The organism is Burkholderia sp. Bp9090, assembly GCF_003857985.1.
Lineage (GTDB): Bacteria > Pseudomonadota > Gammaproteobacteria > Burkholderiales > Burkholderiaceae > Burkholderia.
Genome location: NZ_QTPV01000015.1, coordinates 56,422 through 112,755 on the forward strand (window position 1 = coordinate 56,422; position 56,334 = coordinate 112,755).

The following is a 56,334-nucleotide window of genomic DNA, read 5'->3' on the forward strand; positions in this document are numbered from 1 at the left end:
CGATCCTCGGCGAGCGCGACCTGATCTCGGTGCCGCCGGGCGTGTACCGCACGGAAATCAACATCGGCGAGGAAGACGCGCTGATGTGCGTGATGCTCGGTTCGCCGAAGCCCATCACGCCGACGTATCCGCCGGATTCGCCGCTCGCGAAGATCAAGCGCTGAGACGGGGCGGAGCAAGCAATGCGTGTCATCGACAAACGTGAACGCGACCGCACCGCGGCGTTCGCCGCGCTGCTCGGGCAGTTTCCCGAACAGCGCTGCGCGGCCGGCGCGGCGGGCACGATCGGTTATCGCGAGGCCGGCGCGCAGCATGCGGGCCGCGCGCTGCCCGTCGTGCTGCTGCACGGGATCGGCTCGGGCGCCGCATCGTGGGTGTGCCAGCTCGACTCGCTCGGCGCGTCGCGCCGCGTGCTCGCTTGGGATGCGCCCGGCTACGGCGTGTCGACACCCGTGCACGGCGCGTCGCCGGCGGCCGCCGATTACGCGGCGTCGCTGAACGCGTGGCTCGAGGCACTCGGCATCGAACGCTGCGTGCTGGTCGGTCATTCGCTCGGCGCGATCGTCGCGGGCGGGTTGGCCCGCGTGATGCCCGCGCGGATCGCCGGCCTGCTGCTGATCTCGCCCGCGGGCGGTTACGGCAGCGCGCCCGCGGAAACGCGCGACACGCGCCGCGATGCACGCCTCGCGATGCTCGACGAACTCGGCCCGGCCGGGCTCGCCGAACAGCGCAGCGGCAACATGCTGTCGGGTTTCGCGAGCGAGGATGCGCGTGCATGGGTACGCTGGAACATGGCGCGCATCGTGCCGGCCGGTTATGCGCAGGCCACGCATCTGCTCGCGAACGCCGATCTCGCGTCCGATCTCGCCGGCTTTCGCGGCCGCACGGCGGTGGCGGTCGGCGCGAACGACGCGATCACGCCGCCGACTGCCTGCGAGCGGATCGCCGCTGCCGCGCACGTCGGGCTGCAGGTGATTCCGCAGGCCGGTCATGCGGGCTACGTGGAAGCGCCGGCCGTGTATTCGTCGCTGATCGATACGTTCTGCCGTCAATGCGACCGTCAACGGGGGCTGGAATGAACTACCCCCACGCTCACATTCGTTCGCTTGGGGGCGCGCAGCCCGCCCAATCCCGACATGCATTTCAACGTGCCCCTGGGGCGGCCCGACCGGAGGCATCATGAGCGAACCGTTGCAACAACAGGATGCGGACACCGCGAAGTCCGAGGCCAACTACGTGGTGCCGGGCCTCGAACGCGGTTTGCGGATCCTCGCCGAATTCTCGCCGCGCGAGCCGGTGCTCGGCGCGCCGGAACTGTCCAAGCGCCTCGGCATTCCGCGCACGACGGTGTTCCGTCTGCTGCAAACGCTCGAATCGCTCGGCTTTCTCGAGCGCGCGGACAAGGATCGCAACTACAAGCTCGGCATCGCCGTGCTGCGGCTCGGCTTCGAATACCTGAGCTCGCTCGAGCTGACCGATCTCGGCCTGCCGGTGATCGAGAGCCTGCGCGATGCGACCGGCTTCACGACGCACATCGTGATCCGTGACGGCCGCGACGTGGTGTTCGTCGCGAAGGCGCAGAGCCAGTCGCCGGTGTTCAGCTCGATTCGCGTGAACGTCGGCACGCGGCTGCCCGCGCATGCGACGACCCACGGCCACGTGCTGATGGGCGACCTGTCGCTGAAGGAGTTGCGGGCGCTGTATCCGGAAGGCACGCTGAACCGGATGACGAGCGCGACGCCGGAATCGGTCGACGCGCTCTACGAAGTGATCCGGGAAGATGCGCTGCGCGGCTATGGCGTCAGCAATTCGTCGTTCGAGCGCGGCATCTCGGTGGTCACGGCGCCGGTGCGCAACGACACGCAGAGGATCGTCGCATGCATCACGGTGACGGTGCCGCGGCCGGAGATCGACGCGGCGCTGATCGCCGACGGCCTGATCGACAAGGTGCAGCGCGCGGCGGCGGAACTGTCGCGGCGGCTCAATTACCGCTCGGATGACGAGCACACGTTTCTCAAGGCTTTAGGACTGCGATGATTCAGATCGATCTGACCGGGCAGGTGGCGGTGGTGACGGGCGGTTCGTCCGGCATCGGCCTCGCGACTGCCGAACGGTTCCTGCAGGCCGGCGCGTCGGTCGCGATTTGCGGCCGCGACGGCGAGCGTCTCGCGCGCGCCGAGGCGATGCTCGGCGAGAAATATCCGGGCGCGCCGCTGCTCGCGGTGCGCTGCAACGTGCTCGACGAAGCCGACGTGGCCGCGTTCGCGCAGGCGGTGTCCGACCGCTTCGGCCGCGCCGACATGCTCGTCAACAACGCAGGCCAGGGCCGCGTGTCGACTTTCGCCGACACGACCGACGACGCATGGCGCGAAGAACTCGAACTGAAGTACTTCAGCATCATCCGCCCGACGCGCGCATTCCTGCCGCTGTTGCGCGATGCGGCCGCGCCGACGATCACCTGCGTGAATTCGCTGCTCGCGCTGCAGCCGGAGCCGCACATGGTCGCGACGTCGTCGGCGCGGGCGGGCGTGCTGAGCCTCGTGAAGTCGCTCGCGACCGAACTCGCGCCGCAGCGCATCCGCGTGAACTCGATCCTGATCGGCATCGTGGAGTCGGGGCAGTGGCGCCGCCGCTACGAAGCGCAGGCGCCGGCCGGCGAAAGCTGGGAGGACTGGACGGGCGCGCTCGCCCGCAAGAAGAACATTCCGCTGAACCGCTTCGGCAAGCCCGACGAGGCAGCCTGGGCACTTTTTTATCTCGCAACGCATCTGTCGTCCTACACGACGGGCAGCCATATCGACGTTTCTGGAGGCTTTGCACGCCATGTCTAAAAAAACCACGGTTGGCGAGCTGATTGCCGCCTTTCTCGAGCAGTGCGACGTCAAAACCGCATTCGGTGTCATCTCGATCCACAACATGCCGATCCTCGACGCGATCAACTCGCGCGGCAACATCCGGTATGTCGGCGCGCGCGGCGAAGCGGGCGCGGTGAACATGGCCGACGGGCTGGCCCGCGTGTCGGGCGGCCTCGGTGTCGCGTTCACGAGCACCGGCACGGCGGCGGGCAACGCGGCCGGCGCGATGGTCGAGGCGCTGACGGCCGGCACGGCACTGCTGCACATCACGGGGCAGATCGAGACGCCGTACCTAGACCAGGATCTGGCGTACATCCACGAAGCGCCGGACCAGCTCACGATGCTCGATGCGATCTCGAAGGCCGCGTTCCGCGTGCGCACGGTCGAGACCGTGCTGCCGACGATCCGCGAAGCCGTGCGCATCGCGCAGACGGCGCCGACGGGCCCCGTGTCGGTCGAGATCCCGATCGACATCCAGGCCGCCGAAATCGAATGGCCGGAAGATCTCGCGCCGGCGCACGTCGCGGTGCGCGAGCACGACGATGCACGCGTCGCGAAGCTCGCCGACGCGCTGGCGGCCAAGCGCCGTCCGCTGCTGTGGCTCGGCGGCGGCGCGCGTCATGCGCGTGCGGAAGTCGAACGCCTGGTGAAGCTCGGCTTCGGCGTCGTGACGAGCGTGCAGGGCCGCGGCGTGCTGCCCGAGGATCACCCGGCGACGCTCGGCGCGTTCAACGTGCATTCGGCGGTCGAAGCGTTCTACAAGACCTGCGACGCGCTCGTCGTGGTCGGCTCGCGCCTGCGCGGCAACGAGACGCTGAAGTACAAGCTCGCGTTGCCGCAGCCGCTGTTCCGCGTCGACGCCGACGCGCTCGCCGACAACCGCGGCTATCGCAACGAGCTGTTCGTGCACGGCGATTCGAAGCGCGTGCTGGCCGAGCTGGCCGATCGCCTCGAAGGCCGCCTGTCGGTCGATCCGCGGTTCGCGGCCGATCTCGCGGCGGCGCGCGAAGCGGCCGTCGCGAGCGTGGCGGAAGGCCTCGGGCCGTACAAGCAGCTGGTCGATACGCTGCAGGGCGCGGTGGGCCGCGACTACAACTGGGTGCGCGACGTGACGATCTCGAACAGCACGTGGGGCAACCGCCTGCTGAAGATCTTCGAACCGCGCGCGGGCGTGCATGCGCTCGGCGGCGGCATCGGCCAGGGCATCCAGATGGGCATCGGCGCGGCGCTGGCCGGCTCGGCGGCGAAGACGGTCTGCCTGGTCGGCGACGGCGGCCTGATGGTCAACGTCGGCGAGCTCGTGACGGCCGTGCAGGAAAACGCGAACGTGATGATCGTGCTGATGAACGACCAGTGCTACGGCGTGATCCGCAACATCCAGGACGCGCACTACGGCGGCCGCCGCTGCTTCGTGCAGCTGCACCAGCCGGATTTCGCGCAGTTCTGCGCGAGCTTCGGCCTCACGCACTACCGGATCACGTCGCTCGACCAGGCGGAAGCGATCGTGCGCGAAGGGATCGCGAAGGAAGGGCCGGTGATGGTCGAAGTCGACATGCTGTCGGTCGGCTCGTTCGCATCGCAGTTCGCGGGCCCGCCGGTGAAGAAGGAAGAGACGCCGTCGGAGCGCCAGTATGCATAACGGCCAGCGACACGGGCATGCGCCCGTCGACGTCGCGATGATCGGCTTCGGCGCGATCGGTGCCGCCGTGTATCACGCGGTCGAGCACGATGCGTCGTTGCGCGTCGCGCACGTGATCGTGCCCGAGCATCAGCGCGACGCGGTGCAGCGCGAGCTCGGCGGTGCGGTGGAGGTCGTGTCGTCGGTCGACGCGCTGGCTCGCCGCCCCGAGTTCGCGCTCGAATGCGCGGGTCACAGCGCGCTCGTCGATCACGTCGTGCCGTTGCTGAAGGCCGGCACCGACTGCGCGGTCGCCTCGATCGGCGCGCTGTCCGACCTCGCGCTGCTCGACGTGCTGTCGCAGGCGGCCGACGAGGGCGGCACGACGGTGACGCTGCTGTCCGGCGCGATCGGCGGCATCGACGCGCTGGCGTCCGCGAAGCAGGGCGGCCTCGACGAAGTGCTGTACGTCGGCCGCAAGCCGCCGCTCGGCTGGCTCGGCACGCCCGCCGAGGAGCTGTGCGACTTGCGTGCGATGACCGGGGAAAAGGTGATCTTCGAAGGCAGTGCGCGCGACGCCGCGCGCCTGTATCCGAAGAACGCGAACGTCGCGGCGACGGTCGCGCTCGCGGGCCTCGGCCTCGACGCGACGCACGTGCGCCTGATCGCCGATCCGGCGGTCGAACGCAACGTGCACCGCATCACCGCGCGCGGCGCGTTCGGCGAGATGTCGCTCGAAATGAGCGGCAAGCCGTTGCCCGACAACCCGAAGACGTCCGCGTTGACCGCGTACAGCGCGATCCGCGCGCTGCGCAACCGCGCGGCCCGCTGCGTGATCTGAGCAGGCAGACAACCCGGACAACCAGGCCGACGCGGCCATTCGGGCCATTGAACGGCCGCCGGCGCCACGGCGCGGGCGGCTGCGCAGAGACAGATTTGTGGGACTTGTGACATGACTCCATTCGATACGAGCCTCGTACCCAACGGCGACATCCTGATCGGCGGCGAGTGGCGGCGCGGCCGCGGCGCGCCTTACGCGAGCATCTATCCGGCCGACCAGTCGCTGAACATGGAAGTCTCGACGGCGAACGCGGAAGACGCGGCCGACGCCGTCGTGGCCGCCGACGCCGCGTGGCGGCGCGCCGACTGGGCCGGCCTCAAGCCGCACCAGCGCGCGCTGGTGCTGTACCGGATCGCCGACCTGATCATGCAGCGTCACGAGGCGCTCGCGAACCTGCAACGCCGCGACAACGGCAAGCCGATCGGCGAGACGCGTGTGCTGGTGGCGAGTGCGGCCAACACGTTCCGCTATTTCGCGGCGTGCCTGGAAACGCTCGACGAAGAACTGACGCCGTCGCGCGGCGACTACCTGACGATGAGCGTGCACGAGCCGATCGGCGTGATCGCGGCGATCACGCCGTGGAATTCGCCGATCGCGTCCGACGCGCAGAAGCTCGCGCCCGCGCTCGCCGGCGGCAACGCGGTGGTGCTCAAGCCGGCCGAGGTGACGCCGCTCGTGTCGCTCGCGCTGGCCCGCATCTGCGAGGAAGCCGGCGTGCCGAAGGGCGTGCTGAGCGTGCTGCCGGGCAAGGGCTCGGTGATCGGCGACGTGCTGGTGCGCCATCCGCTCGTGAAGAAGGTGTCGTTTACCGGCGGCACCGAAGTGGGCCGCGGCATCGCGCGCATCGCGGCGGAAAAGCTGATGCCCGTATCGCTCGAACTCGGCGGCAAGTCGCCGACGATCGTATGCGACGACGCGGATCTCGATCACGCGGTGAACGGCGTGCTGTACGGCATCTTCAGCTCGTCGGGCGAAGCGTGCATCGCGGGTTCGCGGCTGTTCGTGCAGCGCTCGGTATACGACGCGTTCATGAAGCGCCTGGTCGCGGGCGCACGCAAGCTGCGCGTGGGCGACCCGACGCGGCCCGACACGCAGATGGGCCCGCTGATCACCGCGAAGCATCGTGAATCGGTGGAACGCTACGTCGCGCTCGGGCTGGAGGAAGGCGGCCGCCTGCTGTGCGGCGGCGAACGGCCGTCGGGCGACGGGCGCGAGGACGGCTTCTTCTACCAGCCGACGATTCTCGAAGGCTTGCCGAACAGCGCGCGCATCTGCCAGGAGGAAATCTTCGGGCCGGTGCTGGTCGCGATGCCGTTCGACGACGAAGCGTCGCTGATCGCGCAGGCGAACGACAGCGTGTTCGGCCTCGCCGCCGGCATCTGGACGCGCGACTACAAGCGCGCATGGCGCATCGCGCGGGCGCTGGAGACGGGCACCGTCTGGATCAACACGTACAAGCTGTTTTCGATCTCCACGCCGTTCTCAGGCTGGAAGGAGAGCGGGATGGGCCGCGAGAAGGGCCGTCTCGGCATCCGCGAGTACATGCAGCAGAAGAGCCTCTACTGGGGCTTGAACGACGCGCCGCTGCCGTGGGCGAACTGAGCGAAGGGGAATGACGCAATGAGCATCTTGGGTATCGAGCAGATCACGTACGGTGTCGACGACCTCGCGACGTGCCGGCGCTTTTTCGCCGACTGGGGCCTGAAGGAAGTCGCGCACGACGACACGCGCGCACGTTTCGAAACGCTGAACGGCTGCACCGTGCTGGTCGTGAAGGCCGACGATCCGTCGCTGCCGCCCGCGTTCGAAGCGGGCCCGACGCTGCGCGAAGTCACGTGGGGCGTCGCGACGCAGCAGGAAGTCGACGCACTGCGCACGAAGCTGGCCGGCCAGCCCGGCTATTACGCGCAGGACGATGCGGTCGGCTGCATCGATCCGAACGGGATGGCGATCCGCATCGAGGTGACGCGCAAGCGCGCACTCGACATCACCGGCTCGCCATCGAACGTGTGGGGCCGGACGGCTCGGGTCGACCAGCCGAGCCCGATCTATGCGCGCGCCGAGCCGGTCGAGGTGGGCCACGTCGTGTTCTTCACGAACTGCCTCGACGCGCAGGAGAAGTTCTATCACGAGCTGCTCGGCTTCGAGACGTCGGACCGCTATCCGGGCCGCGGCGCGTTCATGCGCTGCGCGCCGCACGGCGGCCACCACGACCTGTTCCTGCTCGCGTTGCCCAATGGCAAGCGCGGCCTGAACCACGTCGCGTTCACCGTGCGCGACATCCACGAAGTGTTCGGCGGCGGCATGCACATCGACCGCTGCGGCTGGGAAACGCAGCTCGGCCCGGGGCGTCATCCGGTGTCGTCCGCGTATTTCTGGTACTTCCAGAACCCGGCCGGCGCGCTGATCGAGTACTACGCGGACGAAGACGTGCTGACGCCCGAATGGCAGCCGCGCGAATTCGAACCGGGCCCGACCGTGTTCGCCGAATGGGCCGTCGACGGCGGCCTCGACGGCAACACGCGCCGGCAGAAGAATGCGAAGGCGCCGGAAGGCAAGTTCATGACGGAGCGCAAATCATGAGCGCAACGAACTCGCAGGAACCGGCCGCGCCTCGCACGGTCGTCGTGATCGGCGGCGGCCAGGCCGCCGGCTGGGTGCTGAAGACGCTGCGCGCGGAAGGCTTCGCGGGCCGTCTCGTGATGATCGCCGACGAGCCGCATCTGCCGTACGAGCGTCCGCCGCTGTCGAAGGCCGTGCTGGCCGGCGACGCGGACATCGAGACCGTGCGCGTCGTGCGCCCGGACGAATTCGCCGCGCTGAACGTCGAGGCATGGCAGCCGGAACGCGCGGTGTCGATCGACCGTGCGCGCCGCGTGGTGAAAATCGAAAGCGGCCTCGAAGTCGAATACGACCGCCTCGTGATCGCGACCGGCGGCACGTCGCGCCGCTTGCCTGACTCGATCGTCAGGACCCCGAACCTGCATTACCTGCGTACGCTCGACGAAGCGGCCGCGCTCGGCGAGAAGCTGCGCGCGAGCCGGCGTGTGCTCGTGATCGGCGGCGGCTGGATCGGCCTGGAGGTCGCGGCGACCGCGCGCAAGCTCGGCGTCGAAGCGGTGGTCGTCGAAGGCGCGCCGCGGCTGTGCGGCCGCTCGGTGCCGCAGGTCGTGTCGGACTTCCTGCTCGACCTGCATCGCGCGAACGGTGTCGACGTGCGCCTCGGCGCGGCGCTCGCATCGCTCGACGCGCAGCCGGACGACGCATCGAAGGTGCGCGCGACGCTTGCGGACGGCACGACGATCGACGCCGATTTCGCGGTGGCCGGCATCGGCCTCGCGCTGAATGCGACACTCGCGAGCGACGCGGGCCTCGCAGTCGACGACGGCATCGTGGTCGACGAGTTCGGCGCGACCAGCGATCCGGCGATCTTCGCGTGCGGCGACGTCGCGAACCATCACAACGGCTGGCTGAAGCGGCGCGTGCGGCTCGAATCGTGGGCGAACGCGCAGAACCAGGCGATCGCGGCCGCGAAGGCCGTGCTCGGCGTGCGCGCGCCGTACGCCGAGATTCCGTGGTTCTGGTCCGATCAATACGACGTGAACCTGCAGATCCTCGGCGATCTGCCGGCCGATGCGCAGCTCGTCGTGCGCGGCGATCTCGCCGCGCGACGTGCGACGCTGTTTTTCGTGGGCGACGGACATGTGAGAGGTGTCATCGCCATCAACAACGCGCGCGAGCTCAAGCTCGCACGCAAGTGGATGAACCAGGGCCGGGCAGTGAACACGGAAGCCCTGGCGGACACGACCCAAGCGCTTGCCTGACCGGCGAAACCGGTACAAAGACCCAGGAGACACCCCGCATGAGCACTTTCGACAACGTCGTGGCCGGCAGGGCCACGATGGAAGCTGCCGCCTCCACGCCCGGCGCGATCATCGCGCGGCTCGAGCGGCTTCCGGCCAACGCGATGCAGATCCGCGCGCGCGTGCTGATCGGCACCGCGACGTTCTTCGACGGCTTCGACGTGATCACGATCGCGGCGACGCTGCCGCTGCTGATTCACAAGTGGGGGCTGTCGCCGACGCAGATCGGCATGCTGATCGCGTCCGGCGCGATCGGTCAACTGATCGGCGCATTCCTGTTTCCCGCGCTCGCGGAGAAGCATGGCCGCGTGAAGGCGATCGCGTGGAGTTCCGCCGTGATCGGCATCACCAGCATCGCGTGCGGCTTCGCGCCGACGTTCGAGGTGTTCGTGCTGCTGCGGATCCTGCAGGGGCTCGGCCTCGGCGGCGAGCTGCCGGTCGCGGCGACGTACATCAACGAAATCACGCGCGCGCACGGCCGCGGCCGCTTCGTGCTGCTGTACGAAATCGTGTTCCCGATCGGCCTGCTGGTATCGATGGCGCTCGGCGCGTGGCTCGTGCCGCGGTTCGGCTGGGAGATCATGTATTTCGTCGGCGGGCTGCCGCTGATTCTCGCGCTGGTACTCACGCGTCTGGTGCCGGAATCGCCGCGCTGGCTCGCGTCGCGCGGGCGGCTCCCGGAAGCCGGGCGTGCGGTCGGCGTGTTCGAAGCGTCGGTGCGCGGCGAACTGCCGCCGGTCACGCAGGTGGCCGCGTACGACGAGATGGTGCGCCAGCACCCGAAGCGCCGGATGAGCGACCTGTTCAGCGCCGCGTATCGCAAGCGCACGCTCGCGGTGGCGACGCTGTGGGCGACCTGCGGGTTCATCCAGTACGGGCTGTCCACGTGGCTGCCGACGATCTACAAGAACTTCTATCACGCGCCGCTGCAGCTCGCGCTGAATCTCGCGGTGATCGGCTCGGTGATGGGCGTGCTCGGTTCGCTCGCGTCCGCGCTGCTGGTCGACAAGCTCGGCCGCAAGCCGGTGATCGTGTGGTCGTTCGTGCTGTGCGCGCTGTCGCTGGCGTTCGCGGGCATCTACCACGCGTCGTCGGTGTACGTCGTCGCGACCTTTTGCTCGCTGTCGCTGGGGCTGATGGCATCGGGCTTCATCACCGCGTACGTCTATACGCCGGAACAGTATCCGACGAGCATCCGCGCGTCGGGCTGCGGGCTCGGCAGCGCGTGGCTGAAGATCGCGTCGTTCGCGGCGCCGATGATCGTTCCGCACGCGATCATCGGCGGCAATCTCGCGCCGGCGTTCTACCTGATCGGCATCGTGCCGCTGATCGCCGCCGTGACCGTTCATTTCGTCGGGATCGAGACGAAGGGGAAGGTGCTCGAAGCGCTCGAGGCATAAGCGCGGCGCGTGGCAAAGGCGATGTGGAAGGCCCGGACGATGTGTCCGGGCTTTTTTCGTTTCGGGCAGCGGATCGTGCGTACCGGACAGCGCGAACGCACGCGATGGCCGGCCTCCGGATAGCGTGTTCTAATTCATGCTTGCGTTTTTTCCCCGGCCGCCGCGATGCCCTTGTTCGAACCCGTCACGCTGCATACGTCCCGACTCGTCCTGCGTCCGCTTCGCGACACGGACGCTCACGCGTTCTTCGACCTCTGGTCCGATGCGCAAGCGATGCGCTATTCGTCGTTCGCGCCGCTCACGGATTGGCGGCAGGCCGCCGAGCGCGTCGCGCGCAACCTCGCGACGACCGCCAGCGGCCAGGATCTCGTCTGCGTGCTCGAAGCCCGGGACACCGGCGACGTGCTCGGCGAATGCGTGCTGTTTCATGCGCACGAGCAATGCCGGCGTGCGGAAATCGGCTTCAGCCTGCGGCGCCGCTACTGGCGCGGCGGCTATATGCTCGAGGCCGCGTCGGCGGTCATCGACCACGCGTTCGGCACGCTGCGCCTGAACCGCATCGAGGCCGACATCGATCCGCGCAACGTCGCATCCGCCGCGCTGCTCGAACGGCTCGGGTTCGTCAGGGAAGGCGTGCTGCGCGAACGCTGGATCGTCGGCGACGAGGTGTCGGACAGCGCGCTGTACGGGTTGCTCGCGCGCGATCGTCGCGGGTGATGCGGGTGACGCGGCGTGTCCGGTGCGAACGAATGACGCATCGGCATCGTTTCCGGGGTCGCGACGCAGGCGCGGTGGCCGATCCGGCTGGCGGCTTGCCGGATTGCCGTGTCGAACGTACGCTTTGCCTACACCCGACTCCATCCGCAGGTTACCGCCCATGCAAGCCCATCCTCTGCGTCTTTCCCCCGGCGACGATCTGCGCGCGTCGATCGAGCAGGCGTTGCGTCGACTCGACGCGCATGCGGCATTCGTGATCCAGGGCATCGGCAGCCTGAACGTCGCGCAGCTGCGTTATGCCGGCGTCGCTGCGCCGACCGAGCTGCGCGGCGATCTCGAGATCCTGACGCTGGCCGGCTCGGTCTCGCCGGACGGCGCGCACCTGCACATGGCGGTGTCCGACGCGCACGGCCGCGTCTCGGGCGGCCACGTCGCGAGTGGCTGCGTGGTGCGCACGACCGCCGAGATCCTGCTCGTATCGTTGCCCGCGCATCGTTTTTCCCGCGAGCACGATGCGCTCACCGGGTTCAACGAGCTGGTGGTCCGTCCGGCGAAAGACTGAGATCGCGCGGGCCGGGCCGTTCACGATCGTGCGTCCATCGCAACGACGCACGACCGGCGGCGACGTCAACGGACCGTCTTGCCGACCACATGGCGCCGGCAATGTTCGAGATACGCCTCTTCGTGCGCGGCCATCAGTTCGATGATGCTTCGCCACAGCCATGACGGCGCGTCGGCCGTCTTCGGGTGCTGGCGCCGCAACTCGCCGCACCACGCGCGTTGCGTCGCGTGGTCCATCTGCGCGGCATGCGCGTTGCCGATCACCAGCGCCAGATAGCGCGCGACTTTGACCGCATCGGCTTCAGACATCCGTTCCGCGTCCAGTTTCAGATCCTGCGGCATCAATTCGCGTATGACGACGGGGCATCCGTCGAGGCGTGCCGCGCACATCCGGCTGCCCAGCATCGGCGATACGTGCCGCGCGCCTTCGAGCACCCGTTGCGCGGGATCGCGCGGCATGCGCACGCCGGGATCCTTCGGGGCCTTCGCCGCCGCGGCCTCCTTGATGTCGATCAGATACGGCGGATGGCCGTCGGAACACGCGTCGTCGATATCGAGCATGACCGCGAAGCGGCGCCGTCCGAGCGAGCTGCATCCCTTTACCCAGAAGGCGGCGTCGAGCACCTTCATCCTCGCGTCGCGGTGTGGCGCGCGGCTGAGCGCCGCGCCGATCGACGAATCCGGGGTGGATTCGAACAGCGCGTGGATGGCGCTCCGCTCGCGCTCGGACAACGGCCAGAAGCGTTTGCCGAGCGGAATGCGCGGCGTGACGTTCTGGATCGTCTGCCGGTCGAGCTTGCGCCACGATCGGTGCAGCGCCGCCTTCATCGCGATCTTGATCGCGGCTGGGCGTTGCAGGTGACTGGTCTCGGCGCGGTGCCGGCTGTCGAACGCCTGCTCGTATCCGGCGATGAGCGCTTCGACCATCCGCCACGTGATGATCCCGGGCAGATCGGAGCTGCGCGCCGCGGTCGCGAGCGAGAAGCCGAGACGCAGCAGGTCGTGTACGGGATTGCCGATCACGCTCTGGTCGAGATCGCGGATCTGCACGGCAACCTCGCCCGTCTTCGCCGCGACGGGCCCCAGATTGCCGAGATGGCAGTCGCCGCCGATCCACACCGCGGGGCCGTCGGGCAGGGTGCCGGAGCGATGGTCCGCGAGCCATGCGTAGAAGCGCTCGGCGCTGCCGCGCGTATACGTGTGTATCGAGCGCGCCATCTTGAGGCTGCGCAGGCGCGCGAGAATCTGCGCGCGCTGGTCGCTGGACGGCAGCCGTGCCGATCCCGATGCTTTCTTCGCCACGATGCGTTCTCCTTCTGTTCCGCGGCATGCGTCGCCGGTGCGTGTGCCGGCTCGCGTGACGCCGGTGTATCCGGCGCCGCGCCGGCCGGCGCGGCTTCACCTGCTCAACCCGGCACGAACACGCCCAACGCCGCGACCGCCATCGCGAACGTCGCGAGCCAGCCGCCCCAGGCCAGCAGGCCGGTGATCGCGAACTTGCCCATGATGCGCGTGCTGTGGGCCATCAGCATCATCACGACCATGATCGGCACGGCGGTCACGCCGTTGATGACCGCACTCCAGTAGAGCGCGCGGATCGGGTCGAAATGCATGAACGTGATCGCGACGCCGCCGATGATCGCCAGTGCGATGACCGCATAGAACTCGCGCGCGACGCCGAATTGCAGCGCGAGGCTGTTGCGCCAGCGGAAAGTGCCCGCGGCCGCATAGGCGGCTGACCCCGCGAGGACCGGCAGCGCCAGCAGGCCGGTGCCGATGATTCCGAGCGCGAACAGCACGTACGCGAAGTGCCCGCCGATCGGCTCGAGCGCCCGCGCGGCATCCGCCGACGTCTTCACGTCGATGTGGTGCAGGTTCAGCGTGGCCGCGGCCGTCAGCGTGATGAAGAACGCGATGACGTTCGACACGCCCATCCCGACCCACGTATCGAAGTTGATCCGGCGCAGCTGCGCGGGGGCCTGGTGAGGCGCGTGCCGCAACGACTGCTGGTTCGGCACCGCGCGCAGTTCCTCGACTTCCTGCGATGCCTGCCAGAAGAACAGGTACGGGCTGATCGTGGTGCCGAGCACGGCGATGACCGTGGTCAGGTAGGCGGCGGACAGCTGGACGCGCGGCAACACGAGCGCACGGCCGACCTCGCCCCACGGGACGGGCACGATGAGCGCCACGGCGACGTAGGCGAGCAGGACCAGCGCGGTCCATTTGAGCAGGCGCGCGTAGCGGTCGTACGGCACGAGGATCTGCAGCAGGGCCGATGCGCCGCCGAGGCACACGACGTAGAGTTCTTGCGGGCCGTGCAGCAGGAGCTTGACCGCTGCGCCCATCGCCGACAGGTCGGCCGCGATGTTGATCACGTTCGCGACGATCAGCAGCACGACGGTGACGTAGAGCAGCCACGGCGGATAGTGCGTGCGCATGTTCGACGCGAGGCCCTTGCCCGTCACGCGGCCGATGCGCGCGCTGATCAGCTGAATCGCCGTCATGAGCGGATACGTCAGCAGGAGCGCCCACAGCAATTCGAAGCCGAACTGCGCGCCCGCCTGCGAGTACGTGCCGATGCCGGACGGATCGTCGTCCGCGGCACCGGTGACGAGGCCCGGCCCGAGGCGGCGGAGCCACGTTGCGGCACGCGGACGCTGCTCCGCGGAATCGAGGGGCTCGTTGTCGTTCATGATCGCGACTCGTGGGGAGGGGGCAATCGAGTCGCAATTGGCATGCCCAGGAGGAAGGGGCGGCTGGGGCGGGCGGGTTACGGGATGCGGCCGCCAGACGCGGTGCAACCGAACGCAACTTGACGCGATGGAAAACCGGCTCGGCCAACGGGCGGGAAGCGGCGGTACGAAAGGGAGCGCACGACGTGCTCGCGTGCTCGTGACGGGGGGAACCCGGTAGGAGAAGCGATGGACGGTGCCGAGCGATTCGCGCAAGTCGCTATCGCTGCGACGTGCGTGACGTGTCGCGGCGAACGCTCATCGGTCGCCGCGATCGTCGGATGGTTGGCGTATTCGTACTGCCGCTACCGGCGAGCCAATGCCGCCGGTGGCAAGCGAAAGAACCTCGGAAGGCGCCACGGATCACAGTTGGCGCCCAGGCGCCGCGACACGCATGCGACCGGCGCGGCGCCCGGTCGGCCTCAACGGGCCGCCACCGAGACGTCCTGATTACCGCGCCCGGACACGAGGCAGCTCGACATGAACGCTTCGCTCTGGCTGTCGGCCGCCGCGCTGCCGAAGCCCTTGCCGAGCGCGGCGTATTTCACCTGCTCGGCGCCCTGCGAGCAGGCGGTCGGGCTGGCATCGCGGCCTTGCGCGTGCAGCAGTGCGCGATCGCCGATCAGATAGACCAGCAGCGCGAAAAAAGCGATGTGTACGACTCGTCTCATGGTTCGTCTCCTCGTCGCTCAAGCGTAACGCGGAGACGTTTCTCGAAGCACTTGGGGCTTCCCCCGGTAAACGTCTGCAGAAATGACGATAAGCCCGGCTGATTGCGTCCCGTTTTTACCGTGCGGACGACGAAAAGGCACGTTGGCCGCCCGCACCGCCGCGCGATTGACGCGAGCTTGACGAATGTCAGACGGCGGGCAGGGCGAGACGGTCGTGCCGGCGGTCAGAGCGATAGCATGAATGCATGTTTCAACGGAACGCGATGCGCGGCAGGCGATGGGCGCCGCGGCTCCGAATGCAGCGGGTACGTATTGAACATCGCTATCGAATTAGTGAGGAATCCAAATGCTTAACGTATCGTCCGTCCTGATCAGTCTCGCGCCGATGTGGGCGATTCTGCTGGTTGCATCGTCAGTCGCGACCTATCTCGTGTTCTGGCGCAAGGTCATCAAGTAAGAAGCGGCAAGCGCCGCATCGCGTGCCGCTCATCTGACCGCCGTCACCGGCACGTTCGAAATCCGCACGAGGCGGCCCATCATGCTGCGACCGAACATCGACAGCATCTGATGAAACGGATCGTGCCGCGGCGCGACCACGACGATTTCGTCGCAGCCCGTCTCGGCCGCAACGGCCGCGATCGTGTCGGCCACCGGCCCGACCTTCTTCACGACGCTGTATCGGACGCCGGCTTCCCGCAGCACCCGCTCGGCCGTCGCCAGATCATCGCACGCGAACTGGTCCTCGATCGAGCGCAGTCGCGACAGCGAGTGAAATGCCTCGAGCCGCGTCGCTTCGAGCGGCGGCTGGACGTTGATCAGCACGATTTCCGACGCGCAGCGTTCGCGATACAGGAAGGTCGCATGGCGGACCGCCTGCAGCGAACGCGGCGAATGGCCGACCGGAACCAGCAGTTTGAGCATGGGAGATGCTCCGGAATCGAGATGTTTGCAGCGTAGCGCGGCGCCGGATCGCCCGACCTAAAGAGATCGGGCGGCCGCGTAAAAATGTCGTCAACGTCCGCCGCGCCTATTAGAAATATAAGAAATTTAAGTTTATGCGCATAAACGTTTTCACTGACCGGCCGGGCGGTGGCCCGGGGCGGGCCGTCGAGTGGCGCACCACGCCGATTTAGTCGGATCCTCAATGAATCGCGGCGGAAAATATCGGAGGTCAGCGATCCGGCGTCGCGTAGAGTAGTGCATCGGCCGCGGCGCGGCCTTCTCCCGGGCTGTCCAGGCCGTTCGGGACGGACCGCCGCCACGCTGCGGCCCGCCATTCCATTCCGATTCCAGGAGACCTCGCATGCCGCATGGCGCCCCGCAGCTTCTCGCACCCGCTTCCATCACCGTCGACCCGATCGTGCGCCTGTCGGCCGGCGAACTCGCGTCGGCGATCCGCGGCAAGGCGGTCTCGTGCGTCGAGACGATGCGTGCGTATCTCGATCACATCGAGCGCGTGAACGGCGCGGTGAACGCGTTGATTTCGCTGCGCGATCGCGCCACGTTGCTCGCCGAAGCGGCGGAAAAGGACGCGGCACTCGCCCGCGGCGAGTACCACGGCTGGCTGCACGGAATGCCGCAGGCGCCGAAGGATCTCGCGATGACGAAAGGGCTGCGCACGACCTACGGCTCGCCGATCTTCCGCGATCACGTGCCGCAGGCCGATTCGGTCGGCGTCGGCCGGATGCGCGCGGCGGGCGCGATCTTCATCGGCAAGACCAACACGCCGGAGTTCGGCCTCGGCTCGCATACGTTCAACGAAATCCACGGCGCGACGCGCAATCCGTACGACCTGACGAAGAGCGCGGGCGGCAGCAGCGGCGGCACGGCGGCGGCGCTGGCCGCGCGCATGCTGCCGGTCGCGGACGGCAGCGACTTCGGTGGCTCGCTGCGCAATCCGGCCGCGTTCTGCAACATCTACGGCTTGCGTCCGTCGCAGGGCCGCGTGCCGCGCTGGCCAGGCGTCGACGTGTTCATGCAGCAGCTCGGCATCGAAGGGCCGATGGGCCGCACGGTCAGCGACGTCGCGCAGCTGCTCGCGATCCAGGCCGGCTACGACCCGAACGATCCGCTGTCGCTCGCGGAAGATCCGGCCGTGTTCGCGAAGCCGCTCGACACGGACCTGCGCGGCAAGCGCATCGCGTGGGTCGGCGACTGGAACGGCTATCTCGCGACCGAGCCGGGCGTGCTCGCGCAGTGCGAACAGGGCCTCGCGACGCTGCGCGAGATCGGCTGCGACGTCGATGCCGCGCTGCCGGCGTTCGCACCGGAGCGCATCTGGCGGCTGTGGCTCGCGCATCGGCACCTGCTGTCCGGCGGCGGGCTGCTCGCGCACTATCGCGACCCGGCACGGCGTGCGCTGCTGAAGCCCGAGGCGATCTACGAGGTCGAAGGGCTGCTCGCGATGCAGGGGGCCGAGGTGTTCGACGCGAGCGTCGAGCGCACCGCGTGGCACCAGGCCGTGCTGGGCTTCTTCGATCGCTACGACTTCATCGCCGCGCCGACCGCGCAGGTGTTCCCGTTCGACGTCGAGCAGCGCTGGCCGAAGGAAATCGCGGGCCGCGCGATGGATACCTACCACCGCTGGATGGAAACGGTCGTGCCGTGGACGCTGGCCGGCTGCCCGGTGATCAGCGTGCCGGTGGGCTTCAACGATGCGGGGTTGCCGATGGGGATGCAGCTGATCGGCCGGCCGCGCGCGGATCTCGCCGTGCTGCAGCTCGCGCGCGGCTACGAGCAGGCGGCCGACTGGGTCGGCCGGCGGCTGCCGGGCTGGATGGCTGCGTAATGCGACGGCCGGCGGGCCGGTGACACACGCCGAACGCAAGTGACGAACCGGGCGGCCGCGTGCCGCCCGGTTCGTTTCCACACCTCGAAACGCGCTGGCTAATCCTGCCATTCGTGCGCCGGGCATCACGCTGTCGCACAACAGCGCCGTCCGACACCGGCGCAGCGCCGGCGCATACCGGGCGTCGCCGCGATTGCCGCGATGCAGGAACGAATCGCGGCGCCAGCCCTATATCGCGCGGCAAATCCGGATGAATCCGCGCGCCGGGCGACGGTCGTGCCGGGCGATTTCGTATCGATGTGTTTCAGTCGTTGCGGCGGCGCGCGGCGCGCTTCGACAATATCGGCCTCAAACATATTCGGGCACGAGGGAAACACATGAAGCACATTCGCGCGACGGGCAAGCACCTGGCATCGGCGGGCATCGCCTTCGGCATCATGCTCGGCGTGAACGGCACCGCCCATGCACAACTCGACCTCCAGTCGATCGGCTCGGCGCTGCTCGGCGGCGGGCAACAGCAGGCCGCACCCGCGCAGGGCGGCGTCGCGCAGTTGATGCAGGCGTACGTCGGCGCGAACCAGCAGGTGCTGGTCGGGCAGTCGTCGCTCGCGTCGGCGATGGGGCTCACCGGCGCGGCCGGTCAGGCGCAGCAGGCCGCCGGCCTGCTCGGCGGCAGCAATGCGCTGACGCCGGCCGCGCTGTCGCAGATGGGCGGCGCGCAGCAGTCGGTGTCGCAGGCGCTCGGCCAGGCGTTCGCGAGCGGCGGGGCGTCGCACGGCCCGATCGACAAGCAGGCGTTCAGCAACGGTCTGGCATCGCTCGGCCAGGGTCTGACGCAGTACTCGCAGCTGCAGTCGGGGCTCGGTAATCTCGGTTCGACCAGCGCGGCATCGCTGCTGCAGTCGGGCCTGAATCCGCAGAACATGCAGGCCGCGTCGTATATCGCGCAAAGCGCGCCGGGCCAGTTGCAGTCGCTCGCGTCGACGCTCAGCCAGGCCGTGCAGTTCGCGACGAGCCAGGGCATTGCGGTGCCGTCGGTCGCGTCGTCCGCGCTGAAGCTGCTGCCGTAACGCGGCCGCACCCGCTGCGGCGCCGGCCGCGCGCGCGGCGATCCGGGATGGCCCCGCGCAACATGGGGATATCGCTCGATGCTATCGTGGCGTGTTCCCCGTTTCCGGTGCCGGTTCATGACTGACTCGTTCGACCTCTCGCGCTACTTCGCCCGCATCGGCTACGACGGCCCGGCCGAGCCGACGCTCGACGTGCTGCGACGGCTGCACCTGCTGCAGCCGCAGGCCATTCCGTTCGAAAACCTCAATCCGCTGACCGGCGCGCGCGTCGCGCTCGACCTGCCCGCGATCGTCGACAAGGTAGTCGGGCGCCGCCGCGGCGGCTACTGCTTCGAACTCAACAAGCTCTTCTACACCGCGCTCACGACGATCGGCTTTCGCGTGACGCCGCTGATCGCGCGCGTGCGCTGGATGCGGCCGCCCGAGCTCGTCACCGCGCAGACCCACATGCTGCTGCGCATCGATCTCGACGGCGCGGCGTGGCTCGCCGACATCGGCTTCGGCAGCGCGACGCTCACCGCGCCGCTGCGCTTCGTGCCGGGCGAGCGGCAGCTGACGCCGCATGGGGCGTTTCGCGTCGTCGACGCGCCGGTCGACGGCGAATTCGACATGCAGTTCCAGATTCCCGACGGCTGGCAGACGACCTACCGCTTTTCGCTGAAGCCGGCCGAGTGGATCGATTACGACGCCGCGAACTGGTTCACGTCGACCTATCCCGAGTCGATCTTCGTCAACGACCTGATCGCCTGCCGCGTGCTGCCGGACGGCCGGGCGGCGCTGTTCAACACCGTGCTGACGCTGCGCGACGCGGCGGGCGCGGGGCGCACCGTCACGCTCGACGACGCGGCCGCGTGGGGCGCGTGCCTGCGCGACACGATCGGCATCGATACGACCGGCTTCGACCTCGACGCGTTGTTCGCGCGGGTGGCGGCGCGGGCGAACCCGATGTAATGCGTTGCGGGCCGCGACATGAGCGTACGCAATCCCGACGGCCGTGCGTGGCGCCTGCGGGCGCCGCACCAGCCGCGCGCATGAGGACGAGACGATGACCGACCTTCATCCGGACGCCCCTGACAGCACCGCCGCGCGCGTCGCGCTGTGGCGCGCGCTGCACGTCGAGCTCGATGCGCCGCCGCACGTGCTCGTGGACGAAATCGGACTGCGCCTGCTCGCGCCGGCGCCCGGCTGGCAGCAGCGCGGCGACATGGATCCGCAGTTCACGCGGCCGTTTCGCGCGTCGATCGTCGCGCGGGCGCGCTTCATCGAGGATCTCGTCGTCGAGCAGGCCGCGCGGGGCGTGAGCCAGTACGTGATCCTCGGCGCGGGCCTCGACAGCTTCGCGCAGCGGCGGCCCGAGATGGCGTCGCGCCTGACCGTCTTCGAGGTCGATCCGCCCGCGCCGCAGGCGTGGAAGCGCCGCCGGCTGACCGAGCTCGGCTTCGGCGTGCCGGACTGGCTGCGGTTCGTGCCGGTCGATTTCGAAGCGAAGCAGTCGTGGCGCGACGCGCTCGTGCGCGCGGGCTTCGATGCAGGCAAGCCGGCGGTCGTCGTGTCCACCGGCGTCAGCATGTACCTGACGCGCGACGCGAACGCGGCGGCGCTGCGCGAAGTCGCGTCGCTCGCGCCGGGCTCGACGTTCGCGATGACGTTCCTGCTGCCGCTCGAGCATGCCGATCCGGACGTGCGCCCGGGGCTCGAAATGGCCGCGAAGGGCGCGCGCGCGAGCGGCACGCCGTTCATCAGCTTCTTCATGCCGGCGGAGATCCGCGCGCTCGCGACCGGGGCCGGCTTCGCGCGGGCCGAGCATGTGTCGGCCGCGGAACTCACGCGCCGCTACTTCGCCGATCGGACCGACGGCCTGCGCCCGCCGGACAACGCGGAAGAGCTGCTGGTCGCGACGGTGTGACGTCGCGACCTTCCATCACGCGCGTTCGAGCACGGCCATCTCGCGCACAATCACGAGCAGCACCGCGAGGCTCGCGCCGCCCGAGGCGCGCAGGTCGGCGAGCAGGTGCTCGTAGCGTTGCAGCGCGGCTTCGCGGCGTTCGCGCCACGCGTGGACGATCGTCTCGGGCGCCGTCGAGTCGGCCGATTCCGCGAGCGCGCTGGTGGCGAGCGTGCGCTTGAGCCGCGCGACTTCCGCGAGCGCGGCCGCGCGCGCCAGCATGTCCCAGTGCGTCGGGGTCGGCAGCGAGGCCGCGCGTTCGCCGATCCACCCGTAGTTCAACAGCGTGCCGAGCGAGAAGTAGACGCCCGCGACCAGCTCGAGGCTGCGATCGCAGGTCGCGGCCACTTCGGCGATGTCGAGCAGCGCGGCCGAGATGTCGCCGCTCGCGACGCGTACCGCGAGCGCGCTCTCGACGCCGGCTTCGACCAGCGCGCGCTGCCGCTCGGACAGCGCCTCCAGATCGGCGGTTGGCAGCAACGACGGCAATTGCGGCGCGATGCGCTGCACCGCGTCGCGGCACCGCGCGATCAGGCCGGCGACGCCGCCGTCGGCCACCGTGCCCGACTGCAACTGCCGCAGGAACCACAGCGCCGCGCGCTCCAGCAGCCGCGCGACGTCGACGAACATGCGCGCCTGCACGTCGTCGGCGACGCGGTTGTCGAGCGCGTCGATGTCGCGCCACACCGCGTCGAGATCGAACACGTCGCGCGCCATGATGCAGGCGCGCACGATGTCGCCCGGCTTCGCGTCGGTTTCCTCCATCAGCCGGTGCACGAACGCGCAGCCGACCCGGTTGACGAGCGCGTTGGTCAGGTGCGTCGCGAGAATCTCGCGGCGCAGCGGGTGGCGCTGCATCGGTTCGCTGAAGCGCTGTTGCAGCGGCTTCGGGAAATAGTCGACGAGCATCGCGGCGACGAGCGGATCCTCGGGCACGTCGGATTCGAGCAGCGCGTCGTACAGCCACATCTTGCTGTACGCGAGCAGCACCGCACGCTCAGGCGACGTGAGGCCCTGTTTCGCGGCCTGCCGTTCGGCGATCTCGTCGTCGGTCGGCAGGAATTCGATCACGCGGTTCAGGCGGCCCGCGCGTTCGAGCCAGCGCATCAGGCGCGCCTCGGCGTCGAGCAGCTCGACGCCGTAGCGGCCCGCGATCGACAGCGCCTGCGTCTGGTAGTAGTTGTCGCGCAGCACGAGCAGCCCGACTTCGTCGGTCATTTCCGCGAGCAGCGCGTTGCGCTGCTTCTCGGTCATCTCGCCGTCGCCGACGACGAGCCCGAGCAGGATCTTGATGTTGACTTCGTGATCCGAACAATCGACGCCGGCCGAGTTGTCGATCGCGTCGGTGTTGATGCGCCCGCCGCGCTGCGCGAACTCGATGCGGCCGAACTGTGTGCAGCCGAGGTTGCCGCCTTCGCCGACGACCTTGCAGCGCAGGTCCGCGCCGTTCACGCGTACCGCGTCGTTCGCGCGATCGCCGACCTGCTGGTGGGTTTCGCGCGCGGCCTTCACGTAGGTGCCGATGCCGCCGTTGTACAGCAGGTCGACCGGCGCCTGCAGGATCGCGCGGATCAGCTCGGTCGGCGGCAGCGCCTGCGCGTCGATGCCGAGCGCGGCCTGCACGGCCGGCGACAGCGGGATCGTCTTCGCGGTGCGCGGGTAGACGCCGCCGCCCGCCGAGATCACCGACGTGTCGTAGTCGGCCCAGCTCGAGCGTTCGAGCGCGAACATCCGCTGGCGCTCCGCGAAGCTCGTCGCCGGGTCGGGGTTCGGGTCGAGGAACACGTGGCGATGATCGAACGCCGCGACGAGCCGGATATGCGGCGACAGCAGCATCCCGTTGCCGAACACGTCGCCCGACATGTCGCCGACGCCGACCACGGTGAAGTCGGTCGTCTGCGTATCGACGCCCATCTCGCGGAAGTGCCGCTTCACCGATTCCCACGCGCCGCGCGCGGTGATCGCCATCTTCTTGTGGTCGTAGCCGACCGAGCCGCCGGACGCGAACGCGTCGTCGAGCCAGAAACCGTATTCGTGCGAGATCGCGTTCGCGTAGTCGGAGAAGGTGGCCGTGCCCTTGTCGGCCGCGACGACGAGATACGGATCGTCGGGGTCGTGGCGCACCACGTCGGGTGGCGGCACGATCGCGTTGCCGGCGAGATTGTCGGTCAGGTCGAGCAGGCCGCGCAGGAAGGTCTGGTAGCACGCGATGCCTTCGCGCATCCACGCTTCGCGATCGCTCGGCGGCGGCGGGTTCTTCACGACGAAGCCGCCTTTCGAGCCGACCGGCACGATCACGACGTTCTTCACCATCTGCGCCTTCATCAGCCCGAGCACCTCGGTGCGGAAATCCTCGCGACGGTCGGACCAGCGCAGCCCGCCGCGCGCGACGCGCCCGCCGCGCAGGTGCACGCCCTCGACGCGCGGCGAGTACACCCAGATCTCGAACATCGGCTTCGGCTCGGGCAGGCCGGGCACCTTCGCCGGATTGAACTTGAACGACAGGTACGGCTTCGATTCGCCGTTCGCGTCGTGCAGGAAATAGTTGGTGCGCTCGGTCGCGTTGATCACGCCGAGAAACTGGCGCAGGATCCGGTCCTCGTCGAGGTTCGGCACCTGGTCGAGCGCCGTCTCGATCGCCTTCAGCAGGCGTTCGGCCTGCACGTCGCGCGTGCCGCCCGTGGCCGGGTCGAAGCGCACCAGGAACAGCTCGACGAGCTGCCTTGCGATCGCCGGGTTGCCGGTCAGCGCGCGTTCGATATAGGCGTCGCTGAACGTCGAGCCGACCTGCCGCAGGTATTTCGCATACGCGCGCAGGATCGTGACTTCGCGCGCGCTCAGGTGCGCGCGCAGCACGAGGCGGTTGAAGTCGTCGTTCTCGATCCGGCCGCTCCAGATCCGGTCGAACGCATCCTCGAACAGGCCCTTCACACGCTCGATGTCGAACTCGGTATCGTCGGCGAGTTCGAGGCCGAAGTCGTGCACCCAGGCGGGTGCGGCATCCTGCGTCTGGATCCGGTACGGCCGCTCCTCGTCGACGCGCACGCCGAGATGCTCGAGCATCGGCAGGCTGCGCGACAGCGCGATCGGGTCGCCCGCGCGATACACCTTGAAGCGGAACGCGCGCGCGTCGGCCTCGATCGGACGGTACAGGTTCATCGCCAGCTGGCCCGACGCCTTCACGCGCTCGATCAGCTCGATGTCGCGCACGGCCGTGCGCGCCGGATAGTCGTCGCGATAGCCGGCCGGGAACGAGTCCGCATAGTGTTGCAGCAGGCGGTTGCCTTGTTCTTCGCCGAACGCGTCGAGCAGCGCGTCGGCGAGATCGTCCTGCCAGCGGCGGGCTACCTGCACGAGCCGCGTTTCGAGCTCGCGCGTGTCGACGTCGGGCATCGTGCCCGGTTCCGCATGGACGACGAAATGAATCCGCGCGATCGCCGATTCCGACAGCAGCGGCGTGAACTCGACGTTCACGCCGTTGTACGCATCGACGAGCAGCTTCGCGATGCGGCGGCGCAAGTCGGTGTTGTACTTGTCGCGCGGCACGAACGCGAGGCACGACACGAAGCGGTCGAAACGGTCGCGCCGTACGAACAGGCGCGTGCGCTGGTGTTCCTGCAGGCGCAGGATGCCCAACGCGATGTCGTAGAGCTGGTCTTCGTCGGCCTGGAACAGTTCGTCGCGCGGATAGGTTTCGAGCACCGTCACCAGCGACTTGCCGAGATGCCCCTTCGGCAGGAAGCCCGCGCGCCGCACGATGTTCGCGCATTTGCGGCGCACGATCGGTATCTCGGTGTACGAACCGAAATAGGACGTCGACGTGTAGAGTCCGATGAAGCGCCGTTCGCCGGTCACCTTGCCGTCGGCGCCGACGAGTTTCACGCCGACGTAGTCGAGATAGCCGGGCCGGTGCACGGTCGCGCGCGAGTTCGCTTTCGTCAGGAAGATCGGCCAGGGGCCGGTGATGATCTCGGCGGCGGCCGGCGGCAGCGGCGTCACGTCCGGCGCGCCGGGCGCGCGCAGCGATTCGCGCAGCAGGCCGCAGCCGGAGCCTTCGACGCCGCGCAGGCCGAAACCCGTGCCGTCCGACACGAGCGCGTAGTCGCGCTGGCCGAGGAAGGTGAAGTGGTCGGCGACCATCCATTCGAGGAACGCGCGCGCCTCGATGTCTTCCGCGGTGGATTCGCGGGCCTTCATGTCCTTGATCGTCGCGCGCGCGATGTCGACGATCTTCGGCCAGTCCTCCACCGATGCGCGCACGTCGCCGAGCACGCGCGCGATGTCGTTGCGCAGCGTGTTGAGCAGCGCGGCGTCGCCGCAGCGGTCGACTTCGAAGTGGATGAACGACGCGAGCTGCGACTGGCCGTCGCCGGCCGTCGCGCCGCCGGCGTCGACGCGCTCGATCGCGCCGTCGCCGCCGCGCCAGATGCGGAACACCGGGTGCAGCGCCGAGTGCAGCGCGAGCCCGAGGCGGTTGACGGCCATCGTCACCGAGTCGACGAGGAACGGCATGTCGTCGTTGACGATCTCGATCACCGTGTGGTCGGAGTGCCAGCCGTGCTGTTCGAGGATCGGGTTGTACACGCGCAGCCGCTCGCTGCCGGGCACGAATTTCTGGGCGGTCTGCCAGTGCGCCATCGCGGCGCCGTAGAGGTCGGCGATGCCGCGATTCTGCAGATCATCGGCGTCGACGAAATCGTAGTAATGACGCAGGAACGGTTCGACGATCCGGAACGTGGCTTCGGGCAGGCGTCCGCGCGCGAATTCGACGACATCGGAGAGCAGGTGTGCGACGACTTCTTCGTTCTTCGCTTCCATGGCGGTCTCCTGGTCGGGTGGCCATTGGCTGCTGCGTCTGTGCCGCATTATATGCGCCGATTGCGTGACAACGCGATGTGCGGGCGCACAACGCGGCGCAGGGAACGAAGGCCGCGTGCGACGCCGGTGGCCGGCGTCGCACGGGCGGGTCAGGCGAGGTCCGGCGGCTTCAGGTCGGGGTGCCGCGCGTAGAGCGGATTCATGAAATCGAGCAGCATCGTGGTCAGCAGTTGCGACACGAATTCGCGGTAGGCGACGAATTCCGAATCCGGACACGACGCCTTGACGGTCAGCAGGGAGCGATCCAGATCGGCTCCCATTTGCAAGATCATGTCGTTAAGGGCGCTTGCGATTTGCTTGTCAGAGATCACTTTCTTGCCTTTTTAGCATCCCGCCAACGCGTTACAACTGTTGACGCAGAGATGACAAACTGGCGCCAAGTGGCATGCGTCCAAGGGCCGGACGCACACCAATCCCGGGGCGCGTCAGCGTTCGTCGCTCCACAGCTTGCCGCCCGTCGCCCAGTTCTCCTTCTTCACGTCGGCGAGGATGATGTCGACCGAGCCCGGATCGCAGCCGAGCGTCTCGCACGTGACGCGCGTGATCGCTTCGACGAATGCGCGCTTCTGCTCGACCGTGCGGCCTTCGAACAACTGGATATTGAAAGTCGGCATGACTGGATGCTCCGATGGTTGGGGGTAGGGAAGTCGGGACGCGAGCGGCGTCAGTCGCGATACGACGGATCGATCCGGTCGAGGCGGCGCAGCAGCGCCGGCCATTCCAGTTCACCCTCGATCGCGCCGCCGTCGCGCAACTGCGCGGCGGTGCGCTCGGCGACGGCCGGCTCGGGCAGCACGAGCGGCCCGCCGCCTGCCTGCGCGCGCACCTGGATGTCGCAGGCCTTGATCAGCGTATCCATCAGCACATATGCCTCGGCGACAGTCCGGCCGACCGTCAGCGTGCCATGGTTGCGCAGCAGCATCGCGGATTTCGCGCCGAGGCTGGCGGTCAGCCGCGTGCCTTCGGCCGGCGAGAACGCGAGCGCCTCGTAGTCGTGGTACGCGAGGTCGCCGTGAAACCGCAGCGCGTGCTGCGACGCGGGCAGCAGCCCGTCGCGCTGGATCGACACGGCGATGCCGGCCGTATTGTGCAGGTGCATCACGCAGACGGCGTCCGGCCGCGCGGCGTGCACGGCCGCGTGCAGTGCAAAACCGGTCACGTTGACTGCGTATTCGCTCTCGCCGATCCGGTTGCCGGCCAGGTCGATCTTCACGAGATTCGATGCGCGAACCTCGTCGAACGCGAGGCCGAACGGGTTGATCAGGAAATGCCCGGGTTCGCCGGGCACGGTCGCGGAAAGATGCGTGTAGATCAGGTCGTCCCAGCCGTTCAGCGCGACGAGGCGATAGGCGGCGGCGAGATCGACGCGCAACCGGCGCTCGGCGTCCGAGATCGGGCCGCCGGGCTTCACGGTGTCAGGACGGTGTGCGAATGACGACATCGGGTTCTCCGAGGGTGAAGCGGCGCGCGACGATCACCGTGATCCACGCAGCGATCGCGAACGGGGCCGTGAACGCGGGGAGGCCCGCGCGCGTCGCGAGCCACTGGATCAGCGCGGCGAGCGCGGCGGCCGTGAACGCCGCGCGCGGCCCGCGCGGCATCAGCGCGAGTGCGGCGAGCGCGCCGTTGAAGCCGAGCAGGCCGTCGGCGCACGACGCGCCGTTCGCGCCGGCCGCGATCAGCAGCACGGTCGACACGATCGTGCCGCCGAGCGCGAACGCAGCCGCGCGGCGCGACGCGACGGCGAGGCCGGCGACGATCAGCGCGCCGGCCCACGGGCCTTGCGCAAAGGTGGTTTGCGCGACGCCCGACAGCAGCGCGTCGGCGATGGAAGGCAGCGTCAGCGGCGCACCGGCTGTCGCGTCGCCCGCATGCTGCGGCGCGACAAACGGCAGCCACAGCGCGGTGACGGCGAGGCACGGGCTCGAATACGGGCACTGGCGCCAGCGGGCGAGCGGCACACGCATCGCGCGTTGCACGAGCGCCGCGCCGATCGCTGCCAGCGGTACCAGCGCGACGGCGGCGAGCGAGGCAGGCGCGAACAGCACGGCGATCAGCGCGGCGAGCGCACCGTTGAAGCCGTGCAGCCCCTGTTCGACGTCGCGGCGCTCGGCGCCCGTCAGCACCGCCGTCATGCTGGCGGCGGCCGAGCCGACCAGCGCCGCGGACGCGAGCCGCAGGTCGGTCAGCGCCAGCGCGGCGAGCAGCAGCGCGCCGGTGACGGCATGCGCCTGCAGCACGATCTGCCCGATGCCGCGCAGCAGGATGCGCAGGTCGATCGACGGCGAGGCGGGGCGGGCGGTGGGCATGGCGGCGGTGGAGCAGGACGAGCCGCGAGCATAGGACACAATGCCGTGCACCGGAATAGGGAATTCTGGATAGTCAGGATTTGTGGCGCATGCCCTGAGTTGGGGCGGGGTGCGTGTTTCGGCGTCTTGTCTGCCCGGGGCAATGGCGCTTTCGCGGGATTGCCGGGCCCGGAAGCGAAATTTTGGCCGCAGCCGGATTTTTCGTGCGTATGCTGACACGTCGGCGTTTTCGGGGAGGAACGAATGCGTGAACTGCGCTGGGCGTCGCTCGAGGGCGACGGAATCGAACACCTGACGTTCGACCGGGGGGACGCCGGCATCGTCGTCGAAAGTGCCGTGGTCGGCCAGCGGTACGGCCGCGCGTACGGGCTTGCGTACCGGGTCGAGTGCGATCCGCAATGGCGGGTCAGGTATGCGGTGCTCAAGGTGATGGGCGGCGGCACGCTGGAATTGCACGGCGACGGGGCCGGGCACTGGCGCGACGGTTCAGGCAGCGCGCTGCCGGAGCTGGATGGCTGCGTCGACATCGACATCGCGGCGACGCCGTTCACGAACGCGCTGCCGATCGGCCGCCTCGGCCTCGCTCGCGGCGAGCGGCGACCGATCGACGTCGCATACATCTCGACGCCGGACCTGAAGGTGACGCCGGTCAAGCAGGCATACGCGTGCATCGAGCCGGGCCGGCGCTACCGCTACGAAGGCATCTTCCGGAATTTCACGGCCGAGATGGACGTCGACGCCGACGGGCTCGTGATCGACTACGAAACGCTGTTCAAGCGCCTGCCGCCATTGCGCTGAACCGCCGCTCGCGGTGCCGCGGGTGCTGCCGCGACCGCCCGTCGTTCATGCGTCGAGGCAAACCGGTCGATCCGCGCCGCGATCAGGTCGGGATTGCGCAGCACGACCCAGTGCCCGCCGTCGATTTCCTCGCGCACGTGCTCGCCGAGCCAGCGCTCGAGATCGACCGACATTTCGGGCGTCACGTAGCGGTCGTGCACCGGCACGAGGATCTGCACCGGCGCCTGCGCATACCGCTCGCGCGGCTTTCTCGCCCGCGCGAGGAAATTCGCGCGGTAGAGCTGCAACCCGTTCAGCGCGTTCTTCAATTGCGCGGGATCGCGCTCGGGCCGCACGCGTTCGGTCAACTGCAGCCAGCGCGGCCACAGTGCGGCGCCGCCGAGGCGCCACACCAGCGACGGCACGACCGGCAGGTGGAAGAACGCGATGTACCACGATTTCAGGCTCTGCCTGAGCCGCATCTTCGCGCGGAACACGTGGTCGAGGCACGGGCCGGAGATCGACGTGTACGACGCGATCCGGCCGCGCAACGCAGGGTCGGTCACGGCCTCCCAGCACTGGATCGACCCCCAGTCGTGACCGGCCAGATGGAACGGCCGCGCGCCGCAGGTCGCGTCGGCGACCGCCTTCAGGTCGTCGGCGAGCCGCGCCAGCGTGTAGTCCGCGCGGCGGCGCGGCGCATCGGATGCGCCGGCGCCGCGCACGTCGTACGCGATCACGCGGTAGCGCTTCGCGAGCCGCGCGCGGACCGGCGCCCACACGGCCGACGAATCGGGATAGCCGTGCACGAGGATCAGCGGCGGCGCGCGGCGCGGGCCGCTGACATGGACGGCGAGTTTGACGTCGCCGGAGCGGACGGTCAGCATCTCGTGCGTGCGCGCCATGACGTCATGCCTGCGGAACCGGATGCAGCGGCACGCGTCGCGGGGCGGCCTGCGCCGCGTGGCGTGCATTGGTCGCGTCGATGTTCGCGAGCAGCGTGTCGAGCCCCTGCAGGTACTGATGGTTGTCGTGGTCCCACGGATGGAAGCCCGGACGGAAGTAGTCGAGCCATTCGCGCGCGATGCTCGGGAACACGCCGGTCCGCGGGCTGTACAGATACTTCACGAGCCGCCACATGCCGCCGAACCTGCCGTGTTCGCGACGGTGCGCGCGCATCAGCCGCACGTGGAAGTCGAACACGATCGTCCAGAACATCAGGGTCGTGAGCAGCATCGTGCTGGTGCGCAGCAGGTAGCTGCCGAGGCCCGGCTTCATCACCGCGTTCCATACGTCGTACGACACCGCCTTGTGCTCGGTTTCCTCCATCGCGTGCCACATCCACATCTGCTGATAGCCTTCGACCGACCCGTCGATCCGGTGCTCGTGGCCCGACAGCAGCTGGTTCGCGAGGATCGCCGTGTAGTGCTCGAGCGCGATCGTGATCGCGAGCTGCATCGAGTGCGGCAGCGTCTTCTTGAAGAAGCCGAGGATCGTCCAGAGCCGCTTGTCGAGCTTGTGCGCGGGCAGGCCGGACGACTGCAGCAGGTCGTTGTACTCGATGTGCTCGCGCGTGTGCATCGCTTCCTGGCCGATGAAGCCGAGCACCTGCTTCTTCAGCTCCGGATCCTCGATGCGGTCGCGGTAGTGGCGCACCGAATCCATGAAAAAGCGCTCGCCGGCCGGGAACAGCAGCGACAGCGCGTTCATGAAGTGCGTGACCGGCACGCCCTGGACGTGCCAGTCCTTCGCGCGTTCGGGCGGCAGCGCGAAACGGATGTCGCGCCGCACCGGCATCATGTTCGGGGTCGTCATGATTGTTCTCCTCCCTGATTGCCTGCGTTGTTGTAGGTGGCGCGAAGCGGCGCGGCGGCCGGCGTGCCGTAGCGGGCGGCCGCGCGGCGAGCCTTCGCGGCCTCGCGGCGCGTCGTGAGCACGACGAGCGCCTGGTACGCGGCCGGCAGGATGCGCGCCATCCAGTCCGCGGCCTTCGCGTCGCGGCCGATCAGCACACGCCGCTTGTTGCGGCGCACGCCGGCGAGGATCGTGCGCGCGGCGTCGTCGGCGGTCGTGATGAAGAACTTCTCGAAGCTGTCCTTGCCTTGCTGCTCGCTCTCGACGATGAAGCCGACCATGTTCTTCGCGACGCGGCTCGACTGCGCGATGTTGGTGCGGATGCCGCCCGGATGCACGCAGGTGGCCGACACGCCGCACTTCATCATGTCCAGTTCCTGGCGCAGCGATTCGGTGAAGCCGCGCACCGCGAACTTGGTCGCGTTGTAGCCGCTCATGCCCGGCTGCGCGAAGATCCCGAAGATGCTGGACGTGTTGATCACGTGACCGTCGCCGCTCGCCTTCAGGTGCGGCAGGAACGCCTTCGTGCCATGCACGACGCCCCAGAAGTTGATGTTCACGATCCACTCGAGATCGCCGTATTCCATCCCTTCGATCGTGCTCGACAGCGCGACGCCCGCGTTGTTGAAGATCAGGTTGACCTTGCCGTGTTCCTGCGCGGTGTCGTCGGCCCACGCGAACATCGCGTCGCGGTCGCCGACGTCGAGCACGCGCGTCGATACGCGCACGTTCGGCGCGATCGCGCGGACGATCCGCTCGGTTTCGGCGAGGCCGACGCCGTTCTTGTCGGCGAGCGAGACGTGGCAGCCGGCCTGTGCGAGCTGGACCGCGAGCGAGCGGCCCATGCCCGAGCCGGCGCCCGTGATCGCGGCGACCTTGTTGGCGAAATCTCTCATGTCGTTGGCTCCTTGTCTGGCTCAGGCCGCTTCGGCGGACGTGGAAGCGGAAGCGGCGGACGCGGCGGGCGCGGCGACGGGCCGCCCGCTCGTGTCGTGGTGCGGCGCGCGATACGCGTGGTAATCGGCGATCGAGAAGTGCGCGGTCGCCTGGCGGAAGCGCCAGGTGAAGCCCGGCCACAGCGTCGTGTTCTTGCCGGTGCGCGGGTCGAGGTACCAGCTCTTGCAGCCGCCCGTCGACCAGATCGCCTTTTGGAGCCGGCCCTGCAGGTCGGTGTTGAACTGCGCCTCGACGAGCGGGCGCACCTCGATCGCATCCGCGCGTTCGCGCTGCATCGCGTTCAGCGCACCGAGGATGTATTCGATCTGCGACTCGATCATGAACACCATCGAGTTGTGGCCGAGGCCGGTGTTCGGGCCGACGATCATGAAGAAGTTCGGGTAGCCCGGCAGCGTCGTGCCGAGATACGCGTGCGCGCCGTCGCGCCACGCATCGACGATGTCGAGGCCGCCGCGGCCGATGATCGCGCCGCGCGGAAACGGATCGGCGACCTGGAAGCCCGTGCCGTAGATCAGGCAGTCGACTTCATGACGCTTGCCGTCGGTCGTCACGACCGCGTCGGCTTCGATGCGCTCGATGCCGGTCGTGATCACGTCGACGTTCCTGCGCGACAGCGCCGGGTAGTAGTCGTTCGAGATCAGCACGCGCTTGCAGCCGAGCGTGTAGTCGGGCGTGACCGCACGGCGCAGCTCCGGATCGGGAACCTGCTTGCGGATATGGCGCAGCGCGAGCTTCTGCACGTTCTTCATCAGCGACGGATGGATCGCGAAGCCGAGCACGCGCGATTCGAGCATCCAGTAGATGCCGCTGCGCACCGCCTTCTGCGTGAACGGCAGCGTGCGGAACAGCCACTTCTCGAAGCCGCTCAGGTTGCGGTCGGGCTTCGGCATGATCCACGGCGGCGTGCGCTGGAACAGCGCGAGTGCCTTCACGCGCGGCGCGATCTGCGGCACGAACTGGATCGCGCTCGCGCCGGTGCCGATCACCGCGACGCGCTTGCCTTCGAGTGGGTAGTCGTGATCCCACTGCTGCGAATGGAACGCGCGGCCCTTGAAGGTCTCGACGCCGGGAATCGCCGGCAGCGCGGCGCGCGACAGCCCGCCCATCCCCGACACCAGCACGCGCGCCGACAGCCGCTTGCCGTTCGCGAACGTGAGGCGCCAGCGTCGTGCGGCCTCGTCGTATTCGGCGCGCTGCAGCTCATGGTTCAGGCGCAGGTGCGGGCCGACGCCGAAGCGCTGCACGCAGTCTTCCAGGTACGCGCGGATCTCCGGCTGGGGCGCGAACATGCGCGTCCAGCGCGGGTTCGGCGCGAACGAGAACGAATAGACGTGCGATTGCACGTCGCAGGCACACCCGGGGTAATGATTGTCGCGCCACGTGCCGCCGACCGATGCGGCCTTCTCGAGCACGACGAAGTCGGTCACGCCGGTCTGCCGCAGGCGAATGGCCATCCCGAGACCGGCGAAGCCGGTGCCGATGATGGCGATGTCGGTGGTTTCGTCCGGGCCGTCGTGGCCGGGCGGGCCGAAAGGCAACGTGCGAGCATTCATCCGGGTGTCTCCGATTTGGCTCATTTTTGAATGTTACATTGATTGATGTAACGATAGTGGGTGAACCCGGAAACCGCAAGAGGCTAGAAGCGGCGCTCTAAGGGCCGGAAGCCGCGCGGGAAAAGGCTGAGCGGGGTTTGGAACGGTCTGCTTTCCGCATTGCGGAATGTGCGGAAACGGCCGTCGGCAGGGCTGGAGAGGCGGGAGACGAAGGCCGCCGACACGCGGCGACCTGTTTGAAACGCTATCAGGGACGGATCGGGCGGGCGGCCGTCTCATGGAAAACCCCGGCGACGATCGTGATCTGCGCGAGCGCGTAGAGGCCCCAGATCAGGTAGTCGATGCCGGGAAAGCCGCCGAGGAAGCGTCCGACGCCGATCAGCGTGTCGGAGCCGACGAAGATCAGGCTGCCGACGGCGACCAGCGGGCCGCGCGTGCGGGCCGCGAGCGCGAAGCTCGCCATCGCGCACAGCACGAGCATGTAGACGGCGACGGGTACGAGCAGTTCGCCCAGATGCGGAAGGAACGCTGCATAGAACGCCGGCGCGGCGATCCACAGCCCGATCAGTGCGAGGAAGCGCCAGCCGTGCGGCCGCGCGCGCCAGCGCACGAAGATCGCGCAGTAGCACAGGTGCGTGAGCAGGAACGCACCGAGGCCCAGGACGAACGACAGCGGCCACTCGGGCAGCGCGAGCAGCACGTCGCCGAGTACGGCCGTGACGAGCGCCGCGCACAGCCACGCGCGTTCGCGCGGTGCCGCGCAGGCGCTGCCGGCCGCGAGCAGCAGGATGCCCATCGCGGCTTTCGCGGCGGCCTGGCCGGGATAGGGCGCGGCGGCGAGCGACAGCCCGTACAGCAGCGCGGCGGCGATGGCGAGCGGCCAGAGCCGGCGATAGGGGGCGGGAAGCGTGGCGATCAAGGCGGGTGTCTCCAGGGTTGTCGTCGTCTGCGGTGGACGGCGCGCCGGCGGGGGCGCTGCTGCGGCCATTATCCGGAAGAAAGCGCGGGCGAAAACCGGCGAATCCTTCTAGGCGCGGCATGGCGACGGGGGGCGGCGGTGCGGCGGTCCGGCGGCATGGGATCGGGCGATGCGGCGCCGGTGCGCCTGCCGCCGCGCTGATCGTTTCGATGCGTTTGCCCCGGTCGAACCGGGGCAACACGGCGGTTTCGGCTTGCTATCATCGCCGCGTATCGACGTTGTCCCGCCCGGCCGCGCTACAGGGTTCGCAGGCCGGCGCGACGGCCGCGCCCGGCGAGGGCATGCCGCCGCGTTTTCATTGAATCCGTGCCGAGTCCCGCCAGCGCACCCGATGCAGTGGCAGGGGCCGGTCCTCCTGACCAACAGGTTCGACATGACCGAACTGCTCCACGGCGACGGCGCGATCCGTCGCACGACGCCATACGGCTCCTCGATCGAAAACACCTATGCGGGCGTGCTGTCGTTCATGCGTCGCAACTATTCGCGCGCGCTCGACGGCGTCGACGTCGCGATTTCCGGCGTGCCGCTCGACCTCGCGACGACCTATCGCTCGGGCGCGCGGCTCGGGCCGGCCGCGATCCGCGCGGCGAGCGTGCAGCTCGCCGAGCTCAAGCCGTATCCGTGGGGCTTCGATCCGTTCGAGGATCTCGCGACCGTCGATTACGGCGATTGCTGGTTCGATGCGCACAACCCGTTGTCGATCAAGCCGGCGATCGTCGAGCATGCGCGCACGATCCTGCGCTCGGGCGCGAAGATGCTGACGCTCGGCGGCGATCACTACATCACGTATCCGCTGCTGGTCGCGCACGCGGAGCGCCATGGCAAGCCGTTGTCGCTGATCCACTTCGATGCGCACTGCGATACGTGGGCCGACGACGAGCCGGACAGCCTCAATCACGGCACGATGTTCTACAAGGCGGTGAAGGAAGGGTTGATCGATCCCGCGACGTCGGTGCAGGTCGGCATCCGTACGTGGAACGACGATTTCCTCGGGATCGAGCGGCTCGATGCCGCGTGGGTGCATGAGCATGGTCCGCGCGCGGCGGTGGAGCGGATCGTCGACATCGTCGGCGCGCGGCCCGCGTACCTGACGTTCGATATCGACTGTCTCGATCCGGCGTTCGCGCCCGGCACGGGGACGCCGGTCGCGGGCGGGTTGTCGTCCGCGCAGGCGCTCGCGATCGTGCGTGCGCTCGGGGCGGTGAATCTGGTCGGCGCGGATGTCGTCGAGGTTGCGCCTGCTTACGATCACGCGGACATTACCGCGATCGTCGCTGCGCATGTTGCGTGCGATTTGCTGTGTCTGTGGCGGCAGAAGAAGGTGGCGGGGCTTTGAAGTCGGGTGGGGCTGGCGGACACGGCCATAGCTTCCCGGCCCATTGCCGACCTTCAACGCCCCAACGTCAAGCCGAAAAGAGGACGTTCAACCCGACGCATAAAGCCCCATGCGGCCCGGCAACACCGCTTGCCGCTCAGGGATCGTTGACCGTTTCGGGCTCTGCCGGGATCAGGATTTCGAGCAGCTCGCAATCATCCGACCAGCCTATTACGGTATGGCGGATGCCCGGTGGCTGAATCCAGCACGACCCGGCCACCAGCCGCTGCGGTCCAATGCCTTCAAAGTCGGTCTGAAACCAGCCCTTCAGGCAGTAAACCAGCTGAAACTGCACGTCGTGGTGGTGTCGCACGCTCAATTCCGGACGGAACGGCGCAATCATGCGGACTACGTGCGCTCTGACAAGGCCGCTGGTTGCCGCCGCAACGCCCAAGTCCCGGTAAGTGGAGTAGCCGCGCAGGCCGCCAGTCTTGAAGTCGTCCTCCGCGTAATGGCTGATGACGAAACGCTGCGGCGCGTCGGGAAGAAAATGTTCCATGCACCCCTCCGAAGGAATGGGTCAGTGGAAAATGAAATACCGAACTGATCCGGAAAGCAATCGGTAGCGGCACGCACGCGGGGACGTCGACGTAATTGTCCGAGCAGAACCAAAAAAGGCCGACGGGCAGGGTACCCGTCGGCCTGTTCCATGCGAGTGCGAACCGTGCGTTACTTCGCCGCGAGCGCGCTTGCCACGCCCTTGTCGGTCCACGCGTTATCGGCGACGTTCAGCTTCTGCGGAATCAGCTTCGCCGCATGGAACGCATCGGCCACGCCCTGCTGAACCGCGACGATCTTCTCATCGACCGGCACCGCGCCGAACGGCACACGCTTGATCCACGTTTCCACGAGCGGCTGCGGCAGGCCGACCTTCGGCGCGATCAGCGCGGCCGTCTCGGCCGGGTGCCCGTTGACCCACAGGCCCGTCTCGCGCAATTGCTTCAGGATCGTACCGACCACGTCGGCATGTTGCTCCGCGAAGCCACGCGTTGCCTCGTAGAAGTTGTTCGCGGGCGTGAGGCCCGTGTAGTCGGATAGCGTGCGGATCTTCAGCGAATTCTGCGCGGCCGCGTAATACGGATCCCACACGGCCCACGCGTCGACGTTGCCGCTCTCGAACGCGGCGCGCGCGTCGGCGGGCGGCAGGTACACCGGGTGAATTTCGTCGTAGCGTACGCCGGCCTTTTTCAGCGCTTCGAGCAACAGGTAGTTCGCGCTCGAACCCTTCTGCAGCGCGACCTTCTTGCCGCGCAGGTCGGCGAGTGAACGGACCGGCGAATCGGCCTTCACGAACACGGCCTCGTTGTGCGGCGACGGCGGTTCCGCGGCGACGTACACGAAGCGCACGCCGGCCGCCTGCGCGAACACCGGCGGCGGCGCGCCCGTATAGCCGAAGTCGATGCTGTTCGCGTTCAGTGCCTCGAGCAGTTGCGGGCCGGCCGGGAATTCGAACCACTGGACGGTGTAGCCGAGCGGCTTGAGCCGCGTCTCGAGCGAGCCCTGTGTCTTGACGACCGACAGCAGGCCGGCCTTCTGGTAGCCGATACGCACGACCTTGTCGGCGCTGCCTTGCGCGAAGGCCGATGTGGCGGCGACGGCGACGAGCGCCGTCGCGGCGGTGCGGGTGATCCAGCGGGTGAAACGAATCATCGAACGGACTCCATGCGAAACGTCTTCGGGGAGCGGCGCGCGCCGCTCGGTTGGAAGAATCGTCGCATGGGCGGTCGGGCCCGCAAACCAAGCAATGCCGATATGAATATGACGGCGGCGGTCCTATGCTTTGTCGCCGTCGCCTTGCGGGCCGGACGCATCGGACCTATCCGACGTGCCGGCCTGGCGTGCCGCTTCGTCACTGAGTTTCCTGTCGAGGATCGTCGCGACACGGCCGCCCAGATACGCACTGGCGGCGTTCTCGAGCGCGCGGTTCGTCTCGCCCTCGACGAACACGGCCGCGAGCGGGCGCAGGCGCCAGATCGCATCGACGAGCGCGGGCACGTCGGTGACGGGCGGCAGCGTGCCTTCGTCATAGCGGTCGAGCCGCTTCACGACGAGATCGACGAGCAGCCGCGCGATCGCGTCGAAGTGCGGCCGCGCGAGGCTGATCACGTCGAGCAGCTCGCGCGGCGGGATGCCTTCCTTCGTCATCGCGGCTGCCGCCTCGAGCAGCGCGGGGCTTTTCGCGACGAACGACAGGCCGCGCCGTTCGAGCAGGCCGAGTTCGGTCACGCGCGACAGTTGCGACGCCGTCTGCGGGCCGAACATCTGCGCGAGTTGTGCGAGCGAATAGGTTTTCGGCAGTTCGTGCGACCAGCGGCCGCCGATCGCGTTTTCCAGGCCGAGGATCGAGCGCAGGTCGTGACCCTCGTCGATCGCCATGATCAGGTCCTGGATGTTCGACAGCGTGTAGCCGCGCGCGAGCAGGTGGTTGATCAGCTTCAGGCGCGCGACGTGCGTGTCGTCGTAGATGCCCACGCGCCCGCGCTTCTCGGGCGGCGCGAGCAGCCCGCGATCCTGGTACGCGCGGACGTTGCGCACGGTCGTGTCGGACACGCGAGCGAGTTCATCGACCGTGTACTCGTTGCGGGAATCCGGCGCGGCCTCGTCTGGCATGGTTGGAGTCTGTTTTGACATGCGGCCATTCTAGCGCGACGCGACAGGCTCGGGCGCGGCGGGGAGCGTGCGTGCGCCGTCGCCGAGCGCGCGCTGCATCAGCGCGGTGTCGATCCAGCGGCCGTGCTTGAAACCGACCGCCTTCAGCACGCCGGCCGGCTCGAAACCGAACGCGCGGTGCAGCGACGTCGACCCGCCGGTGCCGCCGTCGGCGATCACCGCGATCATCTGCCGCCACGGGCCGGTTTCGCAGCGCGCGATCAGTGCCGCGAGCAGCGCGCGGCCGATGCCGCGGCCGCGCTGCGCGTCGTCGATGTAGATCGAATCCTCGATCGTGTGGCGGTACGCGCTGCGCGTGCGATACGGCGTTGCGTACGCGTAGCCGGCGATGCGGCCGTCGCATTCCGCGACGAGATAGGGCAGCCCGTGACGCAGCACTGCGTCGCGGCGCGCGCGCAGTTCGTCGACGTCGGGCGGCGCCTCCTCGAACGACGCGACGCTGTGGCGCACGTGGTGCGCGTAGATCGCGTGAATGGCGTCGAGATCGGTATCGGTCGCGTCGCGGACGACGCAGGCGGCGGGTGTGGCGGACATGGCAACGGGCGGAGGCATGGGCAAACCCTTACTATGCGGGCGATTGCCCGGCGCGTAAAGCGACGGCCGGGCGACGGCCGGACGTCGCGCGTCGTCGCATTCAGTTCGGCAGCCGCTTCCTCTGCGTATCGCGCGGCAACTCGTTGAAGCGGGCGAAGTAATAGCCCGAAAAGCGGCCAAGGTGGCCGAAACCGAACGTCAGCGCCGTATCGGTAATGCTGGCCATCGGGTCGGTCAGCAGTTGCACGCGGGCGGCGTCGAGCCGGATGTTGCGCAGCAGTTCCATCGGGGTTGCGCCGTGGTAGCGGCGGCACAGCACGTTCAGCGTCCGGAAGCTGACGCCGGCCGCCCTGGCGAGATCCTCGAGCGAAATGGGCGCGCAGAGTCGCGCATGGATGAATTCGAGGAGCGCGTCCATTTGCCGGATGCCGCCCGGGGATCCGGATGCCACCCGCGGGTTGCACGCTTCCGGTGACGCGAGGGCATTCCCGGTTGCCGACGGCGGCGGGCAATGTACGAGCAGGAATAACGCGAGGCTGCGTTCGAAGTGGTCGCGCCACTCGGCCCGAATGCCGCCGTCGCCGGCCAGCGCGAGGACGTTGAGCAGCGACTGTGCGATCAGGTCCCATTGCGAGGCCAGTGCAGGCGGCAACAGAAATCCCGGCGCGAGGGCGGGCGGTCCGTCGTCGGGCGGGTGGCCGGAAACCGCCCGCAGCAGCGCATCGGGGACCTTGACGATCAGTTGCCGGGTGCCGGGCCGCCAGTGCAGGCGCACGCGCGTCCTGGGCGCGAGCACGGCGGTCCGTCCTTCGAGCACGTCCATCACATGTCCGTCGCAGTCGATTTCGGCGCCGCCGGCGAGCGACGTGTGGACGAGCGAAAAGCCGTCGAACGGGCGCGGCACGACCTCGACTTCGGCGCCGTACTGCAGCGCGTAGACGCTCAGACGATTCAGTCGCCCCTTGAAAAGCGCAGCGTCGGGCACGCCGTGCTTCCAGCGCAGCACATGCTCGGCCAGTTCCGCCGAAACCTGCTCGTGCGCATCCGTGCGCGATCCGGATCGGAACAGGCAATTCCGGTACAGCGCGGACAGCACGTCCGCATTCGGCGTGAGGGGCATGGGGCGTCTCCTGTGCGGCATTTCCGTGCAGTGCATCCGGCTGGGCCGCGGATGCGCGTCGTGCCGCATCGGTTTTTCTTGCGTGCGCGAAATCTCCTGAATGGATGATATTGATCTTCGTCAGGCTTGTCTAAGGTATCGCACGGGGTTGCAAGAATCGGACAGTCCTGTCCCCGCTCAGGAAAAATCCGGATAGCGCCCGGCGTGAGAAAAAAACGGATTGAATTCGTGCGCGGCCTGCAAATTCCGGATAGTGGGAATCATTGTGGCTTCCTACACTGCGTCGACGTTCGACCGGAAGCCGGTGCATCTCGTAAATAAATTCGGATAACTACTAAATATGCGGGCCGGCCGATCGTACTGATTCGAAGCCTCCCCACTGGAAAAGGAAGGAACTCCATGCGTCAAATCAATCTGCAGGCGCTCTCGGACGATGCGCGGCTGGGCCCGCTGCACGGTGTCGTGCTGTTCTGGTGCGCGCTGATCATCGTGTTCGACGGCTACGATCTCGCGGTGGCCGGCATCGCGCTGCCGGCGATCATGAAGAACATGGGCGTCAGCCCCGCGCATGCCGGCTTCATGGTGAGTTCGGCGCTGTTCGGCATGATGTTCGGCAACATCGTGTTCGGGACCGTCGCCGAGCGGATCGGGCGCCGGCGGGCCATCGCGGCCTGCCTGACGCTGTTCAGCGTCTTTACCGCGGCGGCCGGGCTGGCGCCGACGCCCGCGTTGTTCGGCGCCGCCCGCTTTCTGGCGGGGCTCGGCATCGGCGGCGTGATGCCGAACGTGATCGCCCACATGACCGAGTACGCGCCGCGCCGCATGCGCAGCACGCTGGTGACGCTGATGTTCAGTGGCTATTCGGTGGGCGGCATGCTGGCGGCCGTGATGGGCAAGGGGATGATCGAGGCGTACGGATGGCGGTCGGTGTTCGTCGCCGCGGGCGCGCCGGTGCTGCTTGTCCCGCTGCTCATGAAATGGATGCCGGAATCGATGTCGTTCCTGATCAGGCGCGGCAGGACGGACGAGCTCGCGCGCATCGCGTGCCGGCTCGATCCCGCTTACCGGCCCCGACCGGACGACTGCCATGTCTTGCCGCGGGAGGAACAGGCGGGCAACGCGCCGGTGCGCCGGCTGTTCGACGACGGTCGCGGGTTCAGCACGGTCATGTTCTGGATTGCCTGCTTCATGTGCCTGTTCATGGTGTACGCGCTCAGTTCGTGGCTGACCCGGCTGATGGCCGGGGCGGGCTACAGCCTCGGTTCCGCGTTGACGTTCGTGCTGGTGCTGAACGCCGGCGCGATGGTCGGCGCGATCGGCGGCGGCTGGCTGGCCGATCGCTTTCCGATCAAGACGGTGCTCGTTTCGATGTATCTGCTCGCGGCGATCTCGATCACGCTGCTCGGCTACAGGATGCCGACTGCGCTGCTGTTCGTGCTGGTCGGGCTGGCCGGCGCGTCGACCATCGGCACGCAGATCGTCAACTGCGCGTATGCGGGGCAGTTCTACCCGGTCGCGATCCGCTCGACCGGCATCGGCTGGACGCTGGGCATCGGCCGCGGCGGGGCGATCCTGGCGCCGATCGTCATCGGCGTGCTGGTCGGCATCGATCTGCCGCTGGAGCGCAACTTCATGGCGATCGGGCTGCCCGCGCTGGCGGCGGCGCTCGCGGTCGGCCTGATCGATCATCGACGCTCGGCTTCGCATCGAGATCAGGCGGGCAGCCCCGGCGAACGGCAGCAGGCATATGTCAAGCAATCCTGAGCAGTGCGCCGGCGCAAATGCGGCACGACGGGGCGCTGCGTCGTGTGGCGCATGGAAAGCCCCGGTCATGCGGACCGGTTCCGCTGAGAGGCGGACGGTTGCGAAGCGGCGAGCGCTTGCATGGGCGCTGATGGCGGCATCCGGCATCGCGCATGCGCAAGGCGGCACGACGTTGTACGGCATTGTCGATACTGGCGTTTCCTATTACAACCGCGCGGCGAAGGGCGGATCGACGGTGGACATGCCGCACCTGACGGGCGCAATGCCGTCGCGGTGGGGCGTGAAGGGCGTCGAGGAGCTCGGCGGCGGATACCGGGTGTTCTTCGTGCTGGAAAGCGGCTTCCAGCCCGGCACGGGCCGGCTCGGTGGCGGCGGGCGATTGTTCGGCCGGCAGGCGAACGTCGGGCTGGGCGGCGCCTATGGAACGCTCACGCTCGGCAGGCAGATGAACATGACGGCCCATGCGCTCGCCAACGCCGACGTGATCGGGCCGTCGATCCATTCCCCGAGCAACTTCGACGCGTATCTGCCGAATGCTCGAAGCGACAATGCGATCGGCTACCTGGGCAAGTTCGGCCGATTCACGATCGGCGGCACCTACAGCTTCGGGCGCGACGCCGCCGGGCCGGCCGGCCCCTCCGCCACCGGCTGCGCGGGGCAGGTGCCCGGCAATCCGCTCGCGTGCCGGCAATATACGGCGCTGGTCGCATACGACACGCCGCGTTTCGGTTTCGCCGCGTCCGGCGATGTCAAGCGCGGCGGACCGGGCGCGGCGGCGCCGCTAGGCAGCAGCGCCCATACGAGCACGCACACCGTCGTCGACGGCTACGCGTTGGTGGGGCGAGCGAAGCTCGGCGCGGGGTGGATACGAAACAACGTCGCGGCCTCGGCCCATGTGCAGACCGATATCCTGTTCGCCGGCGTGACCTACGCGCGGACGCCGGCGGTATCGTTCGACGCGCAAGGCACGCGCTACCTGCAACGCGGGTCGGCGCGCAATACCGGCGCGAGCGCGACCCTGCTGGTCGGGCGTGCCAGTTACCTGCTGTCGAAGCGCACGCGCGTCTATACGTCGGTCGGCTACATGCTGAACGGCCCGACGGCGGCCAAGGCCGTCGCCGCCGGCGGGACGGTCGACGCGGGGCGTGACCAGTTGGGAATCATGGCCGGGTTGCAGCAGAAGTTCTGACGGGGCCGGGGCGTCAGAGCCGCCCGTCGGCCGCATGCACCGCGTCGGCGATTGCATCCGCGACGCGTTGCACGCGCGGCGACCGGCGCACGTCAGGATGAACGACGAGCCAGATTTCGCGCTCGATGTCGCAGCGTGGTGCGGCAGTGAGTTCGACGAGCGCCGCGGGGGCGGCTGCGTCGGTTGCCGCGGCGGCACGGGCGGGTTGGTGGGCGTTGGCGCGGGCACCGGCCGCGTCGCGGGGACCGCCGGTTTCGGATTCGCCGGGCGACCGGGACGCTGCCGGCAGGGCGTCGAGTGCTGGATCGTCGACGAGAAAGCGCGGCAGCAACGCGATTCCCGCACCGGCCACGCACGCACGATGCAGCGCGGCCAGGTCGTTGGCGACGAACGCGAAGCGGCGCCCGGCCGCGAAGCGCTCGAGCCATTGCTGCTGCGGCATTTGCGCGAGCGCGTCGTCGTAACCGAGGAATGCCCAGGTGTCGGGCGGCGCGGCGGCCCAGTCGGGCGACGCGCACAGCGCGAAGCGCATCGTGCCGAGCCGGCGCGCGGCCAGCCCCGGCTCGTTCGGTCGTGACAAGCGCACGGCGAGGTCGGCTTCGCGCGCATACAGGTTGGCCGCGTGCATTTCGCCCATCAGGTCGATCCGCAGCGCGGGCCACGCGCGCTGCGCGCGGGCGAGCCGCGGCGCGAGGAAGTGGCTCGCGAACACCGGCGACGCGGACACGCGCACCACCCCCTCGAGCGCCGCCGCCCCCTGCGCGGCGCGCGCGAACGCATGTACGTCGGTTTCGACGCGCGCCGCATGTTCGGCGAGATGCAGCCCTTCGTCGGTCGGCGGCCAGCCGCGCGGCAGCCGGTCGAACAGCCGGATGCCGAGCGCGGACTCCAGCGCGTCGATGCGCCGGGCAACCGTCGAATGCTGGACCTGCAGCGCCCGCGCCGCGGCCGACAGGCTGCCGCCGCGCATCACCGCGAGGAAATAGCGGAGGTCGTCCCAGCTCATCGGCGGCGCGGACACTGCCGTTGGTTCGGTCGAATTTTGCACAGTAGATGGGCGCGTAACGGGAATTCCGTTCGATTATGCACGATGGGATGATCGTGTCACTTCATTCGATCGAGAGGAACGCCATGACCCAAACTGCCACCGCCACGCGGATCGGGATCGACCGCTACGGCGACGCCGGCGTGCTGCGCCGCGTCGATGCGCCCGTCGCGCCGCCCGGCGCCGGCGAGGTGCGGATTCGCCAGACCGCCGTCGGCGTGAATTTCGTCGACATTTATTTCAGGACCGGCGCGCACCCGTTGCCGGCATTGCCGGACGCGCTCGGCGTGGAGGCTGCCGGCGTGGTCGAGGCGGTCGGGCCCGGCGTGACGGCGCTCGTCCCGGGCCAGCGCGTTGCCTATGCGGGATTGCCGACCGGCAGCTATGCGAGCCTGCGCACGCTGCCTGCCGAGCGCGTGGTGCCCGTGCCCGACGGCGTGAGCGACGACGCGGCCGCGGCCGGGCTGCTGAAGGGCATTACTGTTTACATGCTGCTGCACCGCGTGCGGCAGGTCGGCGCCGGCGAGACCGTGCTCGTGCATGCGGCGGCCGGCGGCGTCGGATTGCTGGCGACGCAGTGGGCGCGCGCGCTCGGCGCACGGGTGATCGGCACGGTCGGCTCGGCCGCGAAGGCGGCGCTGGTGCGCACGCACGGGGCGGAAGCGGTGGTCGATTATCGCGAGGCGGATTTCGTCGCGGCGGCCCGCGCGTTCGGCGGCGGCGCGGGCGTCGACTACGCGATCGACGGAATCGGCGGCGACGTGCTGACGCGTACGCTCGGCGCGGTCCGGCCGTTCGGGATGGTCGCGAGCATTGGGCAGGTCGCCGCGATCGGCGCGCGGCAGACGATCGATCTCGACGAACTCGGGCCGGTCCGCTCGATCGCGCTGGCGCGGCCGAGCGTGCTGGGTTTCATCGCGCGTGACGTGGCGGGGTATCGGGAAGCGGCGCGCGCGACGCTCGAGCGGCTCGCGGGCGGGATGCACGTGGAGATCGGCGCGCGGCTGCCGCTCGAACAGGCGGCCGACGCGCATCGCTTGCTGGAGTCGCGGCAGACGACGGGCGGGGTGGTGCTGGTGCCGTGACGGCGGGCGGGGCGGCACGGCGATCGCAAATCGGGAGAACGGTCGCCTCGTGGCTTCGATCGGCCGGCGATCGCTGCCGCCGGCCTGCGAATCAGTTGTGCTTGCGCAGCGGCGCGCTCTCGACGAACCAGGCGAGCACGAACGCGATCGCGATCACGCCGGCCGCCGCGAGATACACCACATGCAGCGACCCGGCGAACGCATGCAGGTAAGCATCGCGCACCGCATCCGGCAACTGGTGCACGGCCGCCGGGCCGAGCGCGGGCGGCAGCTCGGTGCCGGCCGGCAGCGCCTGCACGATCCGCGACTGCAGCCCGTGCGAGAACAGTGCGCCGAACGCGGCGACGCCGAGCGAACCGCCGATCGAGCGGAACAGCGTCGCGCCCGACGTCGCGACCCCCATGTGCCGGAATTCGACCGTGTTCTGCACCGCGAGCGTCAGCACCGGCATCACCATGCCGAGCCCGATCCCGAGCAGCGCCATGTACGCGTACATCGTGTGCAGCGGTGTGTCGAGCGACAGCGTCGACAGCAGCGCCATCGCGACACCGCCGATCAGCGTGCCCGCGATCGGAAACGGCCGATACGTGCCGAGCCGCGAGATCAGCCGGCCGCTGACCACCGACATCGCGAGCATCCCGCCCATCATCGGCAGCAGCTGCATCCCGGCCTGCGACGGCGTCGAGCCTTTCACGACCTGCAGATAGAGCGGAATGAACGTGACCGAACCGAACAGCGCGATGCCGACGACGAAGCCGATCAGGCTCATCAGCACGAAGGTGCGTTGGCGGAACAGTTCGAGCGGCATGATCGGCTCGGCCGCGAGCCGCTCCTCGTAGATGAAGCCGCCGACCGCGACCACGCCGAGCACCAGCGTCATCCATAGTTGCGGCGACGACCACGGCAGCAGCGAACCGCCTTCGCTCGTGAACAGGATCACGCAGGTGAGGGCCGTCGCGAGGAACGCGGCGCCCATGTAGTCGATCCGGTGCTTCACGTGGGCGGTGTGCGGCCGGAACGCGATGCCGATCACCGCGAGCGCGACGCAACCGAGCGGCAGGTTGATCGTGAAGATCCAGCGCCACGACAGGTGTTCGACCAGGAAGCCGCCGAGCAGCGGCCCGACGATCGTCGCGAGGCCGTACACGCCGCCGAACATCCCCTGATAGCGCGCGCGTCGGTCGGGCGGCACGAGATCGCCGATCGCGGCCATCGTGACGACCATCAGCCCGCCGCCGCCGAGCCCCTGCAGCGCGCGCAGCACGATCAGTTGCGTCATGTCCTGCGCGATGCCGCACAGCGCGGAGCCGGCGAGAAACAGCACGATCGCGGCCTGCAGCACGATCTTGCGGCCGTACAGGTCGCCGAGCTTGCCGTACAGCGGCAGCACGACCGTCGACGACAGCAGGTACGCGGTGACGACCCATGACAGCTGGTCGAGGCCGCCGAGCTCGCCGACGATGGTCGGCAGCGCGGTCGACACGATCGTCTGGTCGAGCGCGGACAGCAGCATGACGAGCAGCAGCGCGGCGACGATCAGCCCGGTCGGCGCATCGCGGCGGGCCGCGTCGGTGGCCGGCGGGGCAAGGAGGGTATCGGTTCTCATCGAGATATCTGCCATGGCAGGGAATTGAGCGAAATATAGAGATAATTTATTGCCTGGTCAATTTCTGCCGGGCCTCGATTTGTTGCATCGGTAACAGGAGATTGCCGGCCGGGAAAAATTGATCGCGATCAGCCCGACGGTGGGTCGGGCTCAAGTTTTTTGCAGGCAAACCGTAATCCAGAGTGCCGCGGACCGATTGCCGCGGCACCCTTTATCGCTCCCGTCCCGTCATGAACCTGAACGCCCTGTTTTCCCGTTTCTCGATCCGTACGCGGATTTTTTCCACGCTCGGGCTCGTCGCCGTGCTGCTCGTCGTGTCGGGCCTGATCGGCCTGACCGGCATGCAGCGCTCGAACCGCGCGCTCGACGAAGCCTATACGCGCGAGCTGGCCGCGAAGACCGCGCTGTCCGCCGCGAGCCTGAACCTGACGATCGTGCGCACCACGCTCGACCGCGCGATGCTGCATCCGGAGGCGCCGGACGTGCCCGAGCTCGTCAACAAGGCCGAGGGCTATCTCGCGAAGGCCGACGCCGCGTGGCGCACCTACGCGACGATGCCGCACGACGGCGACGAAGGCCCGCTCGCGACCCGGCTCGACGCCGCGCGCCAGGCGCTGATCGGACAGGCGTTGAAGCCGATGATCGACGCGATCCGCGCGGGACGCCGCGACGACGCCGACCGCCTGCTGATGACGGTCGCGCCGCCGCTGTCGGTCGCGCTCACGCAGGCGACCGACGCGCTCGACGCGTACCAGGCCGCGCGCGGCAAGGACGTCTACGACACCGCGCAGACCTATTACGGCTGGATGCGCGCGGGCGCGATCGCCGGCATCGCGTTCGGTCTCGCCGCGTGTCTCGGCTGCGCGGTCGGCCTGCATTTCGCGATCACGCAACCGGTGAACCGCCTGCTGTCGCATTTCCGCCGCCTGTCGGACGGCGACCTGACGTCGGAAGTGCGCTGGTCGTCGCGTGACGAGATGGCCGAACTGGTCAAGGGCGTGACGGGCATGCAGCGCAGCCTTGCCGATACGGTGCGCCAGGTCAGCCAGGGTTCCGAAGCGATCTCGACCGCGACGCACCAGATCGCAGCCGGCAACACCGACCTGTCGCAGCGTACCGAGGAGCAGGCGTCCGCGCTGCAGGAGACGGCCGCGAGCATGGAACAGCTGACGGCGACCGTGAAGCAGAACGCCGATCACGCGGTCGAGGCGCAGGCGTGCGCGGACAACGCGAGCGAGATCGCGACGCGCGGCGCGACGGTCGTCGGCGAGGTGATCGGCACGATGAACGAGATCGACCAGAGTTCGCAGAAGGTGGCCGACATCATCGGCACGATCGAGGGCATCGCGTTCCAGACCAACATCCTCGCGCTGAATGCGGCGGTCGAAGCCGCGCGTGCGGGCGAGCAGGGCCGCGGCTTCGCGGTGGTCGCGGGCGAGGTGCGCACGCTCGCGCAGCGCTCGGCGTCGGCCGCGAAGGAGATCCGCACGCTGATCGGCGAGTCGGTCGAGCGTGTCGCGACGGGGTCGCGGCTGGTCGGCGTGGCCGGCGCGACGATGCAGGACATCCAGCAGGCGATCGGCCGTGTGACGGGCATCATGACCGAGATCGCGGCCGCGTCGAACGAGCAGCGCGACGGGATCGAGCAGGTGAACCGCGCGGTGTCGCAGATGGATCAGGTGTCGCAGCAGAACGCGGCGCTGGTCGAGCAGGCGGCGGCGGCTGCGGCGTCGCTCGAGGAGCAGGCCGATGGGCTGCGGCGGGCGGTGGGGGCGTTTCGGGTAGCTTGAGGAACGGTGGTTACCTCGACATGTTTCACCGTCGACGTGACGCCGTCTGATGTTCAGACGGCGGGATGAGCGCTGAACCCGATCGCCTCGCACAAGACCGCGACCTCTGCGCCGCATGATGGATCGAGTACGAACAGAGCCTTTCGACCTGCGGCGAAATCGGCCAGATACTGATTTGCCAGAGACTCGTCGATATTCGCCGCCTCGAAATCTTCTCTGCTGTTGATCCATTTCAACCACTGGCCCACCTCCGCTGCCGAGAACGGGTAGGCAGGGGAAATCAGAAGGCGTGACACGACGTTCTGTTCTGCAAAATCGAACACTCGCTGGCAGATGACGCCGGTGAAGCGGAAGGTGTTGACGTCACCGCCGACTCGACTGAATCGAAGGCGCAACTCTCGATCGGTCGGACGATGGTCGATCGTAACGAGTTCGGCATCGTGGAAGGACGGTATTTGTTCGAGCCCGATCACGCTTCGATAAGTCACGTTCCCGTGAATGAAATTCCGGTTCATGCGTTCCGCCGCGTCATCCACCCGCAAGCTGCGCCGCCGAGCGAGCCGACGCGACGAGCAGCAGCTTCATCGTCGCGCGCGTCGCGCCGACGAACAGCTTGCGGGCCGCACGCGCGTCGAGCGTGTCGAAGTCGATCTCGGTGAGGATCACGCACGGCGCGGACTGCCCCTTGAAGCGGTAGATCGAATCGAGCAGCACGTCGCCTTCGCGATATTCAGGGTTGCCGAACAGGTCGTACTTGCCGGTGAAGCGCTTGACCCGGTGCGGGCCGAGCTGGTCGAGCCGCGCGAGCACCGAGCTTTCGCGGCCGCGATACGACAGCACCGCGATGTCCTGCTTGCGGAAGCCGAGCGACAGCGCGTGCGTGATCGCGCGCTTGGTCGCGTCGATGCACGCTTCGGCGAGTGCGTCGCCCGACGCGCAGTCTTCCCCGTATGACGACACCGACGGATCGGAACCGTCGAACGGGCTGCCCGAGCGCAGTTCGGCCGCGAGCGGCTCGACGCGGCCGACGACGTCGCGCACGAATTCGAGCAGGTCGCGCGGGCTGCGGTAGTTCGTCAGCGCCTTCAGCGTGACCCAGCCGGGCAGCGCGACGGGCTCGCGCAGATAGAGGTTCTGCAGCGGGTCTTCCAGCCACCACCACGCGGCGTCCGGCGCCAGCAGGCGCTCCAGTGCCGCCGCCCACGGCGCGTGGAAGTCCTGTCCTTCGTCGACGATCAGCACATCGAAGCGCCAGCGTTCCGGAATCGGCGCTTGCGCGAAGCGCGCCTCGAGCCGCTCGAACGCGCCGGGCGTGTCGAAGTCGGGCGTATAGCCGCCGTCGCGGGCGACCCAGTCGCACAGCTGATGGTAGTTCGCGATCTTCGCGCCGGGCGGCGCGATGCGCGCGATGTAGTCGGCGAGCGGCCGGTTGAAACACACGTAGAGCACGCGCTTGCCGGCCGCGACCGCGTCGCGCATCGCCTGCACCGCGAGCTGCGTCTTGCCCGAACCCGCGGTGCCCGTCACGCGCAAGCGGAACGGCGTGAACTCGAGCTGGCGCGCCCACTCGGCAAGCCCGCCCGACAGCCGCGTGACGAGCGTGCCGGCTTGCCCGACGAGCGCGCTCGTGTCGGGCGTGAGCGCCAGTTCGTCCGCGAGGAAGTGATGCAGCTTCGCTGCGTTCGGCAGCGGCTCGTCGTGCTCGGGCAGGATCTGCAGGATCACCTGCGCGAGCTGCGCCTTGCGCGACGCATCGACGATGCGGTCGGCCGCGACGCCGGCGATCGCCGTCTCGCGGATCGCGTAGTCGGGGCAGTACAGCAGCGCCTCGACGCCATAGACGCCCGCGCCGAGCCCAGCGGTCAGCCGCCGGTGCAGCGTCTCCTGCGTGCGCGCGAGCTGGATCGGGACGTTGCGCTCCTTCTGCAGGTAGACCTTCACGAGCCCCTTCGGCGTTTCGCGCAGGAAGCCGGCCTTCTGCTCGATCAGCAGCACGCGGCCGGCCGGGCTCACGACGACGAACGCCGCTTCGCCGAACACCGAGAAACCCTGGTCGGCACGCGTCCAGTGCACGCCGTGATAGACGGTGTAGTTGTCCGGCAGCGCGTGTTCGAGGGCGGCAAGCGTCTCGCGCTCGCGTTCGGCCGCGCCGGTGGCGGCGAGGCTTTTCCAGTCGTCGGGAATGAGGCGGGCCATGAAGTCGGGCGGCGGATGCCGGTCGTGAACGGGGTCCGGCTATTGTACTGAGGAACCTGTTCACGACCGCCGCGCCGCCGGGGCGCCGGCCATGCGAAAGAGGTAGACGGCGTGCGGGAATTACCCGCGTGCGAGCCGCTTCGCGAGGTCGGCGCTGAGGATCGCCATGCGCGCGGGTTTTTCGTAGCAGACGACGTCGAATGCGCGGATCACTTCGCTGATGTCCGCTTCGCTCGCGCGGCCGGTGAGCAGGTCGCCCGTCAGCACGAAGATCGGCGCGCCCGGATTGTCGGACGTGCGCACCGCCTTGATCGCGGTGGCGGCCGTGCTGTCGTCGAACAGCCATTCGGTGACGACCGCGTCGAACGCCTGGCCCTGCAGCGCGTCGACGAACGGTGCGAGGCCGTCGAACGCGGCCGTCGAGAATCCCTGCCGCTCGAGATAGCGGCACAACTCGGTCGCGCTGACGCGATCGGGATCGATCACCGCGACGACGAGCTTGTCGCTCTCCGCGCGGCGCGGATAGATCTCGATCTTGTGCACGTCGTACGCGTTCTGATACAGCACGCCCGTATGGCGCAGCACGCGCCAGCGGCCGTTCTGTTCGTACGCGACGAACTCGGGGCGCGCGCCGGCTTCGAGCGGCGCGCCGATCCAGGCGGTGCACGGAATTTCGGCGACGCCGGCGTACAGGACGGCCTCCTGCGAATAGGCGCCGACCATGCCGGGGTCGAGCGTCTGCGCCCCGAACAGTTGAGCGGCGGGCTCGCCGTAGGCTTCGGCGACTTTCTTGATTTGCGCGAGCGTCCAGGGGCTGCTGCCGCGCAGCTTGCGGTGACCCTGCGAAAAGCTCAGGTCGAGGATGCGGCACAGCTCGGTGGTTTGCTGGCGCTTGCCGATGCCGTTGCGGGTCATCAGCTCGCGCACGCGCTCGGCAACCGCGAGGGAATCCGTGGTGATTGCTTCAGTGGTCATGCTACGGGAACGGATCGTGACGTTCAGAACGACGCCTTGCGGCAGTCTCGGCGGACAGTCTTCATGACGTCCAGGGGCGAGCCGACCGGCCACGCGCGGAAAAGATAACTTTACCGCAAAACGAGTGTCATTCCATGTCGCAATCGGTGCCTTTCTGTGAAAGGTGTGTCACGACGTTACGCTAGATCCGCAGGCGTGCGTCAGGCACCCCTGGCCCGTTCGCAACCTTCGGACGCGGATCGCGAGACGCCGGGACACGATTCCTCGCCGAGCGGCACGTAATCGCACCGCACTGCCGACGAAATGCACCAGAGCAGGGCGTGTCGGCGACCCGAAGCGCGGCATCGTGCCGCTGCGTCGGCGACAAATTTTTACATGGCGTCCGTGTCGGGCCAGCTGGCCCCGGATCTTACACGCGGATGGTTCGACGGCTTACTCTAATGAAACCGATGGGGATGCTCTGGTCGGGCACGCGCATGAACGCGGCGGAACCCCATGCTACGATTCGCCCGTCTCAAAATAGTGTTGAAGCGATGCAGAAGAAATTTGTGATGCGCGGGTACGAAATGAACTGCGAACCGCGCGTGACGGAGGACGGCAAATTTGCCGCCCAAGTCGAGGTCACGAAGCTGGGTTTCAGCCGCGAGGCCGCTTTCCGCAAGCTGGGCGAATTCGATACCGAAGCGGACGCCGTCGCCTACGCGAAAGCATTCTCCGAAGCCTGGTTGAGCCGCTACGCGTAGCGCGTCGTTTGCCCGGGCACGACGGGCGCCGGCTCGACCGGCCGGTGCATGCACCGTGAGCCATTGGGGCGCCGAACGGGCGCCCCCCATTCAAAGCGAAAATCACGAGTGACGCCCGGAGGCGCGGCGGGGTCGCGCGCACCTTCTCGCCTTTGCCGCGTGGCGCCGTTGCCGCATGGCGACGCGCCCGGATCGTCGCGCCCGGCAGAAAGGTTCGCGGAAGGCGATGGACAGCCGGCCCGCGATTGATTCCTGATGGTTTCGAATATCCGGGGAAGCGAGTAGATTCATCGCCCGGGTTGTGAGGTATCGTTCGATGCTCGATTGAAGGCAACGCAATTGGAGGCAGCGAATGGCCACTTTGTGCATGCAGATCGTCGTTCTCGGTAAAACTGTCCAGCTCGTGTTGTCGTCGGAGCACCGTACTGCCAGGATTTACATCGTCGACGCCGACGCGGGTAGCCATCCGCCCCGAACGATGAGCATCGAACAGTACGTCGACGCCGGCATGACGGACGACGAGATCGCACGGCATGTGCTCGAAGTCGTCACGATGTCGATCGAACAGCTCGCGCGGCTTCAGCCGTACAACCGCACGGCGCGCGCGCAAACGCGTCGGTTGAGCTATCCACACTGATCACCCCGATACCGGTTGCACCGGGATCGTCCCGGCGCGAACCGCGCCTTTCGATCTTCGATAACGTCCATGTGGCGCGATGACCTCGCGGTCATCGCGCCTTCGGAATTGATCAATGAAGCATGGCCTGCCCGACGCATTGCACGGGAAAGTATCGTCATGTCGTCATGATCAGGAAAACGAACGACATCGAAGAACCCTCGAAAAACGACCACCGAATTCGAATCGCCTTACGCCGGCATATACGTGAACGGCTCTCCGTCTTCCCGCTCGACGGACAGCAGCCGCTTGAGTTGATCGAGCGCGAACAACTGCTTGCCTTCCGCGGCCGCTTCGGCGATCGCGGCATCGACGAGTTTTCGCGCGCGCGCGAGGATCACGGATCGCTGACGCGCGATCTCGAGCACCATGCGTTGCTCGATGTTCTGCCGGCCCGATTGCCTGTCGCTCAGGTGACGCCAGCGATCGCGAAGCTCGGCCCAGGTGACGCGCTGGAATTGCGGAATCGTGCAGGGGAGCGTGCCGGCTTCCGCGGGTTCGGGCTGCGCGCGCAATGCACATCGCAGCGCTTCACGCGCGCGCCATTCATCGGAAAACGGTGCATACACGTCGCGCGAGCGGCCGATCGGATTCGCGCGCTCGATTTCCTTTTCGAGCAGGTAGGTCAGCCGTCTCAGTGCGGAACCGTGCGCGAGCATGGCCGGATCGAGCACGCGGATCCCGCGCGATGCATCCGCGACGTGCGCTTTCAGTTCCCACAGCGTCAGACGAAGGTGCTGCACCTCGAGGATCAGGCGCTGGACGTCGGCGTAGGTGCACTTCGTCCACCATTCGGTGAGGTCGTTCAGCTTCGGGGGATCGAATGGGGGGAGGATCATGTTACTGCTGAAGAAATGCTGTATGGATATACAGTTTATCGCGCGGTAACATAGCGCCGTCAAGGCGAAAAAACAGGGACGGTCGACGGGCAACCGTCACCGATGGCGGGGCCGCGGCCGCGCACCGGATCGTTCATCGACTTTCCCCCACGTTCGCCCTCCCGATCCTCAATCCGGGCGCCTGTCCGGCGCATGCCATCGCGAATGCCGATGCGTGTGCCGGCGTATCGACGCCAACAGAGAACAATGACGACCACCTATCCGCTGCACGACGCATTGACGCACGCCGACACGGCGTTTCCGGCCGAAGCCGACATCGTGATCGCCGGCGCCGGCATCATGGGCTGCGCGGCCGCCTACTACCTCGGCCTGCGCGGCCTGAAGGCCGTCGTGCTCGACAAGTCGCGCATTGCCGGCCAGCAATCGACGCGCGCATGGGGCTTCGTGCGGCAGCAGGGCCGCGAGTCCGCCGAAGTGCCGCTGATGATGGCCGGCATGCGGATCTGGGAAGGGCTCGAGCAGGCGCTCGGCTTCGACCTCGAATGGCGGCAGGGCGGTTGCCTCTATATCGCCGACAACGACGATGACTGGGCGTCGTTCCAGGCGTGGCTCGCCGTTGCGCGCGAACACGGGCTCGACACGCGCACGCTGACGCGCGCGGAAATCGACGAACGCGTGACCGGGCTGTCGACGCAGGCGCGCACGCTCGGCGGGCTGTATACGGCGACCGACGGGCAGGCCGAACCGCGCCGCGTGGCCGCCGCGTTCGCGGCGCGGGCGACGCAAGCCGGCGCGCGTTTCTTCGAAGGCTGCGGCGTGACGGCGATCGAGACGGCCGGCGGCGCGGTCGTCGGCGTCGTGACCGAGCGCGGCACGATCCGCACGCGGCGCGTGATCTGCGCGGCCGGCGCGACCAGCTTCCGGCTGCTCGACGGCGTCGGCATCCGGCTGCCGCAGCAGGCCGTGCGCGGCACCTGCATGCGCACCAACGTGTTGCCCGACGTGTCCGCGTCGACTATCTGGGGGCACGGCCTCGGCATCCGGCAACGCAGCAACGGCGCGATCAATCTCGCCGACGACATGCAGGTCGACGTCGACCTGACGCTCGGCCATCTGCGCGGCCTGAGCCTGTTCTGGCCGGAATTCTGGTCGCAGCGCGAGAAGTTCCGGCTGCATCTGAATGGCGCCGCGTGGCGCGATGCCTGCGCGCGCATCGGCGGCGGAGGCGGGCCGATCGAGCCGCGCGATCCGCAGCCGCAGCCGAATCGCGCGCATGCGCCGCGCGCGCTCGCGAAGCTGAAGGCGATCTTCCCCGCGCTGAAGGACGCGCAGATCGTCGAGGCCTGGGCCGGCCTGATCGACGTGCTGCCCGACGGGATTCCGGTGATCGACGCGCCCGGCACGCCGTCCGGGCTCGCGATCGCGACCGGCTTCTGCGGGCACGGCTTCGCGATGGGGCCGATCGTCGGGCGGCTGCTGGCCGAATGGGTCGATACGGGCGCGCCGTCGCTCGACCTGGCGGCGTTCCGCGCCGGGCGTTTCGCCGACGGGACGATGGTGCGGCCGCGCAGCATGCTGTAGCGGACGGGCCCGCGTGTTCCCGTCGTAGAATCGAGCCCGCAATCTTCAGGAGATTCCCCGTTGGCAACGCCCTCCGACAAGCGCCGCTCGTTGCGCTCACGCCTGCGTCGTGCCCGCGATCCGTGGCAGGCGCCGCGTGCGCGCACGCTGTTCACGCGTCCCGCGACGTCGCCGCGGCGCACGCTGCTGTTCCGTCTCGGCGCGGTCGTGGTGCTGTGCATGCTCGCGTTTCTCGTGCTGTATCTCGATCGCGACGGCCTGCGCGATTCGACCAAGAGCACGCCGATGAATGTCGCCGATCTCGTGTACTTCACGATGGTCACGGTCGCGACGGTCGGCTACGGCGACATCGTGCCGGTCACCGCGCGCGCGCGTCTGATCGATGCGTTCTTCATCGTGCCGATCCGCATCGGCATCTGGTTCATCTTCCTGGGCACGGCGTATCAGTTCGTGATCCAGCGCGTCATCGAGGAATTCCGCATGAAACGCCTGCAGAAGCAACTGTCCGATCACATCGTCGTGTGCGGCTACGGCCTGTCGGGGTCGATCGCCGTGCGCGAGCTGCTCGAAAGCGGTGTCGATCCGTCGACGGTCATCGTGATCGACGCGCAGCAGCAGGCGCTCGAGGCAGCGACGTCGCTCGGCGTGACGGGGCTGCTCGGCGATCCCGCGCACGAGGATCTGCTGCAGCAGGCGCAAGTGCGCTCGGCGAAGGCCGTGATCATCTCGGTGACCGACGACCCGACCGCGATCCTGCTGACGCTGTCGGTGCGCAGCA

Annotated in this window: 51 protein-coding genes (2 of these 51 cut by a window edge); 26 read left to right on the plus strand and 25 right to left on the minus strand. The window is 68.3% G+C overall.

The window, feature by feature from the left end; all coding sequences use genetic code 11:
• The 12 genes from DIE16_RS16295 to DIE16_RS16350 form a co-directional block, all read left to right on the plus strand.
• On the plus strand, positions 1 to 164 hold the final stretch of the coding sequence (locus DIE16_RS16295) for a cupin domain-containing protein (RefSeq protein ID WP_034180369.1). 364 nt of this gene lie to the left of the window's left edge; the window shows 164 of its 528 coding nt (coding positions 365-528); its start codon lies off the left edge, out of view; the stop codon is at positions 162 to 164.
• Positions 165 to 182: 18 nt separating this feature from the next.
• Positions 183 to 1,079: an alpha/beta fold hydrolase gene (locus DIE16_RS16300; RefSeq protein ID WP_124892763.1), complete on the plus strand. Its 897-nt coding sequence runs from the start codon at positions 183 to 185 to the stop codon at positions 1,077 to 1,079.
• A 100-nt stretch (positions 1,080 to 1,179) separates the two neighbouring features.
• Positions 1,180 to 2,037 carry an IclR family transcriptional regulator gene (locus DIE16_RS16305; RefSeq protein ID WP_124520787.1) on the plus strand — a complete coding sequence of 286 codons (858 nt, stop codon included), beginning with the start codon at positions 1,180 to 1,182 and terminating at the stop codon, positions 2,035 to 2,037.
• A complete protein-coding gene (locus DIE16_RS16310; RefSeq protein WP_124488178.1) occupies positions 2,034 to 2,831 on the plus strand; it encodes an SDR family oxidoreductase in 798 nt (265 codons plus the stop codon). The genes DIE16_RS16305 and DIE16_RS16310 overlap by 4 nt, the downstream gene beginning before the upstream one ends.
• Positions 2,824 to 4,494 (plus strand): thiamine pyrophosphate-binding protein, encoded by a 1,671-nt coding sequence (locus DIE16_RS16315; protein WP_124570642.1) that lies wholly within the window; start codon positions 2,824 to 2,826, stop codon positions 4,492 to 4,494. The genes DIE16_RS16310 and DIE16_RS16315 overlap by 8 nt, the downstream gene beginning before the upstream one ends.
• Positions 4,487 to 5,314 (plus strand): aspartate dehydrogenase, encoded by an 828-nt coding sequence (locus tag DIE16_RS16320; protein ID WP_044843178.1) that lies wholly within the window; start codon positions 4,487 to 4,489, stop codon positions 5,312 to 5,314. Before DIE16_RS16315 ends, DIE16_RS16320 begins: the two co-directional genes overlap by 8 nt.
• A 111-nt stretch (positions 5,315 to 5,425) precedes the next feature.
• On the plus strand, positions 5,426 to 6,916 hold the full coding sequence (locus DIE16_RS16325; RefSeq protein WP_044843179.1) for an aldehyde dehydrogenase: 1,491 nt from the start codon (positions 5,426 to 5,428) through the stop codon (positions 6,914 to 6,916).
• A gap of 18 nt (positions 6,917 to 6,934) precedes the next feature.
• The gene (locus DIE16_RS16330) at positions 6,935 to 7,897 is read left to right on the plus strand and encodes a VOC family protein (protein ID WP_124520782.1); all 963 of its coding nucleotides are present in this window, start codon (positions 6,935 to 6,937) and stop codon (positions 7,895 to 7,897) included.
• Complete coding sequence (locus DIE16_RS16335; protein WP_044843181.1) at positions 7,894 to 9,138, plus strand: NAD(P)/FAD-dependent oxidoreductase; 1,245 nt, start codon at positions 7,894 to 7,896, stop codon at positions 9,136 to 9,138. The genes DIE16_RS16330 and DIE16_RS16335 overlap by 4 nt, the downstream gene beginning before the upstream one ends.
• Before the next feature lie 38 nt (positions 9,139 to 9,176).
• The gene (locus tag DIE16_RS16340; protein ID WP_044843182.1) at positions 9,177 to 10,577 is read left to right on the plus strand and encodes an MFS transporter; all 1,401 of its coding nucleotides are present in this window, start codon (positions 9,177 to 9,179) and stop codon (positions 10,575 to 10,577) included.
• 165 nt (positions 10,578 to 10,742) lie between these two features.
• On the plus strand, positions 10,743 to 11,294 hold the full coding sequence (locus DIE16_RS16345) for a GNAT family N-acetyltransferase (RefSeq protein ID WP_124488174.1): 552 nt from the start codon (positions 10,743 to 10,745) through the stop codon (positions 11,292 to 11,294).
• Between the two features lie 160 nt (positions 11,295 to 11,454).
• Positions 11,455 to 11,856, plus strand: a complete 402-nt coding sequence (locus tag DIE16_RS16350; protein WP_124520778.1) for a PPC domain-containing DNA-binding protein — start codon at positions 11,455 to 11,457, stop codon at positions 11,854 to 11,856.
• Positions 11,857 to 11,921: 65 nt separating this feature from the next.
• On the opposite strand, the gene DIE16_RS16355 is transcribed toward DIE16_RS16350, so the two are convergent.
• From DIE16_RS16355 to DIE16_RS16370, 4 genes are all read right to left on the minus strand, one after another.
• A complete protein-coding gene (locus DIE16_RS16355; protein WP_124488172.1) occupies positions 11,922 to 13,157 on the minus strand; it encodes a DUF2252 family protein in 1,236 nt (411 codons plus the stop codon).
• Between the two features lie 104 nt (positions 13,158 to 13,261).
• Positions 13,262 to 14,548, minus strand: a complete 1,287-nt coding sequence (locus DIE16_RS16360) for an Nramp family divalent metal transporter (RefSeq protein WP_124892765.1) — start codon at positions 14,546 to 14,548, stop codon at positions 13,262 to 13,264.
• A gap of 461 nt (positions 14,549 to 15,009) precedes the next feature.
• Complete coding sequence (locus DIE16_RS16365; RefSeq protein ID WP_124892767.1) at positions 15,010 to 15,258, minus strand: adhesin; 249 nt, start codon at positions 15,256 to 15,258, stop codon at positions 15,010 to 15,012.
• 486 nt (positions 15,259 to 15,744) lie between these two features.
• Positions 15,745 to 16,179, minus strand: a complete 435-nt coding sequence (locus DIE16_RS16370) for a universal stress protein (protein ID WP_044843188.1) — start codon at positions 16,177 to 16,179, stop codon at positions 15,745 to 15,747.
• A 382-nt stretch (positions 16,180 to 16,561) separates the two neighbouring features.
• Between DIE16_RS16370 and DIE16_RS16375 the strand changes: the two genes are divergently transcribed.
• The 4 genes from DIE16_RS16375 (at position 16,562) to DIE16_RS16390 (ending at position 21,022) form a co-directional block, all read left to right on the plus strand.
• Complete coding sequence (locus DIE16_RS16375) at positions 16,562 to 18,046, plus strand: amidase (protein ID WP_124892768.1); 1,485 nt, start codon at positions 16,562 to 16,564, stop codon at positions 18,044 to 18,046.
• A 377-nt stretch (positions 18,047 to 18,423) separates the two neighbouring features.
• The gene (locus DIE16_RS16380; protein ID WP_124892770.1) at positions 18,424 to 19,116 is read left to right on the plus strand and encodes a hypothetical protein; all 693 of its coding nucleotides are present in this window, start codon (positions 18,424 to 18,426) and stop codon (positions 19,114 to 19,116) included.
• 117 nt (positions 19,117 to 19,233) lie between these two features.
• A complete protein-coding gene (locus tag DIE16_RS16385; protein WP_124892772.1) occupies positions 19,234 to 20,067 on the plus strand; it encodes an arylamine N-acetyltransferase in 834 nt (277 codons plus the stop codon).
• A gap of 94 nt (positions 20,068 to 20,161) precedes the next feature.
• Positions 20,162 to 21,022, plus strand: coding sequence for a class I SAM-dependent methyltransferase (locus DIE16_RS16390; RefSeq protein WP_124570637.1), 861 nt, complete (start codon positions 20,162 to 20,164; stop codon positions 21,020 to 21,022).
• Positions 21,023 to 21,037: 15 nt separating this feature from the next.
• Here DIE16_RS16390 and DIE16_RS16395 read toward each other — a convergent pair whose 3' ends face one another.
• From DIE16_RS16395 to DIE16_RS16415, 5 genes are all read right to left on the minus strand, one after another.
• A complete protein-coding gene (locus tag DIE16_RS16395) occupies positions 21,038 to 25,879 on the minus strand; it encodes an NAD-glutamate dehydrogenase (protein ID WP_124892774.1) in 4,842 nt (1,613 codons plus the stop codon).
• A gap of 149 nt (positions 25,880 to 26,028) precedes the next feature.
• On the minus strand, positions 26,029 to 26,250 hold the full coding sequence (locus DIE16_RS16400; protein ID WP_124892776.1) for a hypothetical protein: 222 nt from the start codon (positions 26,248 to 26,250) through the stop codon (positions 26,029 to 26,031).
• Positions 26,251 to 26,364: 114 nt separating this feature from the next.
• Positions 26,365 to 26,553, minus strand: a complete 189-nt coding sequence (locus tag DIE16_RS16405) for a 4-oxalocrotonate tautomerase (RefSeq protein WP_044843193.1) — start codon at positions 26,551 to 26,553, stop codon at positions 26,365 to 26,367.
• Between the two features lie 50 nt (positions 26,554 to 26,603).
• Positions 26,604 to 27,380: a class II aldolase/adducin family protein gene (locus DIE16_RS16410; RefSeq protein WP_044843194.1), complete on the minus strand. Its 777-nt coding sequence runs from the start codon at positions 27,378 to 27,380 to the stop codon at positions 26,604 to 26,606.
• Positions 27,355 to 28,248 carry an urea transporter gene (locus DIE16_RS16415; RefSeq protein ID WP_124892778.1) on the minus strand — a complete coding sequence of 298 codons (894 nt, stop codon included), beginning with the start codon at positions 28,246 to 28,248 and terminating at the stop codon, positions 27,355 to 27,357. Before DIE16_RS16415 ends, DIE16_RS16410 begins: the two co-directional genes overlap by 26 nt.
• 243 nt (positions 28,249 to 28,491) lie before the next feature.
• Between DIE16_RS16415 and DIE16_RS16420 the strand changes: the two genes are divergently transcribed.
• Positions 28,492 to 29,046 (plus strand): putative glycolipid-binding domain-containing protein, encoded by a 555-nt coding sequence (locus tag DIE16_RS16420; RefSeq protein ID WP_124488162.1) that lies wholly within the window; start codon positions 28,492 to 28,494, stop codon positions 29,044 to 29,046.
• Here DIE16_RS16420 and DIE16_RS16425 read toward each other — a convergent pair.
• The 5 genes from DIE16_RS16425 to DIE16_RS16445 all read right to left on the minus strand — a co-directional run bounded on the left by DIE16_RS16425 (position 29,007) and on the right by DIE16_RS16445 (position 34,308).
• Entirely contained in the window at positions 29,007 to 29,930 is a 924-nt protein-coding gene (locus DIE16_RS16425) for an alpha/beta fold hydrolase (RefSeq protein WP_124892780.1), read from the minus strand. The genes DIE16_RS16420 and DIE16_RS16425 overlap by 40 nt on opposite strands.
• 4 nt (positions 29,931 to 29,934) lie before the next feature.
• Complete coding sequence (locus DIE16_RS16430; protein ID WP_124892782.1) at positions 29,935 to 30,840, minus strand: metal-dependent hydrolase; 906 nt, start codon at positions 30,838 to 30,840, stop codon at positions 29,935 to 29,937.
• A complete protein-coding gene (locus DIE16_RS16435) occupies positions 30,837 to 31,775 on the minus strand; it encodes an SDR family oxidoreductase (RefSeq protein WP_124892784.1) in 939 nt (312 codons plus the stop codon). Before DIE16_RS16435 ends, DIE16_RS16430 begins: the two co-directional genes overlap by 4 nt.
• Positions 31,776 to 31,796: 21 nt before the next feature.
• Positions 31,797 to 33,389: an NAD(P)/FAD-dependent oxidoreductase gene (locus DIE16_RS16440; RefSeq protein WP_124892786.1), complete on the minus strand. Its 1,593-nt coding sequence runs from the start codon at positions 33,387 to 33,389 to the stop codon at positions 31,797 to 31,799.
• 247 nt (positions 33,390 to 33,636) lie between these two features.
• Positions 33,637 to 34,308, minus strand: coding sequence for a lysoplasmalogenase (locus tag DIE16_RS16445; protein ID WP_124520747.1), 672 nt, complete (start codon positions 34,306 to 34,308; stop codon positions 33,637 to 33,639).
• A gap of 433 nt (positions 34,309 to 34,741) precedes the next feature.
• Between DIE16_RS16445 and speB the strand changes: the two genes are divergently transcribed.
• Positions 34,742 to 35,704, plus strand: a complete 963-nt coding sequence (speB, locus tag DIE16_RS16450) for an agmatinase (protein ID WP_124892788.1) — start codon at positions 34,742 to 34,744, stop codon at positions 35,702 to 35,704.
• Positions 35,705 to 35,840: 136 nt separating this feature from the next.
• Here the strand turns inward: speB and DIE16_RS16455 are convergent, their stop codons facing one another.
• From DIE16_RS16455 to DIE16_RS16475, 5 genes are all read right to left on the minus strand, one after another.
• Entirely contained in the window at positions 35,841 to 36,242 is a 402-nt protein-coding gene (locus DIE16_RS16455) for a cupin domain-containing protein (RefSeq protein ID WP_124520743.1), read from the minus strand.
• Between the two features lie 170 nt (positions 36,243 to 36,412).
• Positions 36,413 to 37,393 carry a sulfonate ABC transporter substrate-binding protein gene (locus tag DIE16_RS16460; RefSeq protein ID WP_124520741.1) on the minus strand — a complete coding sequence of 327 codons (981 nt, stop codon included), beginning with the start codon at positions 37,391 to 37,393 and terminating at the stop codon, positions 36,413 to 36,415.
• Between the two features lie 123 nt (positions 37,394 to 37,516).
• Positions 37,517 to 38,374 carry a MerR family transcriptional regulator gene (locus DIE16_RS16465; RefSeq protein WP_124521827.1) on the minus strand — a complete coding sequence of 286 codons (858 nt, stop codon included), beginning with the start codon at positions 38,372 to 38,374 and terminating at the stop codon, positions 37,517 to 37,519.
• A gap of 9 nt (positions 38,375 to 38,383) precedes the next feature.
• Positions 38,384 to 38,947 carry a GNAT family N-acetyltransferase gene (locus DIE16_RS16470; protein ID WP_124892790.1) on the minus strand — a complete coding sequence of 188 codons (564 nt, stop codon included), beginning with the start codon at positions 38,945 to 38,947 and terminating at the stop codon, positions 38,384 to 38,386.
• A gap of 100 nt (positions 38,948 to 39,047) precedes the next feature.
• Entirely contained in the window at positions 39,048 to 40,067 is a 1,020-nt protein-coding gene (locus DIE16_RS16475) for an AraC family transcriptional regulator (protein WP_124892819.1), read from the minus strand.
• 399 nt (positions 40,068 to 40,466) lie between these two features.
• Here DIE16_RS16475 and DIE16_RS16480 point away from each other — a divergent pair, with 399 nt between their 5' ends.
• Both DIE16_RS16480 and DIE16_RS16485 read left to right on the plus strand, forming a co-directional pair.
• Positions 40,467 to 41,831 (plus strand): MFS transporter, encoded by a 1,365-nt coding sequence (locus tag DIE16_RS16480; protein WP_124892792.1) that lies wholly within the window; start codon positions 40,467 to 40,469, stop codon positions 41,829 to 41,831.
• 130 nt (positions 41,832 to 41,961) lie between these two features.
• Positions 41,962 to 43,020, plus strand: a complete 1,059-nt coding sequence (locus DIE16_RS16485) for a porin (RefSeq protein WP_409364453.1) — start codon at positions 41,962 to 41,964, stop codon at positions 43,018 to 43,020.
• A 13-nt stretch (positions 43,021 to 43,033) separates the two neighbouring features.
• On the opposite strand, the gene DIE16_RS16490 is transcribed toward DIE16_RS16485, so the two are convergent.
• Positions 43,034 to 44,026, minus strand: coding sequence for a LysR family transcriptional regulator (locus tag DIE16_RS16490; RefSeq protein WP_124892796.1), 993 nt, complete (start codon positions 44,024 to 44,026; stop codon positions 43,034 to 43,036).
• 125 nt (positions 44,027 to 44,151) lie between these two features.
• Between DIE16_RS16490 and DIE16_RS16495 the strand changes: the two genes are divergently transcribed.
• A complete protein-coding gene (locus DIE16_RS16495) occupies positions 44,152 to 45,150 on the plus strand; it encodes a quinone oxidoreductase (protein ID WP_124892797.1) in 999 nt (332 codons plus the stop codon).
• 91 nt (positions 45,151 to 45,241) lie between these two features.
• On the opposite strand, the gene DIE16_RS16500 is transcribed toward DIE16_RS16495, so the two are convergent.
• Positions 45,242 to 46,756, minus strand: a complete 1,515-nt coding sequence (locus tag DIE16_RS16500) for an MDR family MFS transporter (protein ID WP_124892799.1) — start codon at positions 46,754 to 46,756, stop codon at positions 45,242 to 45,244.
• A 230-nt stretch (positions 46,757 to 46,986) separates the two neighbouring features.
• Between DIE16_RS16500 and DIE16_RS16505 the strand changes: the two genes are divergently transcribed.
• Positions 46,987 to 48,546 (plus strand): methyl-accepting chemotaxis protein, encoded by a 1,560-nt coding sequence (locus tag DIE16_RS16505; RefSeq protein ID WP_124520727.1) that lies wholly within the window; start codon positions 46,987 to 46,989, stop codon positions 48,544 to 48,546.
• 53 nt (positions 48,547 to 48,599) lie between these two features.
• On the opposite strand, the gene DIE16_RS16510 is transcribed toward DIE16_RS16505, so the two are convergent.
• The 3 genes from DIE16_RS16510 to DIE16_RS16520 form a co-directional block, all read right to left on the minus strand.
• Entirely contained in the window at positions 48,600 to 49,061 is a 462-nt protein-coding gene (locus DIE16_RS16510; protein ID WP_124666710.1) for a hypothetical protein, read from the minus strand.
• 13 nt (positions 49,062 to 49,074) lie between these two features.
• Positions 49,075 to 50,742, minus strand: coding sequence for an ATP-dependent helicase (locus DIE16_RS16515; RefSeq protein WP_124892801.1), 1,668 nt, complete (start codon positions 50,740 to 50,742; stop codon positions 49,075 to 49,077).
• Between the two features lie 120 nt (positions 50,743 to 50,862).
• Complete coding sequence (locus DIE16_RS16520) at positions 50,863 to 51,717, minus strand: helix-turn-helix domain-containing protein (RefSeq protein WP_044843213.1); 855 nt, start codon at positions 51,715 to 51,717, stop codon at positions 50,863 to 50,865.
• Positions 51,718 to 52,250: 533 nt separating this feature from the next.
• Here DIE16_RS16520 and DIE16_RS16525 point away from each other — a divergent pair.
• Entirely contained in the window at positions 52,251 to 52,460 is a 210-nt protein-coding gene (locus tag DIE16_RS16525) for a hypothetical protein (protein WP_124488212.1), read from the plus strand.
• A 352-nt stretch (positions 52,461 to 52,812) separates the two neighbouring features.
• A complete protein-coding gene (locus DIE16_RS16530; protein WP_044843215.1) occupies positions 52,813 to 53,097 on the plus strand; it encodes a hypothetical protein in 285 nt (94 codons plus the stop codon).
• A gap of 230 nt (positions 53,098 to 53,327) precedes the next feature.
• Here the strand turns inward: DIE16_RS16530 and DIE16_RS16535 are convergent, their stop codons facing one another.
• Positions 53,328 to 53,975 carry a hypothetical protein gene (locus DIE16_RS16535; RefSeq protein ID WP_124488211.1) on the minus strand — a complete coding sequence of 216 codons (648 nt, stop codon included), beginning with the start codon at positions 53,973 to 53,975 and terminating at the stop codon, positions 53,328 to 53,330.
• A gap of 246 nt (positions 53,976 to 54,221) precedes the next feature.
• Here DIE16_RS16535 and DIE16_RS16540 point away from each other — a divergent pair, with 246 nt between their 5' ends.
• Complete coding sequence (locus tag DIE16_RS16540; RefSeq protein ID WP_124520721.1) at positions 54,222 to 55,556, plus strand: FAD-binding oxidoreductase; 1,335 nt, start codon at positions 54,222 to 54,224, stop codon at positions 55,554 to 55,556.
• Positions 55,557 to 55,616: 60 nt separating this feature from the next.
• Positions 55,617 to 56,334: the 5' portion of a TrkA family potassium uptake protein gene (locus DIE16_RS16545; protein ID WP_044843218.1), read on the plus strand. 377 nt of this gene lie beyond the right edge of the window; 718 of the gene's 1,095 nt are visible here — the first part of the coding sequence; its start codon is at positions 55,617 to 55,619; the stop codon falls past the right edge of the window.

Excerpts from the sequence above, each read along its gene's own strand:
- DIE16_RS16300 (WP_124892763.1), top strand. The coding sequence starts at position 183 with ATGCGTGTCATCGACAAACGTGAACGCGACCGCACCGCGGCGTTCGCC.
- DIE16_RS16305 (WP_124520787.1), top strand. The coding sequence starts at position 1,180 with ATGAGCGAACCGTTGCAACAACAGGATGCGGACACCGCGAAGTCCGAG.
- DIE16_RS16310 (WP_124488178.1), top strand. The coding sequence starts at position 2,034 with ATGATTCAGATCGATCTGACCGGGCAGGTGGCGGTGGTGACGGGCGGT.
- DIE16_RS16315 (WP_124570642.1), top strand. The coding sequence starts at position 2,824 with ATGTCTAAAAAAACCACGGTTGGCGAGCTGATTGCCGCCTTTCTCGAG.
- DIE16_RS16320 (WP_044843178.1), top strand. The coding sequence starts at position 4,487 with ATGCATAACGGCCAGCGACACGGGCATGCGCCCGTCGACGTCGCGATG.
- DIE16_RS16325 (WP_044843179.1), top strand. The coding sequence starts at position 5,426 with ATGACTCCATTCGATACGAGCCTCGTACCCAACGGCGACATCCTGATC.
- DIE16_RS16330 (WP_124520782.1), top strand. The coding sequence starts at position 6,935 with ATGAGCATCTTGGGTATCGAGCAGATCACGTACGGTGTCGACGACCTC.
- DIE16_RS16335 (WP_044843181.1), top strand. The coding sequence starts at position 7,894 with ATGAGCGCAACGAACTCGCAGGAACCGGCCGCGCCTCGCACGGTCGTC.
- DIE16_RS16340 (WP_044843182.1), top strand. The coding sequence starts at position 9,177 with ATGAGCACTTTCGACAACGTCGTGGCCGGCAGGGCCACGATGGAAGCT.
- DIE16_RS16345 (WP_124488174.1), top strand. The coding sequence starts at position 10,743 with ATGCCCTTGTTCGAACCCGTCACGCTGCATACGTCCCGACTCGTCCTG.
- DIE16_RS16350 (WP_124520778.1), top strand. The coding sequence starts at position 11,455 with ATGCAAGCCCATCCTCTGCGTCTTTCCCCCGGCGACGATCTGCGCGCG.
- DIE16_RS16360 (WP_124892765.1), bottom strand. The coding sequence starts at position 14,548 with ATGAACGACAACGAGCCCCTCGATTCCGCGGAGCAGCGTCCGCGTGCC.
- DIE16_RS16365 (WP_124892767.1), bottom strand. The coding sequence starts at position 15,258 with ATGAGACGAGTCGTACACATCGCTTTTTTCGCGCTGCTGGTCTATCTG.
- DIE16_RS16370 (WP_044843188.1), bottom strand. The coding sequence starts at position 16,179 with ATGCTCAAACTGCTGGTTCCGGTCGGCCATTCGCCGCGTTCGCTGCAG.
- DIE16_RS16375 (WP_124892768.1), top strand. The coding sequence starts at position 16,562 with ATGCCGCATGGCGCCCCGCAGCTTCTCGCACCCGCTTCCATCACCGTC.
- DIE16_RS16380 (WP_124892770.1), top strand. The coding sequence starts at position 18,424 with ATGAAGCACATTCGCGCGACGGGCAAGCACCTGGCATCGGCGGGCATC.
- DIE16_RS16385 (WP_124892772.1), top strand. The coding sequence starts at position 19,234 with ATGACTGACTCGTTCGACCTCTCGCGCTACTTCGCCCGCATCGGCTAC.
- DIE16_RS16390 (WP_124570637.1), top strand. The coding sequence starts at position 20,162 with ATGACCGACCTTCATCCGGACGCCCCTGACAGCACCGCCGCGCGCGTC.
- DIE16_RS16395 (WP_124892774.1), bottom strand. The coding sequence starts at position 25,879 with ATGGAAGCGAAGAACGAAGAAGTCGTCGCACACCTGCTCTCCGATGTC.
- DIE16_RS16405 (WP_044843193.1), bottom strand. The coding sequence starts at position 26,553 with ATGCCGACTTTCAATATCCAGTTGTTCGAAGGCCGCACGGTCGAGCAG.
- DIE16_RS16410 (WP_044843194.1), bottom strand. The coding sequence starts at position 27,380 with ATGTCGTCATTCGCACACCGTCCTGACACCGTGAAGCCCGGCGGCCCG.
- DIE16_RS16415 (WP_124892778.1), bottom strand. The coding sequence starts at position 28,248 with ATGCCCACCGCCCGCCCCGCCTCGCCGTCGATCGACCTGCGCATCCTG.
- DIE16_RS16420 (WP_124488162.1), top strand. The coding sequence starts at position 28,492 with ATGCGTGAACTGCGCTGGGCGTCGCTCGAGGGCGACGGAATCGAACAC.
- DIE16_RS16425 (WP_124892780.1), bottom strand. The coding sequence starts at position 29,930 with ATGGCGCGCACGCACGAGATGCTGACCGTCCGCTCCGGCGACGTCAAA.
- DIE16_RS16430 (WP_124892782.1), bottom strand. The coding sequence starts at position 30,840 with ATGACGACCCCGAACATGATGCCGGTGCGGCGCGACATCCGTTTCGCG.
- DIE16_RS16435 (WP_124892784.1), bottom strand. The coding sequence starts at position 31,775 with ATGAGAGATTTCGCCAACAAGGTCGCCGCGATCACGGGCGCCGGCTCG.
- DIE16_RS16440 (WP_124892786.1), bottom strand. The coding sequence starts at position 33,389 with ATGAATGCTCGCACGTTGCCTTTCGGCCCGCCCGGCCACGACGGCCCG.
- speB (WP_124892788.1), top strand. The coding sequence starts at position 34,742 with ATGACCGAACTGCTCCACGGCGACGGCGCGATCCGTCGCACGACGCCA.
- DIE16_RS16455 (WP_124520743.1), bottom strand. The coding sequence starts at position 36,242 with ATGGAACATTTTCTTCCCGACGCGCCGCAGCGTTTCGTCATCAGCCAT.
- DIE16_RS16460 (WP_124520741.1), bottom strand. The coding sequence starts at position 37,393 with ATGATTCGTTTCACCCGCTGGATCACCCGCACCGCCGCGACGGCGCTC.
- DIE16_RS16465 (WP_124521827.1), bottom strand. The coding sequence starts at position 38,374 with ATGTCAAAACAGACTCCAACCATGCCAGACGAGGCCGCGCCGGATTCC.
- DIE16_RS16470 (WP_124892790.1), bottom strand. The coding sequence starts at position 38,947 with ATGTCCGCCACACCCGCCGCCTGCGTCGTCCGCGACGCGACCGATACC.
- DIE16_RS16475 (WP_124892819.1), bottom strand. The coding sequence starts at position 40,067 with ATGCCCCTCACGCCGAATGCGGACGTGCTGTCCGCGCTGTACCGGAAT.
- DIE16_RS16480 (WP_124892792.1), top strand. The coding sequence starts at position 40,467 with ATGCGTCAAATCAATCTGCAGGCGCTCTCGGACGATGCGCGGCTGGGC.
- DIE16_RS16485 (WP_409364453.1), top strand. The coding sequence starts at position 41,962 with ATGGCGGCATCCGGCATCGCGCATGCGCAAGGCGGCACGACGTTGTAC.
- DIE16_RS16490 (WP_124892796.1), bottom strand. The coding sequence starts at position 44,026 with ATGAGCTGGGACGACCTCCGCTATTTCCTCGCGGTGATGCGCGGCGGC.
- DIE16_RS16495 (WP_124892797.1), top strand. The coding sequence starts at position 44,152 with ATGACCCAAACTGCCACCGCCACGCGGATCGGGATCGACCGCTACGGC.
- DIE16_RS16500 (WP_124892799.1), bottom strand. The coding sequence starts at position 46,756 with ATGAGAACCGATACCCTCCTTGCCCCGCCGGCCACCGACGCGGCCCGC.
- DIE16_RS16505 (WP_124520727.1), top strand. The coding sequence starts at position 46,987 with ATGAACCTGAACGCCCTGTTTTCCCGTTTCTCGATCCGTACGCGGATT.
- DIE16_RS16510 (WP_124666710.1), bottom strand. The coding sequence starts at position 49,061 with ATGAACCGGAATTTCATTCACGGGAACGTGACTTATCGAAGCGTGATC.
- DIE16_RS16515 (WP_124892801.1), bottom strand. The coding sequence starts at position 50,742 with ATGGCCCGCCTCATTCCCGACGACTGGAAAAGCCTCGCCGCCACCGGC.
- DIE16_RS16520 (WP_044843213.1), bottom strand. The coding sequence starts at position 51,717 with ATGACCACTGAAGCAATCACCACGGATTCCCTCGCGGTTGCCGAGCGC.
- DIE16_RS16525 (WP_124488212.1), top strand. The coding sequence starts at position 52,251 with ATGCAGAAGAAATTTGTGATGCGCGGGTACGAAATGAACTGCGAACCG.
- DIE16_RS16530 (WP_044843215.1), top strand. The coding sequence starts at position 52,813 with ATGGCCACTTTGTGCATGCAGATCGTCGTTCTCGGTAAAACTGTCCAG.
- DIE16_RS16535 (WP_124488211.1), bottom strand. The coding sequence starts at position 53,975 with ATGATCCTCCCCCCATTCGATCCCCCGAAGCTGAACGACCTCACCGAA.
- DIE16_RS16540 (WP_124520721.1), top strand. The coding sequence starts at position 54,222 with ATGACGACCACCTATCCGCTGCACGACGCATTGACGCACGCCGACACG.